This is a genomic window from Streptomyces sp. NPDC002785 (assembly GCF_040295565.1).
Lineage (GTDB): Bacteria > Actinomycetota > Actinomycetes > Streptomycetales > Streptomycetaceae > Streptomyces.
In genome coordinates this window covers 1-43,783 of record NZ_JBEOVN010000042.1, presented here as the reverse complement: position 1 = coordinate 43,783, position 43,783 = coordinate 1, and the positions used below count along the sequence as shown (strand labels likewise).

Here is a 43,783-nt window from a genome sequence, read left to right as displayed (position 1 = left end):
GAGTTCTGACGTGTGCTGTTCGGATCTGAGGCACGTACGTGCCTCCCCGGGTCGTTGCTGCGGGTGTGAGCGAGAAGAACGAACAGGGAAAAAGGGCCGCGCGAGACCGGCTCGTCCAGCAGCGGGAGCGCCAGAAGGCGCGCGAGCGCCGAAGGCGCATGCTGATCGTCGGCGGTGGCCTGGCGGGCGTGCTGGCGCTGGCCGCCGTCGTCGGCGTGATCGCCGCGAATACGGGCGACAAGAACAAGACGGCGGGCCCCCTCGTCGCGCCGTCCGGTGCGACCGGCAAGGACAGCCTGGCCATCCAGGTCGGCGCGGACAACGCCCCGTCCACGCTCACCATCTGGGAGGACTTCCGCTGCCCGGTCTGCGCCCAGTTCGAGAACGCGTTCCGGGACACCTTTCACCAGCTGCAGCGCACAGGACAGATCAAGGTCGAGTACCACCTCGCCACGATCATCGACGGCAATATCGGCGGCAGTGGCTCGCTGCGGGCGGCCAACGCCGCGGCCTGCGCACAGAACGTCGGCAAGTTCTCCGCGTACCACGACGTCCTCTACCGCAACCAGCCGCCGGAGACCGACGACGTCTTCGGTGACAACGCCAAGTTGATCGAGCTCTCCGGGAAGGTCCCGGGACTCGACACCACCGCCTTCCGCAGCTGTGTGGAGGACGGCAAGCACGACAACTGGGTCCAGAAGTCCAACGCGGCGTTCGTGAAGGGCGGATTCCGGGGCACGCCGACCGCGCTGCTCAATGGCGATCCGATCTTCCCGAAGAAGGGGAACGAACAGATGACCGTGCCGAACCTGAAGAAGTGGGTCGCCGAGGCCAACAAGGGCAAGAAACCGGGCACGGTCACCCCGGCGCCGTCGGGCTCCTGAGCGGTGTCCGGCAGGGGGAACAGATGACCAGCCCGTTACCCAGACGTTGTCGGGTGGGTTGCGGTACGCCCCACCCGGCAAGGTAGCGTCGACCCTGCCATGGACCTTGCCTACATTCCCAGCCCGTCGACCGGCGTGATCGATCTCGGCCCGATCCCGCTCCGCGGCTACGCGTTCTGCATCATCATCGGTGTCTTTGTCGCCGTCTGGTTCGGCAACAAGCGTTGGATCGCCCGGGGCGGCAGAACCGGCACCGTTGCCGACATCGCCGTCTGGGCCGTGCCCTTCGGTCTCGTCGGCGGCCGGCTCTACCACGTCATCACCGACTACCAGCTGTACTTCAGCGACGGTGAGAACTGGGTCGACGCCTTCAAGATCTGGCAGGGCGGCCTCGGTATCTGGGGTGCGATCGCGCTCGGCGCGGTCGGTGCCTGGATCGGCTGCCGCCGCCGCGGGATCCCGCTGCCCGCCTGGGCCGACGCGCTCGCCCCCGGCATCGCCTTCGCCCAGGCGATCGGCCGCTGGGGCAACTGGTTCAACCAGGAGCTGTACGGCAAGCCGACGGATCTGCCGTGGGCACTGAAGATCAGCGAAGGTCCCAACCGGGTCGCCGGCACGTACCACCCGACGTTCTTGTACGAGTCGCTGTGGTGTGTGGGCGTCGCTCTGCTGGTGATCTGGGCGGACCGCCGCTTCAAGCTCGGACACGGGCGGGCGTTCGCGCTGTACGTCGCGGCGTACTGCGCGGGGCGGGGCTGGATCGAGTACATGCGGGTCGACGAGGCCCACCACATCCTGGGCCTGCGTCTGAATGTGTGGACCGCGTTGATCGTGTTCGTGCTGGCGGTGACGTACATCGTGATTTCGGCGAAGGTACGGCCGGGGCGCGAGGAGATCGTGGAGCCCGGCGCGGCGGACGCCGAAGGCGGTGAGGGCGCGGAGGGCGGTGACGTCGCGGTTGATGCGGACGGCACTGCCGCTCGTGACGCGGACCGTGCCATCGCGTCCGACGCGAATGCGGGCCCTGACGCGGACGGTGACGCCGGGCGCGCCGAGGACAGCGCCGCGGAGGCGCCGGAGAAGAGCGGCACCGCGGAGGCGGCGAAGAACGGCTGAGCCGTGTGCGCTTGACAGGTGGGGCCCCGAACCGTCCGGTCTGGTTCGGGGCTCCACGCTTTACGGCCTGCGGTCGTGCGTGTCCTCGATCGACCGACGGCGCAACGCCACAATCGAGCCCGTCGGCGATCGAGGACGAAACGGTCAGGCGGGTGGGCCCGCACCGGATCCCGCCCGTCACCGACCGCCACCCGTCATTTCCCTCCGTCACCCCTCCTTCCTTGCCAGCGTCAGCGTGCGGCGGGCCGATGCCACTACTGCCGCGTCGACGAATCGGCCGTCGGGAAGAGCCAGTGCGCCCTCGTCCGTCACGGCCGCCGCCACGATCTCCTGTGCCGCCTCGACCTCCTGTACCGTCGGGCGGAAAGCCCGCTCGATGACCGGGAGCTGGCGGGGATGGATCGCCGCCCGGCCCAGGAAACCCAGCGCCCGTCCATGCGCGCAGGACGCCCGCAGGCCGTCCAGGTCCCGTACATCCGGGAACACGGACTGGGTGGGTGGCGCGAGCCCGGCCGCGCGGGCGGCGACCACGACCCGGCTGCGCGACCAGTCGAGCCCGGCGTCCTCCCGTACCCCCAGATCGGCCCGGAGGTCCGCCTCGCCCAGGGCGATGGAGCGGACCTGGGGATGGGAGGCGGCGACCGTGTACGCGTGCTCGATGCCGAGCGCCGATTCCAGCAGCGGACAGAGCGCGACCCCCGGTGCCACAGCCGCGATGTGATGGACGGACGCCGCATGTGTGATCTTCGGCAGCCGGAGTTCGGCGAGGCCCGGCAGCCCGGCCAGAGCGAGGATGTCCACCTCGGTGTGGACCCGGACATGGATCGGCACGGCGGTCTCCTCGACCGCCTCGGACAGAAGCTCGGTGGTGGCGGACCGTGCGTACTCCTTGCGGTCCTGTGCGACCGCGTCCTCCAGATCGACGATCACCACATCCGCTCCCGAGTCGCGCGCCTTGCGCACCACCTCGGGCCGGTCCCCGGGGACGTACAGCAGGGTGAGGGGGACTGCCGCCGTCACAGGACGTGCTCCGCCCGCAGCGCGGCGATCTCCGGGCCCGACAGACCCAGCCCGGTGAGGATCTCGTCGGTGTCCGCACCGTGTGGCCGGCCCGCCCAGCGGATCGCGCCCGGTGTCCCCGAGAGACGGAACAGCACGTTCTGCATCCGCAGCGGCCCCAGCTCCGGGTCGTCGATCTCGGTGACGGAGTCCAGGGCCCGGTACTGCGGGTCCTCCATCACGTCCCGGATGTCGTGGATGGGCGCGATCGCCGCCTCCGCCTTCTCGAACGCGGCGACCGCGTCCTCACGGGTGTGCCGGGCGATCCAGTTGCCGACCGCCTCGTCGAGCTCGTCGGAGTGCTCTGCGCGGGTGGTGCCGGAGCCGAACCAGGGTTCGTCGATCAGCTCGGCCCGGCCGACCAGATGCATGACCCGCTCGGCGATCGACTGCGCGGAGGTGGAGACGGCCACCCAGTGCCCGTCCGATGTGCGGTACGCATTGCGCGGGGCGTTGTTCCGGGAGCGGTTGCCGGTGCGTGGTTGTACGTAGCCGAGCTGGTCGTACCAGACCGGCTGGGGGCCGAGCACGGTCAGGATCGGCTCGATGATCGCCATGTCGACGATCTGTCCCTCCCCGGTCCTGTCGCGTCCGGCGAGCGCGGCCATCACGGCGTACGCGGTGGCCAGCGCCGCGATCGAGTCGGCGAGCCCGAACGGCGGCAGCGTGGGCGGCCCGTCCGGCTCCCCGGTGATAGCGGCGAATCCGCTCATCGCCTCGGCCAGGGTGCCGAAACCGGGGCGGCGCGCGTACGGGCCGAACTGGCCGAAGCCGGTGACCCTGGCCAGCACCAGCCGCGGGTTGACGGCGTGCAGCTCCGCCCAGCCGAGGCCCCAGCGCTCCAGCGTCCCGGGCCGGAAGTTCTCGATGATCACATCGGTCCCGGCGGCCAGCCGGAGCAGGATCTCGCGCCCGCCTGGGCTGGAGAGATCGAGGGTCATATTGCGCTTGTTGCGGCCGAGCAGCTTCCACCACAGCCCGACGCCGTCCTTCGTGGGGCCGTGCCCGCGCGACGGATCGGGCTTGCGCGGATGCTCGACCTTGATCACCTCGGCGCCGAAGTCGCCGAGCATGGTGGCGGAGAGGGGTCCCGCGAAGAGCGTGGCGAGGTCGATGACCCGCAGTCCGGTCAGGGGTGCCTGCGCGATCGCGTTCATGCGGCGTCGATCTCGCTGCGGTACGGCATGGAGGTCGAGGCGCCCGGCCTCTGTACGCAGAGCGCGGCGGCGGTCGACGCCCAGGCCAGTGACTCCGCTACGGGCCGCCGCTCGCCGAGGGCCACGGAGAGCGTGCCGACGAAGGTGTCCCCGGCCCCGGTGGTGTCGACGGCGTTGACCTCGGGGGCGGGAAAGAGGATGGGCTCGCTGCCCCGGGCCGCGTGGAGGCAGCCCTTCGAGCCGAGTGTGACGATGACAGCCGGGACCTGGCTGAGCAGGACCTGTGCTGCCGCACGGGGGTCCGCGGCGCCGGTGAGTGCGGTCGCCTCGTGCTCGTTGGGGATCAGCAGATCGATGCAGTCGAGGAGTTCGGAAGGCAGGGGCTGTACGGGGGACGGGGTGAGGATGGTCCGTACGCCCTGGGCGTGGGCCACCCGCGCGCCCTCCATCACTGCGGACATCGGCAACTCCAGCTGGAGGAGCAGCAGATCGGCTCCGGCGATGGCGGCCATTTCGCCGGGGCCCAGAGCGGTGACGGTGCCGTTGGCGCCGGGGATCACCACGATGGAGTTGGAGCCCATGTCGTCGACGACGATGTGCGCGGTGCCGCTGGGGCCTTTTGTGGTGTGCAGCAGATCGGTGTCGACGCCGGCGTGCTCCAGGCTGGACCGCAGCAGGGCGCCGTACGCGTCGTCGCCGACCGCGCCGATCATCATCACCTCGCCACCCGCACGGGCGGCGGCGACGGCCTGGTTGGCACCCTTGCCGCCGGGGATGGTGCGAAACTCCCGTCCGGTGACGGTCTCTCCGCGCTCAGGAGCCCGTGCGACGTATGCGACAAGGTCCATATTGGTGCTGCCGAGCACCGCGATGCCGGTCATGGGCGGAGTGCCTCCTTGTGGGTGAGCCGGTGGGTCTGTTCGGCGAGTGTGTCGAAGCCGATGGAGTCGAAACCGCGGACGGACGTGGCGAGGCGGTTCTTCAGCGGGGTGGTCCAGCGGTCGGGCAGCCGCTTCGGGGCCCCGGCCAGCAGACCGGCGAGCGAACCGGCGGTCGCGCCGTTCGAGTCGGTATCCCAACCACCGGACACCGCACGGCAGATGGAGCCGGAGAAGTCGCCGTCGGCGTGCGTGAGGGCAGCGGCGAGCAGTGCGGCATTGGGCAGCACATGGACCCAGTGGTAGCTGCCGTACTCGGAGTGCAGCCGATCGGCCACCGCGTCGAAGCCGCCCTCGCCGCGGGCCGCGCCGACACCGAAACGCACCGCGTGCGCGAACCGTGAACGCGGCGGCACGACACGCAGTCCGGCGGCCAGACACCCGTGCACATCACTCTCACCGCCGGCCGCCTCGGCGAGCGCCGCGGCGGTGAACATCGCCCCGTACACCCCGTTGGCGGTGTGGGTGAGGACCGCGTCCCGATGCGCCTGCTCCGCCGCGGCCGACGGGTCGCCCGGGTGTGTCCAGCCGTGCACATCGGCCCGGATCTGCGCACCGATCCACTCCCGGAACGGGTTGCGGTACCTGGCGGTGTGCGGGGGCTCGATCCCGTCGAGCAGATTGCGGTACGCGACCCGTTCGGCGGTGAACGTCCGGCCGGCCGGGAGTTCGTCGAGCCAGAGCCGGGCGAGATCGCAAGTGGTGAAGGACGGGCCGTACCGCTGGAGCAACAGGAAAGTAAGGAGGGGGTGGTTGAGGTCGTCGTCCTCCGGCATGCCATCGATGTTCTCGGCCAGGGAGGTGGGTGCGGAGCGACGGTTCCAGGGGTAGGTGGCGGCCAGTTCGGCGGGCAGCCCCTTGGCGGTGAACCAGGTGGTCAGCGGCCAGTTGCCGGTGGCGCGGGCCAGTGCGCGGATGCCGGCGAGCGGCAGTTTCTCGACTGGTTTGCCGAGCAGACAGCCGGCGGCCCGGCCCAGCCAGGCGGCGTGCAGCCGGTCCTGACCCACCGGCGGCGGGGGGTCGGTGCGCGGGGCCGGCCAGTCCGGGCAGGCGGCCCGGATCGCGGTCAGCTCCGTCGGCTCGTCCGCCTCCAACGGGGATTCCAGCAGGGCGAGTTCGTCGAGCAGCCGCTCGGCGAGCGCGCGCAGCTCGGGTGCCGCGGGGGTCGACGCACCCGCGCGCTCCGGGGCGGGGGCGCCGCCCGCCTCGTACCACCGGCGCGCGATGGCCCGTGCGTCCCGCCCGTCCTCGGCCGCCTGGCGCAGCTCGTGCCCGACCAGGTCCTCGGGCTGCACCCATGTCACCCGTACGTTCATGGCGTCCCCACCAGCGTGGCGAACGCCGACTCGTGCGCGCGGCGCCGGGCCGTGTCCCGTACGTACACCTCGCGGGCGACGTCGGCCAGGGCCCGCGCGGGGGCGTGCAGATCGAGCCGGCTGGCCTCGGCGACCGTTTTCACCCAGGTGGCGCAGATCGCCTGCTCGCCGTGGAGCGCGCCCGCGATCGCGCCGCTCATCGTGGCGATCGAGTCGCAGTCCCGGCCGTAGTTGACCGAGCCGAGGACCGTGTGCCCGTAGTCGCCGTCCGCGACGAGCAGCATGCCGAGCGCGATCGGGAGCTCCTCGATGGAGTGCAGCCGGGACGGCCGACGGGCGCCGAGGGACGGGGCGCGGTAGTCCGGGCCGACGGTGTCGAAGGGGGCTACGGCGGTACGCAGCGGGGTCAGCGCCGAGTCGAAGTCGCGGTGCCGGACGGCCACTTCGCATACCGCCTCGATGGCGGACCGGGTGCCGTCCTTGGCGAGCGACAGACAGGTGTCGACGACGGTGGCGGGCGTCGCGTCCGGGATGCAGGCGGCGGCGACGGCCGCCGCGAAGACTCCGGCCGCCTCCCTGCCGTAGGAGGACTGATGGGCACCGGCGACATCCAGCGCCTCGGCGTACGCGGCCTGCGGGTGGGCGGCGTTGACCAGGCCGACCGGTGCCATGTACATCGCCGCGCCGCAGTTGACGATGTTTCCGGAGCCCGCCTCGCGCGGATCGACATGGCCGTAGTGCAGCCGCGCGACGATCCACTTCTCGGCGAGGAAGATCCGCTGGAGCGGCAGCGCGTCGGCCTCCAGCTCCGGGATCCAGCGCGGGGTGGAGATCAGCTCCGGCACGAGATGGCCGGCGACCGCGTACGCGTCGAGATGGTCGCGCACGGCGCCGTACACCCGTACCAGCGCATGGGTCATCAAGGTGTCGTCGGTGACGTGTCCGTCGCCCTTGTGGTACGGGGCGATGGGGCGGGCCGTACGCCAGTCGTCGCCGTCCCACGGGCCGACGATGCCGCTGATCCGCCCGCCGTGGCGTGCCACGATCTGCTCGGGGGACCGGCCCTCGACCGGACCGCCGAGCGCGTCGCCGACCGCGGCGCCGACGAGCGCTCCCGTGATCCGTTCATCAAGTGTGAGTGCCGTGGTCCTCGCCTCGGACCGCAGGGGCGTCGTGGATGTCATGTCCGAATTGTCCACCCGCAGGCTTCGGTTCCGTGTCTGCCAGCAGCCCGGCGAGTTCGATGAGATCGGTCCCCGCGAGCCGGGGCAGCGCACATCCCGCCAGGGTGCGGCAGGACTCGCGCCAGCCGTCCGGGACGGCGCCGATGCCGCCGAGCGCACCGGTCAGTGCGCCGGCCAGGGCGGGCGCCGAGTCGGCCACGCGCGACAGGCACGCCGCCGCGGGAACGGCCTGGGCGATCTGGCCGCGGGCCGCGGTGGCCAGGGCCAGGGCCACCGGGACGGTCTCGGCGGCGGCGATCCCGTAGCTGTAGACGTGGTCGACGATCTGATGCTCCAGCACCGGTACGACAGCGAACGCGCCCGCCGCCTCGCCGACGAAGGCACGGGCGATCCGGACGGCGTGGGCGGCGTTGCGGGCGATCTCCGTGCCGTCGGGGAGCTGGGCGAGTGCGGCGTTCACCGCGGTGTCCACATCCGCACCGCCCAGCGCCTGAGCGATCGCGGCCGCCATCGCGCGGGCACCGTGCACACCGTCGCCGTCCTGGGTGTAGCGAGCATCGAACTCGGCGAGGTCGGCGGCGGCGGCCGGGTCCGCGGGGTGGACCACTGCGAGCACGGCGGCCCGTACGCAGGCCGCGTCGTCGAAGTAGTGCGGGTTGTCGTGACCGGTGGCGGGCGGGCGCAATCCAGCGGCGAGATTGCCGAGCCCGGCCCGCACCGAGATCCGGGCGCGCAGCGGAAGCACCGCGGACTCGACCTCGGGGGCACGGGCGGCAGCCGCGGCGACCTCGGCCGCCAGTGCGTTCCAGGCGACGTCGACGGCGGCCCGCATCCGGCGTCCGGGGGACAGCCCGTGCAGCGGACCGGTCGCCGAGGCGAGCACGGTTCCGGCGGCGAACGCCGCCCATTCGGCGTCGTCGGAGGGCCCGAGCCGCAGGGGTTCGGGCGGCTGGTTGAGCGCGATGGGGACGGGCAGCGTGGTCGTGGCGTTCTGCTCGGCGAAGGTGTCGAGCTCCCGGGTGAGGCGCCGGGTCCACTCGGGCATCCGGCTGGCCCGGTGCCGCGCGGCGGGCCACCCGGCGGCGTCCCCGGAGGCGAGCCCGAGCAACAGCCCCTCGATCCGGGCCCTGTGCCCGGGGGCGGGACGGGTACGCAGACGAGCGGCCGGGGAGGCGGGGGCGCGGGGGGCGTCCCGGTGGGGGTCGTGCTGAGTGCCGCGCGCGGTGGTCATCGCTCCACCACCGTTTTGCCTGTGGTGGGTGAGGTGGCGGACGGGGCGCCGGGCGGCGCGTACTCGGTGCCGGTGCCGGTGCCGGTGTGCCGTGCCGGGCCGCCCTCCGGCGTACCGGCGTCGCCCCGCGCGCTCTCGTACGCCTCGTCCGCGTCCTCCGGGGTGAGCAACTCCGCGATGTCCAGGACGTGGTAGCCCCGCATCGACGGCAGGCAGCTGCCCCGGACCGGGCCGATCGCCTCCGCCCAGTGCCGGGGAATGGCGGACGCCCCGTGCAGGGCGCCGGCCAGGGCCCCTGCCACCGCGGCCGTCGTGTCCGCGTCGCGGCCCATGTTGACCGCGGTCAGCACCGCCGTACGGAAGTCGCCGCGCGCCGCCGCGAACGCGCCGAAGGCCAGGCCGACCGCCTCGGGCGCCAGGTCCGTCCACGGGTAGCCGCCGACGACCACCGCGGAGCGCACCGCGCGTTCCCTGGTGAGCCGGTCGGGGTACGTGCGCTGTGCGGTCGCCACCGCGCGCCGCAGCGAGCGCGCCGTCCAGGAGTCCATGGGAACGACGGACAGTGCGGCGGCGATCACCGAGGCGACCCCGGCACCCGCCATCGCAGCGGCCACCCCGGCTGCCACCGCCTGGCCGCCGTAGATGCCCTCCCCGTCATGGCTGACCCGCCCGTCCACCGCGACCAGCCGCGCCGCCTCGTCCGGCCGGCCCGCCGCGAAGACGCCGAACGGCGCCGCCCGCATCGCGAGGCCGTCGCTCCAGGCGTGCCGGTGCTGGGCGGAGATCGGGGCGGCGAGGCCCCGGCGCAGATTCTCCAGCGTGCCCCGCTCACTGAACCCGGCGCCGCGGAACGGCCCCTCGTCCAGGTCGGCGATCCACAGATGCCAGGCCCGCTCCACATGGGTGACGGTCAGCGCCGAACCGTGCCGGGCGAGCAGCAGCCCGGAGAAGATCGCGTACTCCGTGTCGTCCGTACCCGCGGGGTCGTCGCTCACGAAGCCCTCGATCCGGCCCCATCGACGACGGATCTCGGACGGCCGCAGATTCTCCGCCGGTGCGCCCAGCGCGTCACCGACCGCGAGACCGAGCAGGGAGCCCCGGGCCCGGTCGCCCAGGTCTCCCTGCGACACCTCGCCCCGGTCCGCCCCGCCCCGTACCGCCGTCTGCGTACCGCCCGTCCGCGGCTCTGCCGGATTTCCTGCAATCAACTCCATCGCGTCGACCCTTCGCTCACACCGAGCCAGTTTTCGTACCTGTTCGATCTGTGCCACGCGGAGCCCCGACAGAGGCCGATAATCGCAACAAAAGGGCCAGTCGGATGACGGCTCAGAGGCGGTAAGCCAGGTCGTACTTACTGATCGCAGTGGCAGGTAAGTACGGCCTGCCTTGCTGGCGGGGGGCCTTTTTCGTGCGTACTTTCGATGGTGTTGAGCGGGGGCGGGGCGGGTGACGCCCGCTGCCGGAGAAGGGGAGAGCTGTGTCCATCATCGAGACCGACGCCGTGCTGCACGAGGCGCACCGCGACAACCACACCCACCGCGATGTGAACGGCGGCTGGCTGCGCCCGGCGGTGTTCGGCGCCATGGACGGGCTGGTCTCCAACCTCGCGCTGATGACGGGCGTCGCGGGCGGTGCCGTCTCCCAGCAGACGATTGTGATCACCGGTCTGGCGGGCCTGGCCGCCGGTGCGTTCTCCATGGCGGCCGGCGAATACACCTCCGTCGCCTCGCAGCGCGAGCTCGTCGAGGCCGAACTCGACATCGAGCGGCGCGAGTTGCGTAAGCACCCCAACGACGAGGAGCGGGAGCTCGCCGAGCTCTACGAGTCCCGTGGCGTCGAGCCCAAGCTCGCCCGTGAGGTCGCGCGGCAGCTGTCGCGCGACCCGGAGCAGGCCCTGGAGATCCACGCTCGTGAGGAGCTCGGCATCGATCCGGGCGATCTGCCTTCGCCGCTCGTCGCCGCCGTGTCGTCGTTCGGCGCGTTCGCGCTGGGGGCACTGCTGCCCGTACTGCCGTATCTGCTCGGTGCGAGCGCGCTGTGGCCGGCCGTGCTGCTCGCACTGGTCGGGCTGTTCGCCTGCGGTGCGGTGGTGGCCAGGGTGACGGCGCGCAGCTGGCTGTACAGCGGGCTGCGTCAGCTGGTGCTGGGCGGGGCCGCGGCGGCGATCACCTACGGTCTGGGCACGCTGTTCGGTGTGGCCGTCGGAAGCTAGTGCCCCTCCGTGGGAGCGTGAACACGGACCCGCCCGGCCGAGGCTTTGCCCTCGAACGCCGGTCGGTCCCGTTTCCGTAGCCTGTCCGCCATCCGTGTGACGTACGTCTTGGCGCCGGCCTCTGGGCGGACGGCTTCGCCCGACGTAAAATGAGTCTCTATACAGGGTTACACATAATTAGCCGTTACCTGGCGGTTTCGTTTGCTTTGTCATCGGGCATGAGCCGTAGACACCGCGGGCAACGACGCCTGCTCTCTGGTTCTCCCCGGGCGCCGATTCTCCGACAGCGACCCAACCCCACCGCCTCGCACGGTGTCCGCATGTTGGAACGAGCTATCCGCTTCTTGAGAAGCGCCCCATGATGTAAGCCTGCATGAAATTTCGCAGAGGGCCAACGTCGTCCCTCGGCACTGCATATGCCACGACGACGACGGGAGAGCCGATGCGTACCGACGCCTGGTCGCCCATGGACGGTCGCCCCGCCCAGCAGGGGATGTACGACCCCCGTAACGAGCACGACGCCTGTGGCGTCGGGTTCGTGGCCACTCTGACCGGTGTGGCCAGCCATGAGCTGGTCGAGCAGGCGCTGACCGTACTGCGCAACCTCGAACACCGCGGTGCCACCGGATCCGAGCCCGACTCCGGCGACGGCGCCGGAATCCTCCTCCAGGTCCCGGACGCCTTCCTCCGCGACGAGGTCGCCTTCGACCTCCCCGAGGCCGGTGCCTACGCCGTCGGAATCGCCTTCCTGCCCGCGGCCGACTCCACCGAGGCCGTCCGGAAGCTGGAGAAGATCTCCGCCGAGGAGGGCCTCAAGGTCCTGGGCTGGCGCGAGGTCCCGGTCACCCCGGACATCCTCGGCAACGGCGCCCGCGCCACCATGCCCGAGTTCCGCCAGCTCTTCGTTGCGGACGGCGAGAGCACCGGCATCGCGCTCGACCGCAAGGCCTTCGTCCTGCGCAAGCGTGCCGAGCGGGAGGCCGGGGTGTACTTCCCCTCGCTGTCCGCCCGCACGATCGTCTACAAGGGCATGCTCACCACGGGGCAGCTGGAGCCGTTCTTCCCGGACCTCTCCGACCGCCGCTTCGCCACCGCCGTCGCACTGGTGCACTCGCGCTTCTCCACGAACACCTTCCCGAGCTGGCCGCTCGCCCACCCGTACCGCTTCGTCGCGCACAACGGCGAGATCAATACGGTCAAGGGCAACCGCAACTGGATGAAGGCCCGCGAGTCCCAGCTCGCCTCCAGCCTCTTCGGGGCTGCGCAGCTGGACCGGATCTTCCCCGTCTGCACCCCCGACGCCTCCGACTCCGCCTCCTTCGACGAGGTCCTGGAGCTGCTCCACCTCGGCGGCCGTTCGCTGCCCCACTCGGTGCTGATGATGGTCCCCGAGGCGTGGGAGAGCCCCGAATCCATGAACGCCATGGATTCGGCCCGCCGCGCCTTCTACCAGTACCACTCCACGATGATGGAGCCCTGGGACGGCCCGGCCTGCGTCACCTTCACCGACGGCACCCAGGTCGGCGCGGTCCTGGACCGCAACGGTCTGCGTCCCGGCCGCTACTGGGTCACCGACGACGGCCTCGTCGTGCTCTCCTCCGAAGTCGGTGTCCTGGACATCGCCCCCGCGAAGGTCGTTCGCAAGGGCCGCCTCCAGCCCGGCAGGATGTTCCTCGTCGACACGGCCGAGGGCCGCATCATCGAGGACGACGAGATCAAGGCCGCCCTCGCCGCCGAGCAGCCGTACGAGGAGTGGCTGCAGACCGGCGAGATCGAGCTGGAGGACCTCCCCGAGCGGGAGCACATCGTGCACACGCACGCCTCCGTCACCCGCCGCCAGCAGACCTTCGGCTACACCGAGGAAGAGCTCCGCGTCATCCTCGCGCCGATGGCCCGCACCGCCGGCGAGCCGCTCGGCTCCATGGGTACGGACTCGCCGATCGCCGCCCTGTCCGAGCGCCCGCGGCTGCTCTTCGACTACTTCACCCAGCTGTTCGCGCAGGTCACCAACCCGCCGCTGGACGCCATCCGCGAGGAGCTCGTCACCTCGCTGCGCTCCACGCTCGGCCCGCAGGGCAACCTGCTGGAGCCGACCGCCGCGTCGTGCCGCAGCGTCACGCTGCCGTTCCCCGTGATCGACAACGACGAGCTGGCCAAGCTGATACACATCAACGCAGACGGCGACATGCCGGGCATGAAGGCCGCCACGCTCTCCGGTCTCTACCGGGTCGGCGGCGGCGGCGATGCCCTCGCGGCGCGGATCGAGCAGATCTGCACCGAGGTCGACGTCGCCATAGAGGACGGCGCCCGTCTGATCGTCCTGTCCGACCGGCATTCCGACGCCGAGCACGCGCCGATCCCGTCGCTGCTGCTCACCTCGGCCGTCCACCACCACCTCATCCGCACCAAGCAGCGCACCCAGGTGGGTCTGCTGGTCGAGGCCGGAGACGTCCGCGAGGTCCACCACGTCGCGCTGCTGATCGGTTACGGCGCCGCCGCGGTCAACCCGTACCTGGCGATGGAGTCCGTCGAGGACCTGGTCCGCGCCGGTACGTTCATCGAGGGCGTCGAGCCCGAGAAGGCCATCCGGAACCTGATCCACGCGCTCGGCAAGGGCGTCCTGAAGGTCATGTCCAAGATGGGCATCTCCACCGTCGCCTCCTACCGAGGCGCCCAGGTCTTCGAGGCCGTCGGCCTGGACAGGGACTTCGTCGCGAAGTACTTCAACGGCACCGCCACCAAGATCGGCGGCGCCGGACTCGACGTCGTCGCCAAGGAGGTCGCCGCCCGGCACGCCAAGGGCTACCCCGCCTCCGGCATCTCCGCCTCCCACCGCGCGCTGGAGATCGGCGGCGAGTACCAGTGGCGCCGCGAGGGCGAGCCCCACCTGTTCGACCCGGAGACGGTCTTCCGCCTCCAGCACGCCACGCGCAACAAGCGGTACGACATCTTCAAGAAGTACACGGACCGGGTGAACGAGCAGTCCGAGCGCCTGATGACGCTCCGTGGCCTGTTCGGCCTGAAGACAAATGAGAACGGCAAGAGCGGCCGTGAGCCGATCCCGATCGACGAGGTCGAGTCCGTCTCCGACATCGTCAAGCGCTTCTCCACCGGCGCCATGTCGTACGGCTCGATCTCCCGCGAGGCGCACGAGACCCTTGCCATCGCCATGAACCAGCTGGGCGGCAAGTCCAACACCGGTGAGGGCGGCGAGGACGCCGACCGGCTGTACGACCCGGCGCGCCGCTCGTCCATCAAGCAGGTCGCCTCCGGCCGCTTCGGTGTGACCAGCGAGTACCTGGTCAACGCGGACGACATCCAGATCAAGATGGCGCAGGGTGCCAAGCCCGGCGAGGGCGGCCAGCTGCCCGGCCACAAGGTCTACCCGTGGGTCGCCAAGACCCGCCACTCCACCCCGGGTGTCGGTCTGATCTCGCCGCCGCCGCACCACGACATCTACTCCATCGAGGACCTGGCTCAGCTGATCCACGACCTCAAGAACGCCAACCCGGCGGCCCGCATCCACGTGAAGCTGGTCTCCGAGGTCGGCGTCGGCACGGTCGCCGCGGGTGTCTCCAAGGCGCACGCGGACGTCGTCCTGATCTCCGGCCACGACGGCGGAACGGGCGCATCCCCACTCACCTCGCTGAAGCACGCGGGCGGTCCCTGGGAGCTCGGCCTCGCCGAGACCCAGCAGACCCTGCTGCTCAACGGCCTGCGCGACCGTATCGTCGTGCAGACCGACGGCCAGCTGAAGACCGGCCGCGACGTCATCATCGCCGCGCTGCTGGGCGCCGAGGAGTTCGGTTTCGCGACCGCGCCGCTCGTCGTCTCCGGCTGCGTCATGATGCGCGTCTGTCACCTGGACACCTGCCCGGTCGGCATTGCCACCCAGAACCCGGTCCTTCGGAGCCGGTTCTCCGGCAAGGCCGAGTACGTCGTCAACTTCTTCGAGTTCATCGCCAGGGAAGTCCGTGAGCTCCTCGCCGAGCTGGGCTTCTGTACGATCGAAGAGGCCGTCGGCCACGCCGAGCTGCTCGACACCGACCGTGCGATCACGCACTGGAAGGCGCAGGGCCTCGACCTGGAGCCGTTGTTCTACGTCCCCGAGCTGCCCGAAGGCACCGCCCGGCACCAGCTGGTCGAGCAGGACCACGGTCTCGCCAAGGCCCTCGACAACGAGCTGATCAAGCTTGCCGCCGACGCCCTGAACGCGGAGAGCGCCGAGGCCGCCCAGCCCGTCCGGGCCCAGATCGCGATCCGGAACATCAACCGGACCGTCGGCACCATGCTCGGCCACGAGGTGACGAAGAAGTTCGGCGGCGCCGGTCTGCCGCAGGACACCATCGACATCACGTTCACCGGCTCCGCCGGCCAGTCCTTCGGCGCGTTCCTGCCGAGCGGTGTGACGCTGCGCCTGGAGGGCGACGCCAACGACTACGTCGGCAAGGGCCTCTCCGGCGGCCGAGTCGTCGTCCGCCCGGACCGTGGCGCCGACCACCTTGCCGAGTACTCCACCATCGCGGGCAACACCATCGCCTACGGCGCCACCGGCGGCGAGCTGTTCCTGCGCGGCCGGACCGGCGAACGGTTCTGCGTCCGCAACTCCGGCGCGACGGTCGTCTCGGAAGGCGTGGGCGACCACGGCTGCGAGTACATGACCGGCGGTCACGCCGTCGTACTCGGCGAGACCGGACGCAACTTCGCCGCAGGTATGTCGGGCGGTGTCGCATACGTCGTCGACCTGGACCGCGACAACGTCAACGTCGGCAACCTCGGCGCGATCGAGACCCTCTGCGACACCGACAAGCAGTGGCTGCACGATGTCGTGCGCCGCCACCAGGAGGAGACCGGTTCCACGGTCGCCGAGAAGCTGCTTGCCGAGTGGGACACCGCGGTGGCCCGCTTCAGCAAGATCATCCCGTCCACCTACAAGGCAGTGCTCGCCGCCAAGGACGCCGCTGAGCTCGCCGGTCTCTCCGAACAGGAGACCACCGAGAAGATGATGGAGGCGGCGACCAATGGCTGACCCCAAGGGCTTCCTGACCACCGGGCGCGAGGTCGCCAAGACCCGCCCCGTGGGCGAGCGCGTCAAGGACTGGAACGAGGTCTACGTTCCGGGCTCGCTGCTCCCGATCATCAGCAAGCAGGCCGGCCGCTGCATGGACTGCGGCATCCCGTTCTGCCACAACGGCTGCCCGCTCGGAAACCTCATCCCCGAGTGGAACGACTACGCCTACCGCGAGGACTGGGCGGCGGCGTCCGAGCGCCTGCACGCCACGAACAACTTCCCGGAGTTCACCGGGCGGCTCTGCCCGGCTCCCTGTGAGTCGGCGTGCGTGCTAGGCATCAACCAGCCGGCCGTCACCATCAAGAACGTCGAAGTCTCCGTCATCGACAAGGCGTGGGACAGCGGCGACGTCACCCCGCAGCCGCCCGATCGGCTCTCCGGCAAGACCGTCGCCGTCATCGGTTCGGGCCCGGCGGGTCTCGCCGCGGCCCAGCAGCTCACCCGGGCCGGCCACACGGTCGCCGTCTTCGAGCGCGCGGACCGCATCGGAGGTCTTCTCCGGTACGGCATCCCCGAGTTCAAGATGGAGAAGTCGCACATCAACCGCCGCATCGAGCAGATGCGCGCGGAAGGCACCAAGTTCCGTACGGAGGTGGAGATCGGCAAGGACATCGACGCCGCCAAGCTTCGCCGCCGGTACGACGCGGTCGTCATCGCCGCCGGTGCCACCGTCTCCCGCGACCTGCCCGTCCCGGGCCGTGAGCTGAACGGCGTGCACTTCGCCATGGAGTACCTGCCGCTCGCCAACAAGGTGCAGGAGGGCGACCTGACGGTCTCCCCGATCACCGCCGAGGGCAAGCACGTCGTCGTCATCGGCGGCGGCGACACCGGCGCCGACTGCGTCGGCACGGCCCACCGCCAGGGCGCGCTCTCCGTCACCCAGCTGGAGATCATGCCCCGGCCGGGCGAGGACCGTAACGCCAACCAGCCCTGGCCGACCTTCCCGATGCTCTACAAGGTCACCTCCGCGCACGAGGAGGGGGGCGAGAGGGTCTACTCCGTCTCCACCACCCACTTCGAGGGCGACGAGGACGGCAACGTCCAGGCCCTGCACCTGGTCGAGGTGGAATTCAAGGACGGTAAGCTGGAGCAGAAGCCCGGCACCGAGCGGACGATCCCCGCACAGCTGATCACCCTGGCCATGGGCTTCACCGGCACCGACCAGGCCAACGGCCTGGTCCAGCAGTTCGGCCTGGAGCTCGACGAGCGCGGCAATGTCGCGCGCGACGCGGACTACGCCACCAACGTCGACGGAGTCTTCGTCGCCGGTGACGCGGGCCGCGGCCAGTCCCTCATCGTGTGGGCCATCGCCGAGGGCCGCTCCGCGGCGCGCGGTGTGGACCGCTTCCTGACCGGAGCCAGCGCCCTGCCGGCCCCGATCCGCCCGACGGACCGTGCCCTGACGGTCTGATCACGGCACCCAGGATGTCCCGTACAACGGCGTACGGAACTGAGCACGGCGCCTGCCCGTCCCCGACCGGACGATTTCGGCAGGCGCCGTGGCGCGTTCCGGGGCGGGTTGAAGGCTCACCCCGACAGCGCGGACGTCTTGAGCACCACCAGCAGCACCAGTACGGCGAGCAGCACCGCACCCGCGGCGACCTGGACCGTCGTACGCCGTTGCGCCGGGGCGTACGCGTACGCGAGCGTGACGATGCCGCCCGTAAGCAGCCCGCCCAGGTGTCCCTGCCACGAGGTGAATCCGGCCGAGATCAGCATCCAGATCAGGAAGCCGGCCATGAACCGGTTCACCGCCTGCATATCGCGGCCGAGGCGCCGGTTGATGACGTAGAACGCCGCACCGAGACCGAAGACCGCACCCGAGGCACCCACCGTGCCGTCGAACGGCGCGATCAGATACACCAGGACCGAACCGCCCAGCCCGGACAGCAGATACAGCGCGAGGTAACGGGCCCTGCCCAGCTGCTCCTCGACGACCCGGCCCAGATTCCACAGCGCGTACATGTTGAAGAGGATGTGCAGCACTCCGAACGGCAGTGAGCCGAACGACGACTCGCCCGGCGGGAGATGCAGGAAGGCCCCGGTCAGCAGCCGGTACCACTCGCCGTCCACCACACCGATCACATCGAAGCCGGGGAAGTCCCCGGCCCCGTACACGTACTGGCCTCCGTCCGGGCCGGTCAGCCCCGCGCCGAGCATCGCGAACCGGTCGACGATCCCCGGACGGACCAACTCGCCCAGATACGCCAGGATGTTCAGGCCCATCAGCACATACGTGACGATCGGCACCGCGGTCCTCGACACCGCACCGCCGAACACCGTGCGCGCCTGCCGGACCGAACGCTGCCCCTCCTTCACGCACTCCACGCAGTGGTGGCCGACAGCGGCCTCACGCATGCAGTCGGGGCAGATGAACCGCTCACAGCGGGTGCAGCTCACATACGTCTCGTACGACGGATGGCGATAACAGGTGGTGACCGCGGCCTCCACAGCAGGCTCCTTCACAGGTGGGCGAACACGAGCGGCCGGTGGGGACGGCGGCGATCAAGATAGCGAACACTGCCGCCCCGGGCATATCCGGGTGCCTTACGCTCAGGGTCTGACATGTCGAGGATCGGAGAATCCGCATGGCCGGCTCGTCCGCCGCAACAGGTCCGGCCATCAGTCTCCGCAAGATCGAGGAGACCGCACCCGCGCTGGTCAGCCTCTACAAGAGCGCCTCGGTCTCGCTGACGAAGCACGGCATGGGCGGCGTGCGAGCCGCGGTCTACCTGGTGCTCGACTACTCCGGCTCCATGAGGGAGTACTACAAGGACGGCAGTGTCCAGGCCCTGGCCGACCGGGTGCTGGGGCTTTCGGCGCATCTGGACGACGACGGCCGGGTGCCCGTCCTCTTCTTCTCCACCGACGTCGACGCCGTCACCGACATAGACCTGGACAACCACCGTGGCCGGGTCGACGCGATCGTGGCGGGCCTCGGACACATGGGGAAGACCAGCTACCACGTGGCCATGGACGCCGTCATCGACCACTACATCGACAGCGGCTCGACCGCCCCCGCGCTCGTCGTCTTCCAGACGGACGGCGGCCCGATCAGCAAGCACGCGGCGGAACGCTATCTCTGCAAGGCGGCCAAGCTGCCGCTGTTCTGGCAGTTCATCGGCTTCGGCAACAAGCGCAGTACGCAGTTCGACTTCCTGCACAAGCTCGACGAACTGGCCGTACCCGCCAAGCGCCCCATCGACAACGCCGGCTTCTTCCACGCCGGACTCGACCCGCGCAAGGTCCCGGACGCCGAACTGTACGACCGGCTGCTCGCCGAATTCCCGCAGTGGCTGGCCGCGGCCAGGGCCCAGGGAATCGTCGGATGACCGTCCGGGTACTGAGGGCGACCGACCGCACGGCCACGCCCTGGAAGAACGGCGGGGGAGTCACCCGGGAGATCGCGGCGTCCCCCGAGGGCGGGGCGCTGGACGACTTCGACTGGCGGGTCAGCCTCGCCGATGTGTCCCGGGACGGGCCTTTCTCCTCGTTCCCCGGGGTCGACCGCACACTGACCGTGGTCGAGGGCGTCGGGATGGACCTCATGGTGGGCGGCGAGCACCACATCGTCGACGAGCCGTACTGGCCGCACGACTTCCCCGGTGACCTGGAGACGGAGGGCCGGCTGCTCGGCGGCCCGGTCGTGAACGTCAATGTGATGTACCGCAGGGAGCGTACGAGCGCGGAGGCCGCGGTGGTACGCGGCACCGTCCGGCTGTCGGTGCCTCGGGGCGGTGCGGTCCTGGCCGTCGCGCTGGAGGACGGTGCGGTGCTCGACGGCCAGGGAATCGAACTCGACTGCTACGACGCGTTGTTGGTGCAGGGCGAATCGCCGGGGGTGCTGCGGACGCAGGGGTGGGCGCTGGTGGTCACCCTGTCCAGCAGATGAGTGGATGAGCAGGCGCGAGCCAGGAAATCCGGACAGAAGATGTCGGGATTCCAAGGTTTCATGGCCCGATGACATCGAGTTCCTGGGAAGAGTTCCAGTCGGCACAGCCGGCCTTCGCCGACGCCGTTCAGGCCCGTTTCGAGCAGTACAAACACCATGTCCTGGCGACCCTCCGCAAGGACGGGTCGCCGCGTGTGACCGGCCTGGAAGTGAATTTCCGCTTCGGTGAGCTGTGGCTCGGCATGATGCCGAACTCGCGCAAGGCGCTGGACCTGCTGCGCGATCCCCGGTTCGCGGTGCAGGCCAATCCGGGACCGGACGCCGAGATGGCCGACGGCGACGTCCGGGTATCCGGCCGCGCGGTGGAGGTCACCGACCCCGGGATCCTGGCCCGCTTCATCGAGGAGGTGAAGCCGCCGGAGCCGTTCCACCTCTTCCGCGCGGAACTCCAGGAGGTGGTCCGCACGACCCTGGAGTCCGAGGAGCTGGTGGTACAGGTGTGGCGGCCAGGGAAGCCGTTGCGCACGATCCACCGCGCCGCGGACTACAGCGCCCCGTACGAGACCTGACCCCCGCTCTCCTAAAGCGGGTGTCGCAGGTTCGGATCCTGCCGGGGGCACAGCAAAGCAGCAGGTCAGGAGCCCCTCCGCCCGTAAGGGCGGGAGGGCTCCCGGCTTGCGGCACAGACAGCACACATCGACGGACTTCAACTCAGTCTCGGGACCCTGACGCAGGATTTCTGCTCTGCCTTCGCGTGCTCAGCGAGGATCAGTGGGCAGCGGTGAGGCAGTGGCGGTTGGCGACCGTTCGGAGTTCGGCGGCTACAGCGTCCGGCCCGAGTGCGGCCAGGGCCCACAGAGCACTGGTGTGGCGTCCACCCACCCAGGTTCCCTCGGCGGGTGGACGGAACGGAATGACGGCGAGTCCACGCTCGATGAAGGGTGCTTCCTTGAGATACGTCATGCCGCCGGTGCCACAGAGGTAGGCATCGCCTCCGACCACGGCGGTGAGGTCGGCGAGGCGCCCAGATCGTCCCGTACAGGCAGGCAGTCGGCTGCTCTTGAGGGTCCTTCCCGACCAACCGAGCAAGTCCAGGAATACGCGGGTGGAGGTCTCCGCGACGACAGAGGTGCGGCCGGTGGAGAAGGCGTCCCAGACCGGTTCGAGTGCCTGGGCGAGGAGAGGCCAGTAAGGGCTGGGCCGGTACTGCTCCCGCACGATCCCCTCCGCGCGGCGACGGGCCAGGCAGGGATCGGTGATCACTGCGTCCCTGATGAGGGTGGGGCGGCCTGCGGGCAGGTGGGTAGGAACGGTCAGCCATCTGCGCCGGTCCGGATCGCCGAGTGCCGCGAGGCGGGCCCGGTGCTGGTAGTCGCGGCGGGCGAACTGGACGTCGTCGAGGACTATCCGGCAGTCCGCCGCGTACAGCTTGGCCAAGGTGGTGAGGCGCGGAAGGAAGTTGGGCTGGTGGATGGCGACCAGCCCGCCGACGCCGTCAGGGCGTGATGAGGCGGCTGGTGAAGCCGTCGCGGATGAGGGCCGTGTACGCAGCATGTACGTCCTCCGGGACATCCTGCTCGATGGCGAAGCCGAGCTTGGGGTATTCGATCACCCGCTGGAGGTCGCCGACGAGCATGTCGACGACGAGCTTCTCGTCGCCGATGCTCTTGAGGTAGTCGTCGAATTCCAAGGGCTCCGAGGCACAGACGATCTCGACCTCCGGCCACAGCTTGCGGGCGGTGGCGTAGGAGCGGCGCTCCATGTAGGGCTTGGAGACGAGCAGGACGGTGGCGGGGGTGAGGCCGGCGTCGGCGAGGACCTGGCGGGACAGGGTGATGTTCTGGCCGGTGTTGGCTGCGTTCGGTTCGAGGAGGATCGCGGACTCGGGTACGCCGAGGTTGATGGCGTGCTCGCGGTAGTGGACGGCTTCGCCGCGGGGAAAGCGGACGCGGGTGGTGGGGCTGTTTCCGCCGGTGAACACCAGGGTCGGGAACAGGCCGGCCTGATAGAGCTCGGCAGTCGCGGTGGCGACGCCGAGGTCGTGGCTGCCCAGCCCGATGGCGACGTCGACGGGGCGCGGGGTGTGGTGCATCTGGTGGTGGTCCCAGATCATCTTGGCCTGGTGCCACTGCTGTTCGGTGATGGTCTTCCGCTGGTGGTCGCTCACGCGTTGTCTCCCTGGTCACCGCTGGTGGGGCCGCACGGGCCCCTCGCTCATGGCCTTGATGTTCTCGATGCTGCGCAGTTGGTGGACGAGTCCGTACTGCGCGGCTGTCCTGGCGGTCTGGTCGAGGACGAGGATTCCATCATCGCGGGTCGCTGTGTCGGTGAGCAGGATGTGGCCGTGGGCGGTGTCCAGGCGTACGCGTTGCATCGGGGAGTCGGTGGTGCCGCTGGTACGGGCGATGTCGATGTACTGCAGGGCCTGCGTGAGGTCGCCGGCGCCTCGGCGGGCGAGGGCGAGTTTCTGGTGGGCGACGGACCAGTCGTCGGGTTCGGTGAGGTCTTCGAAGTCACGGGTCGCGGCCTGCATGACGCGAGTCGCGTAGTCGTGGTTAAAAGGCGCGCACGCCCAGACGCAGGGCGAGCCGCAGGGCCCTTGCCTCCAGGCCGGTCCAGTGGTGCACGGTCGCCACGCGTCACTCCCTTCCGTCCGTCATCGAAGCACGGCATACGGGGGTGGCGGGACGGAAGTAGGACGGAAGTGGAACAGACGCTGATTCCGCTGGAGTTGCAGGTCGGCCATGCTCGGAACGTCACCAAGTTGCCGAGATTCTGGACGGTCATGGACATGGAGCCGCTTACGGAGCAACGCCCAGTCAGCGGACCGGTTGTGTACGGATTCCTGCGGCTGGTTCGGGTGCCGGTCGCCCGGCAGGCGGCACTGATCGCATCGCTCGCCGAGTACTGCCGCGGGCATGAACTGCAGTTGTGCGGTGTCTTCGCCGACGGCGGCAACAACACGGCCGCCTTCACCGGGCTGCTGGATGTGCTGGCCCTGCCGGATGTGTATGGCGTGGTCGTTCCGTCCCGCTCACATCTGGGGCCGCAGGGCATGGCGGCCGAGCGTGGGCAGCGGATCGAGGGGGCCGGCGCCCGACTGCTGATGGTCCGGCGCGACCTCAGCACGCGCTCCGCCGGCCGCCGGGTCGCGTCGGGATCCGTTCAGGTACTGGGCGCGGAGTCGTGAGGACCGCAATGAGTACGTCGAAGGAGCAGTTCTTCGATGCGCGACGCGCATCGGTGAGACAGGCGCGGGAATTCGCCACCGCCACCCTGACTGCTTGGGGGCACCAGGAGCACCTGGAGAACGTACGGCTGTGCGTTTCGGAGTTGGCGACGAATGCGCTGCTGCACGGGACCAGGCACGGCCACGGCTTCCTGGTGCGGATCGCCGTCGAGGACGGGGCCGTACGGCTGGAGGTTCACGACAGCCGCGAGGAGCGACCGCACGCCCGGACGCCGACGGGAACCGACGCTTTGGGGCGTGGGCTGATGCTGGTAGACGTCCTCTCTGACGGTTGGGGTGTCGAGGAGCGTGTCCCGTTCGGGAAGGTCATCTGGTCATGCTTCAAGACCACGCAATGCTGACCGCAGCCGCCCCGGCATCGCTGGCCGTCTGGACCTGGCCCGGCACCTCCCCAGGCGGTGGGGAGATCGCGTACGTGCTGCTCGCGCACTCCCCTGCCTCGTCGACCAGGCCACCACCGAGACACGCATGCGGCGGCTGGCCGACCTTCTCGGCGGGATGGGAAAACCTACCGACCTCATCCCCGACCTCGGCCGCTGCCTTCACCTCGTGGGCGGTCAGGCGCTGCTCGGATTTCCCGGAGCGCCTCGCCGACTGCGGCTGCCAGCCCGCCCTGTCTGGACCAGGCTGGCAGCCCGCAACGTGGGCGCGGTTCTCCTGCTCGGCCTGGACCCGCTGCCCCAGACCGTCGACGTCGATCGTGTCGACGCCTACCTGGACACTGACCTGGATGCCGAGCGTCTGCTCTTCGGGCAGACCCGCACCAGCTGAACCGCCGAACCCCGCACGGCCTGTCCTGGATCGAACGAAGAGAGGGAACCGCCATGGAAACCTTCGAACGTGCACGGCTGGACGCCTACTTCACCCGGATCGCCGCCCAGTTCGCTCCGGCCGAGCCGAGCACGTCCTTCCTGATCACGCACCTGCTGGCCGAGCGCCCCGCGTTTGTCCGGGCCGTCGCCGCGATGACCCGGCTTGCGGCAGTGCTGCCCAAGCCCAAGTCCATCCACCCCGCCGCCCGGCACGAGGTCGAGCAGACTCTGCCGGTCGACACTCTCAGCCGGGACCTGTTCAAGGAGCCGGACACCGCCCTGAACTACTTCGAATCCCGCGCCGCCGGGGAGCCGGTCTGCCTCCTGGACGTCGGCGGCTATTTCGCCCCTACGATCGCCGAGGTGCACAGTCGCTTCACCGGTCGCCTGGCCGGCATCGTCGAGGACACCCAGAACGGCCACCGTCGCTACCAGGACCTCGACAAGCTGCCCTGCCCCGTCGTCTCGGTGGCCCGCTCCCCGCTCAAGGACCCCGAGGACTACCTCGTAGGCCAGTCCGTCGTCTTCTCCACCGAGGCCGTCATGCGCGGCCGGGGCGACATCCTCCACGGGCGGCCCGCCCTGGTGATCGGTTTCGGGAAACTCGGTTCCTCCATCGCCCGGCTCCTGCACGCCAAGGGCGTCCAGGTCACCGTTTTCGACGTCGACCCCGTCCGCCGCACACAGGCTCTCTCCCAGGGCTTCACTCCAACACTTCGACTTCCGCTACGTCTTTCACACCACGGCGGACATTGGCGCCCTCCAGACCGAGGAGGTGTCCGGTGCCGACTGGCGCAGGGTCGACGAGATCGGCGACCCACGGCTTCGGGAGCGCATCGCGGCGGCGCTGGCCTGAACGTCCCCTTCTCACCGGCCGCCCTAGCAGCCCGCCAAGGGCGGCCGAGGCTATGCCTGACATGCGACACCTCCGCGACCTCCAGCCGTTCTACCGCGACTTGTCCATGACAGGAACATCGGCAGATGCGCTATTCCGCGGACATTGCCGACACGCTGATACTGGCCGCCATGACTCCACCCTCGAAAGAAGAGATCACGAACGCGGCTCAATGACCGGTAAGGGCTCCTCAGCGAGGTACCGCAGCGGCCAGGGCTGCTTGTTCATGAACCACCAGCCGGTGAGCCGGCCATCGGCCTCGGCCTCGATCAGGGCGGGGCCGAGGCGTTCGGCGATGGCGCGCCGGGCGCTCTCGCGGTCGACGAAGGTGATGTTGTGTTGCCGAGCACCGGCCGGTGTGGCTGCTTGCCTTCTACGACCAGGCCGAGGCTGGACTCCTTGGCCCCTCTACGCGTACTTGTCGCTCGGCGACTACCCGACCGCCGAGTACCACGCCCACCGCTGTCTGTCCTTTCTCCGGCCTCACATGGTCAGGTCTCGGGCCATCACCACGACCCGTCTCGCACACACCCTGCTCGCACAGGGCGCCGCCGACGCCGCCATGGCCACCGCGATGAAGGTCCCCGCAGACGCCGCCACCCGCCACGCCCGCGTGTCGCGCATGCTCCAAGAGTTCGGGGCCGCACTGCGTGCCACCGCGCCCGGCAGCACCACCGTCCAGACCTGGACCGAACACACCACTACCTGGAGGATGGCCGCATGACCACGGCGCCCACCACCGAACTGCGCACGTTCACCACCCTCGACACCGCCCGCGGCGATCTCCTCGACGTGTACGCCGACGTGCGTGCCCCGCTGCTCCACCTGCCGAACTACGCGGTCACCGCGTTCGGCGAGCGCCTGGACCGGCACGGCATCGAGCCGGGGTTCACCGCCGTCCTCGCATACGCGGACGGGCATCCGGTTGGCTACGCGTACGGCAACACCATCGAGCACGGCGACCGCTACTGGCAGCGCACCAGCCCGGCCCCGGCGGAGAAGTACACCGAGCATCCGGCCGTGGCCCTGAAGGAGATCGGCGTCCGCCCGGCCTGGCGCAAGACCGGCACCGCCCGCCGCATCCACGACGCCCTCCTCTCCCCACGCGACGAGCTGTACGTCACGCTCATGGTCAACCCGGCCGCTGGCGACGGAAAGGTTCACGCGCTCTACGAGTCGTGGGGGTACGAGGACATCGGCCAGAGCCAGCCGTCACCGGCCTCCCCCCTCCTCACCGTGATGATCCGCGCCATCCGCTGACCCGAACCAGATCCCACTCCTCAGGCGCCGAGCGGGCTTGTTCCTGCCAGCACCCGCGCCCGGCAAGCCCCCGGCGTCCCCCACGCGTCCCGCAGCGGCCGGGCCTTGCGCAGCCACAGCGACAGGTCCAGCTCCTGCGTGTACCCCACCGCACCGTGCAACTGCAGTGCCGTCCGCGCCGCCGCGTACCCGGCCTCGCCCGCCGTCACCTTGGCCGCCGCCACCTGAGCACCTGCGTCCGACGCCTCCCCGGCGAGCGCGAGTGCCGCCCCGTACAGCAGCGGGCGGGCGAACTCCAGCCCGATCAGCGTGTCCGCGAGCCGGTGCTTGACCGCTTGGAAGGAGCCGATCGACGTACCGAACTGGGTGCGCTGCTTCACATACGCGACCGTGGCCCGCAGCAGCGCCTCGCCCGTGCCGAGCGCCTGCGCGGCCGTGGCGAACGCTGCCCACCGAGCGGCTCGCGCCGAGGCCTGCGCCACCCGGGGCCCGGATGCGAGCAGCTCTCCGCCCGGCCCGGGGCGCCACAGCCGTCGGGCCGGGTCGGACGACACACTGAGCGCGCCGGGCCCGGGCGCGAGCCGCAGCTCGTCGCAGGTCACCGTGAACACGGCGTCCACGGCATCCGCGTCCAGCGCATACGGCCCGTACCCGTCCATCCGGAGCGTCGCCGATGCCGCGCCGGACGCCAGTCGCGGCAGCCACTCCTTGGCCGCCGCACCGCCCACGTCCGCCAGCAGCACTGCGGCCGCGACCGTCTCCACCACCGGCCCCGGCGCCGCATGTCGCCCCAACTCGTTGAAGGCGACCGCGAGTTCGACCGGAAGCGGTCCGACGCCCTCGTACGTCTCCGGTATCGCCAGGGCGAACACCCCCGCCTGTGCCAGCCGCGCCCACAGATCCCTGCCCGGCCGGTGGTCACCGGCGGCCCAGGCGCGTACCACCGCGGGGGTGTCCGAGGCGGTCAGCATCGCGTCCAGCGAGCGGGCGAACTCCCGCTGCTCGTCGTCGAGGAGGAAACGCATCAGCGCCGTCCCTTCGGCAGGCCGAGCAGCCGCTCGGCGATGATGTCGCGCTGGATCTCGTTCGTACCGGCGTAGATGGGGCCCGCGAGGGAGAAGACGTACCCCTCGGTCCATTCCCCGTCGGCGAGTTCGCCGTCCGGGCCCAGCAGATCGAGCGCCGTCTCGTGCAGAGCGATGTCGTACTCGGACCAGAACACCTTGTTCAGGCTGGACTCCGCGCCGATGTCCGTCCCGGCCGCGAAGCGTGAGGCGTTGGTGCAGGTGAAGAGCTGATACGCACGCGCCCCGATCACCGCGTCCGCCACCCGGTCCCGCAGCGCCGTGTCGGAAGGGTCGCCGTGGGTGCGCCACAGCTCGGCCAGCCGGTCCGCGGCGGCCAGGAAGCGGCCGGGGGAGCGGAGCGTCAGTCCACGCTCGTTGCCCGTTGTCGACATGGCGATACGCCAGCCCTGTCCGGGCTCCCCGATGACGTCCTCGTCCGGTACGAACACCTCGTCCAGGAACAGCTCGGCGAAGGCGGGCTTGCCGTCGAGCCGTCCGATCGGCCGGACCGACACGCCCGGTGCCGACAGGTCGAACATCAGATACGTCAGCCCGTGGTGCGGCTTCGCGGTCTCGGGATCCGTACGGAAGATGCCGAACGCCCGGTCCGCGAACGCGGCCCGCGAGGACCAGGTCTTCTGCCCCGAGAGCAGCCAGCCGCCGTCCGTGCGCACCGCTCGCGAGCGCAGCGACGCCAGGTCCGAGCCCGACTCCGGCTCGGACCAGGCCTGCGCCCAGATCACCTCGCCGCTCGCCATCGACGGCAGTACCCGAGCCCGCTGCTCGTCCGTGGCGTGGTCGAAGAGGGTCGGGGCGAGAAGGCTGATGCCGTTCTGCGAGACCCGGCCGGGGCCGCCCGCCGCGTAGTACTCCTCCTCGAACATCAGCCACCGGAAGATGTCGGCGCCCCGGCCGCCGTACTTGGCCGGCCAGGAGACGACCGACCAGCGGTCCGCGTGCAGCCGTGCCTCCCACTCCCGGTGCGCGGCGAAGCCCTCGGCGGTCTCCAGGGACGGCAGCGGCTCGGCGGGTACGTTGGCCCGCAGCCACTGCCGCGCCTCGGCCCGGAACGCCTCCTCCTCGGCCGTGTATGACAGATCCATCACGCACCCGCCTTCTTCACCGAGGCGATGTCCATGCCGCCGAGCGGGTCCGCCGCCGTCTCCGCGTTGTGCGCATGGGCGAGGTGGTGCAGCCCGAAGGCCGAGTCCCTGCCGGTATGCAGCCGCTGAAGGTCCTCGGCCTGGTTGACCGCACGCTTGGTGAGGGCCAGCCCCGGACGCGGCATTCCGGCGATCCGCAACGCCAATTCACGGGTGTGTTCGGCGAGTTCGCCGCGCTCCACCACCTTGTTCACCATGCCGGTCTCGTACGCCCGGCGGGCGCTCGCCCGGTCGCCGGCGAACAGGAACTCCTTCGCGATCCGGGGCGGCATCACCCAGGGGGGCGTCACGTACGCGACCGGGCCCCGGCGCTCGTACAGCACGGGATCGGACCGGAGGTCACCGGCAGGTGTGCCGTGGGCAGCGGGCATCGGCTCATCCTTCCCTAACAAGTGTTTGGTAGGTTAACGTACGAGCATGAGCACCGTCGAGGATCCGCGGGCCGAGACCGAGGAGGTGCGGGCGTGAGCGCACCGCAGTACGTACCCGGACACGGTCTGCTGGCCGGCCGCAGCGCCGTCGTCACCGCAGCCGCGGGCGCCGGAATCGGCGGCGCCACCGCCCGTAAATTCCTTGAGGAGGGCGCCCGCATCGTCATCGGCGACGCACACGCCCGCCGTCTGAAGGAGACCGAGCGGGCGTTCGCCGAGGAGTTCGGCGCGGACCACGTCGCGTCACTGCCCTGCGACGTCACCGACGAGACCCAGGTCCAGGCACTCTTCGCACTCGCCGAACAGGCCAACGGCGGCCTCGACATCGTCGTCAACAACGCCGGGCTCGGCGGCACCGCCGAACTCACCGAGATGACCGATGAACAGTGGACCAAGGTCCTCGATGTCACCCTGAACGGCACCTTCCGCTGCACCCGCGCCGCCCTGCGCTCGCTCAAGGCGGCGGGCCGCGGCGGCATCGTCGTCAACAACGCCTCCGTCGTCGGCTGGCGAGCCCAGAGCGGCCAGGCCCACTACGCCGCCGCCAAGGCGGGCGTCATGGCGCTCACCCGGTGCGCCGCGATCGAGGCCGCCGAGTACGGCGTACGCGTCAACGCCGTCGCACCCAGCCTCGCCATGCACCCGCACCTGGTGAAGGTCACCTCCGCCGAACTCCTCGACGAACTGACCGAGAAGGAGGCATTCGGCCGCTATGCCGAGCCGTGGGAGATCGCCAACGTCATCGTCTTCCTCGCCAGCGGCTACTCCTCGTACATGACGGGCGAGGTCGTTTCCGTCAGCAACCGGCATGCCTGACGGGAGGACGGCCGGGCGGAGAATGGGCGGGTGCCTACCAAGAAGAAGCCCCAGGTGACCCCCTCACCCGAGCGTCGCCGTGAACTGCTCGCCACCGCCGCCGAGGTGTTCGCCGCGCAGGGATACAACGCCACCACCGTCCGTAATATCGCGGACGCTGCCGGGATGCTCGCGGGCAGCCTCTATTACCACTTCGATTCCAAGGAATCGATGATCGACGAGATCCTCTCGACCTTCCTCACCGAACTCTGGGAGGGGTACGACGCGGTGCTCGCCGCCGGACTCGGACCCCGGGAGACCATCGAGGCTCTCGTCACCGAGTCCTTCCGGGAGATCGACCGGCACCGCGCCGCCGTCGCCATCTACCAGAAGGAGTCCAAGCACCTGGCCACCCAGCCGCGCTTCCAGTACCTCGTCGACTCCCAGCAGAAGTTCGAGAAGGCCTGGCTCGGCACGCTGGAACACGGCGTCGCCGACAAGACCTTCCGCGCCGACCTCGACATCCGCCTCACCTACCGCTTCGTCCGCGACACCGTCTGGGTCGCGGCGTCCTGGTACCGGCCGGGCGGACAGCACAGCCCCGAGGAGATCGCCCGCCAGTACCTCTCGATGGTTCTGGACGGCATCGCCCTGGAGACCTGACCCCACCCGAGCACCGAGGAGCAGAAGTCATGGCCGAGGCATACATCGTCGAAGCGGTACGCACTCCGGTCGGCCGGCGCAAGGGAGGACTCGGCTCGGTCCACCCCGCCGACCTCGGCGCCCATGTCATCAAGGCCCTCGTCGAGCGGACCGGAATCGACCCGGCGGCCGTCGAGGACGTGGTCTTCGGCTGCCTCGACACCGTCGGACCGCAGGCCGGTGACATCGCCCGCACCTGCTGGCTGGCGGCCGGACTGCCCGAGGAGGTCCCCGGCGTCACTGTCGACCGCCAGTGCGGCTCCTCCCAGCAGGCCGTGCACTTCGCCGCCCAGGGCGTCCTGTCCGGCACCCAGGACCTCGTCGTCGCGGGCGGCACCCAGAACATGACGCAGATCCCGATCGCCTTCGCCTCCCGTCGGGCCGCCGAGCCCCTCGGCCTGACGGGAGGCCCGTTCGCCGGCAGCGAGGGCTGGCGCGCCCGGTACGGCGACGCACCGGTCAACCAGTTCCACGGCGCCCAGCTGATCGCCGAGAAGTGGGGCATCAGCCGCACGGACATGGAGGAGTTCGCCCTGCGCTCCCACCGGCGTGCGATCCGCGCCATCGACGAGGGCCGCTTCGCGCGAGAGACCGTCGCCTACGGTGACGTCACCACCGACGAGGGGCCGCGCCGCGACACCACCCTGGAGAAGATGGCGGGCCTCGAGCCGGTCCTGGACGGCGGCACAATCACCGCCGCCTGTTCCTCGCAGGTCTCCGACGGGGCCGCAGCCATGCTCATCGCCTCCGAGCGCGCCGTGGCCGAGCACGGTCTCACCCCGCGCGCCCGCATCCACCACCTGTCGGTGCGCGGCGAGGACCCCATCCGCATGCTTTCGGCGCCGATCCCGGCCACGGCGTATGCGCTCAAAAAGGCCGGAATGACCATCGACGACATGGACCTGGTCGAGATCAACGAGGCATTCGCCCCGGTCGTCCTGGCCTGGCTGAAGGAGACAGGAGCAGACCCCGACAAGGTCAACGTCAACGGCGGTGCGATCGCCCTGGGGCACCCGCTCGGCGCAACCGGTACAAAATTGATGACGACGCTGCTGCACGAGTTGGAGCGCACCGGCGGCCGCTACGGGCTGCAGACCATGTGCGAGGGTGGTGGTCAGGCGAACGTGACGATCATCGAACGGCTCTGACTCTCGCCCCGCCCGGCCCCTACCCAGGTCACCGAACCGCTCCGGCAGGGCTCCGAGAGAAGTTTCGGCAGAGTTCTGAGCTCGCTCCGGGGCAGTTGCCCCAAGGGCCGGGCAAGAAATCCGCCGGCCGGCGGCGTGGCGTGTTCCCCCGCCGGCCGACAGAACGTGCTACGGTTGCCGAGTTGCAGTTTTGGTACCCATGAACTTTATGTGCGCCTGACGGGAATGCTTCCTCAGGCGCATTATTGTTTTCCGGCTTTCTCCGGATGGGGCTCAATGCGGCGACTTGGAATTCGTAAAGTGCGGATTTCCGGCACTGCACCTCTTTTAGGAGAATGACATGGCTACTGGAACCGTGAAGTGGTTCAACTCGGAAAAGGGCTTCGGCTTCATCGAGCAGGACGGCGGCGGCGCCGACGTCTTCGCCCACTACTCCAACATCGCCACCTCGGGCTTCCGTGAGCTCCAGGAGGGCCAGAAGGTCTCCTTCGACGTCACGCAGGGCCAGAAGGGCCCGCAGGCGGAGAACATCGTCCCGGCCTAATCGCCGGACGCGTACCTCGCAGCCGGGGCCCGCACCGTGAAGGTGCGGGTCCCGGCTTGTGCTGTCCCCGGGACTCGGCGAAGAAGCGCGCCGTCCCGCAGCGCTCCCCAGCAAGTCCCACGCAGTTCCCAGGAATCCCTAGGAATCCTCAGGAATCCCCCAGGAGGGCAATTCCGTATGACCCGCTCCGAACGCCAGGACCGCCCCGCCCGCAACCGCCCGTCGAGGGGGCGCGGAACGGCCCCGGCGAAGGCAACCGCTAAGGGTTCCGGCAAGGGATCCGGCAAGGCGTCGCCCCGTCGCAGGGCCACGCCGCCGCAGGGCGAATTCGCCCTGCCCGAAACCATGACCCCCGCACTGCCCGCCGTCGAGGCGTTCGCCGAGCTGGACATGCCCGCAGCCCTGCTGAAGACCCTTGCCGCGCAGGGCGTCACCGATCCGTTCCCGATCCAGGGCGCCACGCTGCCGAACTCGCTCGCCGGCCGGGACATCCTCGGCCGCGGCCGCACCGGCTCCGGCAAGACCCTCGCCTTCGGCCTCGCGCTGCTGGCCCGCACCGGCGGACGGCGCGCCGAGCCGCGCGCCCCGCTCGCACTGGTCCTCGTCCCGACCCGTGAACTCGCCCAGCAGGTCACCGACGCGCTGACGCCGTACGCGACGTCCGTGAACCTGCGACTGGCCACCGTCGTCGGCGGCATGTCGATCAGCAAGCAGTCCGGCACGCTGCGCCGCGGCGCCGAGGTGCTCGTCGCCACACCCGGACGGCTGAAGGACCTCATCGAGCGCGGTGACTGCCGTCTCGACCAGGTCGCCATCACCGTCCTCGACGAGGCCGACCAGATGGCCGACATGGGCTTCATGCCGCAGGTCGTCGCCCTGCTCAAGCAGGTCGAGCCGGACGGTCAGCGAATGCTCTTCTCCGCGACGCTCGACAAGAACATCGACCGGCTGGTCAAGATGTTCCTGACCGACCCCGTCGTGCACTCGGTCGACCCGTCCGCGGGCGCGGTCACCACCATGGAGCACCATGTGCTGCACGTGGCCGACGAGACCGACAAGAAGGCCGTCGCCACCAGGATCGCCGCTCGCGACGGCCGGGTGATCATGTTCGTGGACACCAAGCGTGCCGCCGACCGCTTCGCCAAGCGGCTGCTGGCCAGCGGTGTACGGGCCGCCGCCCTGCACGGCGGGCGTTCGCAGCCGCAGCGCAACCGGACGCTGGACCAGTTCAAGAACGGCCAGGTCACCGCGCTCGTCGCGACGAATGTGGCGGCGCGCGGCATCCATGTCGACGACCTTGACCTGGTCGTGAACGTGGACCCGCCGACCGACCACAAGGACTACCTCCACCGCGGCGGGCGCACGGCGCGTGCCGGGGAGTCCGGCAGCGTCGTCACCCTGGTGCTGCCCGAGGAGAAGCGGGAGATGACCCGGCTGATGGCCGATGCGGGCATCGCTCCGCGGACCACCCGGATCAAGTCCAGCGACGAGGAACTCACCCGGATCACCGGGGCCCGTGAGCCGTCCGGCATCGCGATCGTCATCGAGGTCCCGCAGCCTACGCCGCCGAAGCCGCGCACGCGGTCCGGCGGGGCCGCGGCCGGTGGCCAGGGCTTCCGCTCGGGCAGCCGCGGCCGGGGCCGACGCGGTGGCGCCGGGCAGGGCGGCGGCGGTGAAGGCCGGGGTACGGCGGGTTCCTCCGCCCGTGGCGCCGGTTCCGGTGCCGGCCGTGGCAACGGCGAGGCGCGCGGTGCCGGGGCCGGGCGTTCCGGTTCGGGTGCCGGACGTGGTGGCGCAGCGGCGGGGCGTGGCCGCAGGGCCGCGTAGCGGTACGGATGATGTGCGGTGACCGGATTCGTCCGGTCACCGCTCCCTCCTTGGGACCGGCCGGCAACGGCAAGCCCGTGCGGCGGTCGAGGACAGGACGTCAACCGGACGGGTCCGGGCTCGAATGGCCCCGCACTCTGCTCCTCATTGGCCGGAAGGGCTCAAGGCGCGCGACACCGTGCCCAGCGCCGCGCAGGCCTCCTCCATTACCCGCTCCACCAGCTCCGCACAGCTGGGCAGGTCCTCGATCAGGCCCGCCACCTGGCCCGATGCCATCACGCCCAGATCCGTGCGGCCGTCGACCATGGACGCCTTCAGAAGCATCGGGGTGTTGGCTGCCAGCAGGACCTGGCTCCAGGACAGGTCCTTGCCGTGTTTCATCACGAGACCGTCGCGCACCATCCGGGACCAGCCGATCCCGGAGATCCGCTTGAATCCCGCCGCTCTGCGCACCGCCTGGGCCAACGCCCGGACCCGGCCCGCGTTCTCCAGCGCGGCGACCATCTCCGTACGCAGCATCCGGTGCGGGAGCCCGTCCACCGCCGTGGTGACCGTGACGTCCTTGACGCCCGCCGCCAGATAGCGGGCCTTCACCGCGTCCGGCACGGTCGAGTCCGACGTCAGCAGGAACCGCGTACCCATCGCGATGCCCGCCGCCCCGTACGCCAGCGCGGCGACCAGGCCCCGGCCGTCGTGGAAGCCTCCTGCCGCGATCACCGGGATGTCCACCGCGTCGACAACCTGGGGCAGCAGCACGGTGGTTGCCACATCACCGGTGTGGCCGCCGCCCTCGCCGCCCTGCACGATCACCGCGTCCGCGCCCCACGCCGCGACCTTCTCGGCATGGCGCCGGGCACCTATCGACGGGATCACGACCACACCCGCGTCCTTCAGCTCGGAGATGAGCTCCTTCGAAGGGGCCAGCGCGAAGGACGCCACCTTCACGCCCTCGTCGACGATGATCCGTACCCGCTCGCGCGCATCCCCGGCGTCGGCGCGCAGATTGACGCCGAACGGTTCGTCCGTACGGGACTTGACCTCCCGTACCGCTGCCCGCAGCTGCTCCGTGGTCATCGTCGCGGAGGCCAGGATGCCGAGCGCGCCGGCGCGGGCCGTGGCGGAGACCAGGCGGGGGCCCGCGACCCAGCCCATGCCGGTCTGGACGATGGGATGGCGGACGCCGACGAGGTCCGTGAGCGCGGTCCGCATCAGATCCTGACCTCGCGGTTCCGGGTGCCCTTCGGGTCGATGACCTCGCGGATCAGGCCCAGCTCCTCGGCGGTCGGCTCCCGGGTGTGCGGGACGTCGTCCGCGATCGTGAGAGCGAAGCCGGTGGCCTCGCGGACCTCGTCGGCGGTGACGCCGGGGTGCAGCGAGGCGAGGCGCATCGAACGGTCCGGGGTGGCGAAGTCGAGGACGCCGAGATCGGTGACGATGCGTGGGAGGCGGTGGTAGCGGGTCGCCGACGGACCGGCCGCTGCGGCGCTGTCGTAACCGACCCCGCAGATCATGTCGACGCGCTCGACGAAGACCCGGGTGGAGTGCTTGGGAACCCAGTAACTGACAGGGTTGTTCAGGGTGTTGACCGGGGCGCCGCGTACGCCCAGGAGCTGGCGGGCGGGCTGTTCCCAGTCGCCGATGCAGGAGATGTTCTGGTTGCCGAACCGGTCGATCTGGCTCGCCCCCATCATCACGTGACGCCTGCCGCCCGTGACCATGGTGAGGTGCTGGCGGTACGGCAGCCAGCCCTCCGTCGTGCCGTCCGGGCCGACGATCAGCGCCTCGCCGTCGGTGAGCAGCAGATCGGGTGAGAAGGTGCGCTTGGCGAGCCGGGCGCCGATGGACGGGATGAGCCCCATCGGGCTGGCGAGCACCTCCCCGTTGTCGCGCCAGGCATCGGCGCAGGCGATGACGCAGTACTCGGCCCGGGACACGGTCCGGTTGCTCACTTCTGCTCCTCGTGCCAGGTCCGGACGGCCAACTGGTAGCTCTTCTCGTCGCCTTGCGCGGGCAGGAAGCGGTCGCTGAAGGCCGCCCAGGTGTCGGGGGCGGCGGCCGCGGTGGCGTAGGCCTTCTGGAACGCCTCGTCGCGCGGGTGGTCGGGGACGCAGGAGGTGAAGTGCGCGCCGTTCGGGGTCTCGACGACGCCGGTGACGGAGTGCCGCTTGACGAGGAGGGTCTGCGGGGCGGCCTTCTCGGTCAACTCGGCGGTTTTGACGAGGCGTTCGCAGGAGACGTACGCGGTGTCGGCGGCCTCGCAGAACAGGTCGTCGAAGTACGGGTCGGGGCCGAGGTACTGGCCGTTGCCGAACCGGTCGGCGCGGTTCATGTGGACCAGTGCCGCGTCCATCCGCAGGGCGGGCATCGCGACGAACTCCTCGCCGTCCGCGTACGGCGAAGTGACCGTGCGCAGGCCCGGGTTGACCCGCATCACGTCCGACCCGATACCGGCGCGGACGGGGAGGAACGGCAGCCGGTTCGCGGCGGCGTGCAGCCCCCACATGAACATGGCCTCGTCGACCTCCATCAGTTCGAACGCGCCGCGCTGGCGGGCCGCCCTGAAGTGGGGTTCGAGCGGGATCGAGTCGAGTGTGGCGAAGGCCGCGACCAGCTTGCGGATCTTGCCGGCGGCGGCGAGCAGGCCGACGTCGGGGCCGCCGTACGCGACCACGGTGAGATCGGTGACCGGGGAACGGAGCAGCGCCCGGACCAGCGCCATCGGCTTGCGGCGCGAGCCCCAGCCGCCGATGCCGATCGTCATGCCGCTGCTGAGCCGGGAGACGACCTCGTCGGCCGTCATGGTCTTGTCGGTCACCGTCATGCCTCCTTGCCGAAGGTGTTACGGACGCGGTCGGCGGCTCCGCTGAGGTTGGCCTCGAAAGTGAAGCCCTGCTCGAAGCGGTAGCTGCGGCGGACGTCCACCGGGTCGATGCCGTTGATGGCGGCCTTGGCGAGCCGGATCAGATACCCGTCCTTACGGGCGATCTCGCCCGCCAGTTCCAGTGCCGCGCCCTGGAGTTCGGCGCGCGGGACGACCTTCCGGACCGAACCGTGGGCGTGCAGCTCGGCGGCCGTCACGGTGCGCGAGGTGTAGTACAGCGCGCGCATCAGGTGCTGCGGCACGAGCCGGGCGAGATGGGTGGCGGCGCCGAGCGCGCCCCGGTCCAGCTCGGGCAGGCCGAATGTCGCGTCGTCGCTCGCCACGATCACGTCCGCGTTGCCGACGAGGCCGATGCCGCCGCCGAGGCAGAAGCCGTTCACCGCGGCGACGACCGGGACCTCGCACTCGTACACGGCGGAAAACGCCTCGTAGCAGCCGCGGTTGGCGCCGATCAAGGCGTCGTGTCCGGTGTCGCGCTGCATCTCCTTGATGTCGACGCCCGCGTTGAATCCACGCCCGGCGGCGGCCAGCACGACACAGCGGACCTCGGGATCACGGCCCGCGGCGCGGAGGGCGTCGGCGAGGTCGTACCAGCCCTGTACGGGCAGCGCGTTGACGGGCGGGTAGTCGACCGTGACGAGCGAGATGCCCTCGGCCGGACTTGCGGTGGAGACACCCATGGGCGAATCAGCTACCTTTCCACCAAACATTTGTTAGGTGGGAAGGTAGCAGCCTGCCCCCGCATCGCCAACAAGGAGATGTGTGATGACCGCAAGCAGTGACGGACGGGACAGGGGAAGCGAAGGGGGAGGTGTCGGGGGCAACGACGGAGGGAGCGTCGGGGGGCTGTGCGACGGGCGCGTCGTGATCGTGACGGGTGCCGGGCGCGGACTCGGCCGCGCCCACGCGCTCGCCTTCGCCGCCGAGGGCGCGAAGGTCGTGGTCAACGATCTCGGTGTCGGCCCGGACGGCGACGGGGGCTCGGCCGGTCCGGCCCGGCAGGTGGTCGACGAGATCGTGGCGGCGGGCGGCGAGGCGGTCGCCCACGGGGGTGACATCGCCACGACGGAGGGGGCGGCGTCGCTGGTCACTGCCGCGCTGGAGACCTTCGGACGGCTGGACACACTCGTCAACAACGCCGGATTCCTGCGCGACCGGATGCTGGTGAATCTGGATGAGGACGACTGGGACGCGGTGATGCGGGTCCATCTGAAGGGCCACTTCCTGCCACTGAAGCATGCGGCCGCACACTGGCGGGCCGAGGCGAAGGCGGGGCGCACGCCGGTGGCCCGGGTGATCAGCACGAGCTCCGGTGCGGGGCTGCTCGGGAGCGTCGGACAGGGCAATTACTCCGCCGCGAAGGCGGGCATCGTGGGCCTGACGCTCGTCGCGGCCGCGGAGATGGGGCGGTACGGGGTCCAGGTCAACGCGATCGCCCCGGCGGCACGGACCCGGATGACCGAGCGGACGTTCGCGGAGACGATGGCGGCACCGGGGGAGGGGGAGTTCGACGCGATGGCCCCCGAGAACGTGTCCCCGCTGGTGGTGTGGCTCGGCTCGGCCGCGAGCGACGGGGTGAGCGGGCGGGTCTTCGAGGCGGAGGCCGGCCGGATCACGGTCATGGAGGGCTGGCGCCCCGGCCCAACCGCGGACCGGGGGGCGCGGTGGGCGCCTGCGGAGGCGGGGGAGGCGGCGAGGAGGCTGCTGTCGGAGGCGGAGCCGGCACAGTCGGTGTACGGGGCGAGGTAGCGGAGCGGTGCCGGTGTGCCCGGTCCGCCCGCCCCACCGCGCGTCGGCGGCGAGCGACGATCCCTGCCGGATGCTTTCTGCCGGACGCTTTCTGACCGACGCGCCCGTCTCAGGTGCTGCAGTCCAGGACGGTGCGGCACAGCCCGCACCGGGCCCGTACCCGGCCGCGCACCGGGACGCGGATGCGCTGGTGGCAGGTGGGGCAGGCGAAGGAGACCCGGAGTCCTTGCGGGCCATTGTCGAAGGCGTACGGGGCGTCGGAGCCCGGGGCCGCCTCCGCACCCGGATGGTCCGCGGCATACCGCCGGTCCTTGGCGTAGCGGTGACGGCCCGCCCAGCCGGCCGCCGCGAGGGGCGGCTGCCGGGAGTCATGAAGGGCCTGGGTGCGCCCCTTCGTGTACGCCGTGTACGCCTGCGGACTCGTGAACCACGGGGAGGGGTCCTCGTCGAAGGCGAACGCCCGCTTGGCGAGGACGTATCCGAACTCCTCCGGGGTGAGATAGCCGAGCTTCTGGCTGGAGACGGCGTCCTCGCGGAAGGCGTCCAGCAGCAGCCAGCCCGCGCCCAGGTACGTCGTCGCGGTGTCCGTGAGGATCTCGTTGTCGCGCGTGCCGGGGAATTCCAGGCCGAGGCGGTGCAGCAGCACATGCATGACCTCGTGCGAGAGCGCGGCGCCGATGTCCCTGCGATGGGTGCGGAAGCGGTCGTTGAGTTCGATGAAGTACTCGGGTCCCGCGGCGAGTTCGACACTGGCGGCGTGCTCCATCGTCCGGAATCCGATGACCATGCGGGCGTCCGGCAGGTGCAGCTGCTGGACCATGGCCCGCGCCACCCGCTGGGCGCCGAGGTGCAGGTCGTCCTGGTCGGAGAAGGCGGCATCGGCGGGGGCGAGACTCGTGGCGTAACCGCGGACACCGTCGTACGACAGCCTCCGGTACAGCGCCGTGATCGCCGACCGGACGGTGTCGAGATGAGGGAAGCCGTGGACGACCGGACTTCCGCGGCCCCGGCCGTGGTCCTGGCTGTTGTCCCGGCTGCTGTCCGTCACGTTCCCGCCCCCATCCGCGACGCTCGACCGGCTTCCACTGTAGCCGCAGCGGCGTGAGTGATCTTGGCCGAAAAGTGAACCTTGTGGGGGCCGTGATTGTTTTCCGATAATCCGAATCATGCCTTTGTCGGGGGCATGACCAATCGGGCTTCGCTGCCCATGGCCAGGACCCCGAGCGAGGGCACGCACCTCCGCGTACCACCCCCCACAAGAACCCCCCACGAAGGAAGGCAGTCCGTTGAAGCAGCTTCTGCGCGCCGTGAAGAGATGCTCCGTCATAGCCGCCGTGGTCCTCGCAGCCGTCAGCCTCCAGCCCGCCGGAGCGTCCGCGGCCCCCAACCCGGTCGTCGGTGGAACCCGCGCCGCCCAGGGTGAATTCCCGTTCATGGTCCGGCTGTCCATGGGCTGTGGCGGCGCTCTCTACGCCAAGGACATCGTCCTCACCGCCGCGCACTGTGTGAACGGTTCGGGCAACAACACCTCCATCACCGCCACCGCGGGCGTCGTCGACCTCCAGTCCTCCAGCGCGGTCAAGGTCAAGTCCACCAAGGTCCTGCAGGCCCCCGGCTACACGGGCCAGGGCAAGGACTGGGCGCTGATCAAGCTTGCCAAGCCCATCGACCTGCCGACTCTGAAGATCGCCACCAACACCACGTACAACAACGGCACCTTCACCATTGCCGGCTGGGGCGCCGCCACCGAGGGCGGAGGCCAGCAGCGGTATCTGCTGAAGGCCACCGTGCCGTTCGTCTCCGACGCCGACTGCCAGAGTGCGTACGGCAGCGACCTCGTCCCCGGCGAGGAGATCTGCGCCGGGCTGATCGACACGGGTGGCGTGGACACCTGCCAGGGCGACTCCGGCGGCCCCATGTTCCGCAAGGACAACGCCGGCGCCTGGATCCAGGTGGGCATCGTCAGCTGGGGCCAGGGCTGCGCCCGGCCCGGCTACCCGGGTGTGTACAGCGAGGTCTCGACGTTCGCCGCCAACATCGCCTCCGCGGCGGCCACGCTCTGACCCAGGCCCCGACTCCGGCCACTGCAACGGCCGGTGTCTGATTCACACCTGAACATCCCCGGGGGTGCCTGTCCGGACGGGCACCCCCGGGCCCAGCTCCGCATACGGTGCGCCCGCACCCTCCAGCTCCAGCACCCACACCTCGTTGACGCCCTCCCGCAGCACCGGCCCCGGTACGTACAGCGTCCGCTGCGGACCCGCCGACCAGTAGCGCCCCAGGCAGAAGCCGTTCACCCACACGAACCCGCGTGTCCAGCCCAGCAGTTCGATCCCCGCATGCCCGGTGCCGTCCACCCCCGCGACCTCGAACGTCCCCCGGAACAGCCCGGTGCGCCCGGCCCCCTCGGCGCTCCCGAAGGCCACCTCGGCCACCGCGTCCGGCTCCTCGAACGCTTCCAGCCGCAGCGCCCGTGCCCGTACACCGTGCAGGAACTGACGCTCGTGCAGCACCCCGCCCGTGATCCCCTTGGGCTCACCGAGCCGCGGCCCGTAGTTGACGCGGCCCAGCGACTCCACCCACAGCTCGACCTCCGCAGGCCCGGCCACCGGCTCGTCCAGAGTGCCGTTCTCGTCGCTCAGCACACCCTCCCGGACACCGTCCACGTACACCACGGCCCGGTCCCGGAGCCCCGCCACACCCAGGGTGTACGGACGACGAGGACCCGGAACACCGACCCGATAGCGGACCACGCCCCGGTCGACACCCAGTTCCTCGAAGGTCGGCGGAACGCCTGAGGGCACCGATTCCTCGTCGCCCAGTGCCTCCAGCACGGCGGTCAGCGAAGCCCAGTCCGTCAGCTCCGCCCGTACCGGCGCGGCCAGACCGGCAGGCTCGGACGGGAGCTTTGGAAGCGGCCCGTCCGCGTACTCGGCGAGCACCTTGCGGAACTGCCAGAACTTCTCCGTGGGGCGGCCGTACTCATCGATCGGCGCGTCGTAGTCGTACGACGTCACCGTCGGCAGAAAATCCTGGTCCTGCAGCGGACCCGACCGGTTGGCACCCGCCCACCCGGCGAAGTTCGTCCCCCCGTGTGCCATATAAATGTTCACCGAGGCCCCGCACTCCAGGATCTCCCGCAGAGCATCGGCGGCCTGCGCCGGATCCCGTACGACCGGCTCGGCACCCCAGTGCTCGAACCACCCGCACCAGAACTCCATGCACATCAGCGGCCCCTTCGGCTGATGGCGGCGCAGCACCTCGAACGCCTCCCGCGCACCCGACCCGAAGTTCGCCGTGGCGAGCAGCCCCGGCACCGAGCCGCCGGTGAGCATGTGGTCCTCCGGACCGTCGGAGGTGAACAGCGGCACGGTCACCCCGCGCTCCCGCAGCATCCCGGCCACCCGCTGCAGATAGACCCGATCGGTGCCGTAGCTCCCGTACTCGTTCTCCGCCTGGACCATGATGACTGGGCCGCCGCGTCCGATCTGCCGCTGCACCACCTGCGGCAGCAGCGCCGTGAACCATCGCTCCACGGCACCCAGGTACTCCTCGTCACGGGTCCGCACCCGTCGCCCGAACCGCCCCGTCACCCAGGCCGGCAGACCGCCGTTCTCCCACTCGGCACAGATATACGGTCCCGGGCGGACGATCGCCCACAGCCCGGCCCGCTGCGCCGCGTCCAGGAACCGGCCCAGCGCCGCCACGTCCCGGAAGCGGCCGGGCCGCGGCTCATGGAGATTCCACGGCACATACGTCTCGACACAGTTGAGACCCATGGCACGCAGCATCGACAGCCGGTGGTCCCACTGCGCCTCGTGGACCCGGAAGTAATGCAGAGCCCCCGACAGCAGCCGTACGGGCTTCCCGTCGAGCCGGAAGTGGTCGTCCCCCACGGTGAAGTCAGCCATCGTGCTCGTACTCTCCTGTGCGTGCGGTCCCCCGGGGCCGCGCGGCCCCGAGGCGCACGGACGGCACGCACCACGGAGCGGGCGAACCCCCGGGAGGAATGTTGCAACCAACCTTCGCCCCCTGGCGTGCGGCCGGTCCATGGACAAAGATCACTGCTGTTTGGACACAATTGTTCGGACGCGAAATGTTCGGACCAACGCAAAGAAAGAATGGGGGAGGAAGAAAGGCCGATGTACCACACCTGGATGCGCTTCTTCACTCCCAGCCCGCTCCACCACCGGCTGGGCCTCGTCTGCCTGGGCGTGGGGCTGCAGCACGGCGCCCTGCCGACGGTCGGCCCGCGCACCCTGGACCACCACGTGGCCGTCGTCATCAACTCCGGCAGCGGCTGGTTCATCGGCTCCGACGGCCGCCGGGTGCCCGTCGTCGCACCCAGCCTGATCTGGCTGACCCCCGGCACCCCGCACCACTACGGCGCCGATCCGGGCACCGGCTGGGACGAGAGCTTCGTCGACTTCACAGGCCCCGCCACCACCACGTACACCGAGCTCGGCTACATCGAGCCCGACCGCCCGCTCGTCCCGCTCGCCGACACGGCGGCCGCCCGCGCGGCGGTGGGGCGGATGGTACGGGCGGCACGGCGCGGCAACCCGCTGCTGGAGGTCGAGACCGGCGCCGCCGTCCATGAACTCCTCGTCGCCCTGCGCCGGGCCCGCGCCGATGTCAGCCCGGACGGTGACCCCGTCCTGCAGTCCCTCGCCCGCGACGCCTTCCAGCCGCTCTCCGTCGCCGAACACGCGGCCCGGCACGGAATGACACCCGCCGAACTGCGCACGGCGGTACGGCGGGGCGCCGGCTGCAGCCCGAAGGACTACCTCCTCGGTATCCGGCTCGGCCGCGCCAAGGAGCTCCTCGCCGCCACCGACCTGCCGGTCGCCGCGGTCGCCCGACGCGTCGGGTACGACGACCCGGCGTACTTCTCCCGCCTCTTCGCCCGCCGGGTCGGCACCGCCCCGGTCAGGTTCCGCGAACAGCAGGGCCGCAGCGTCCCGGGCGGCTGGAGCGACCAGGTCCCGGACCCGGAACACCCACCGACGATCAGCCCTCTGGGCCCGGCCGTCTGAGACCGGCCGGCACACGGGGGCGGTCTAAGACCGACCGGCAGATGGGGGGCGGCGTCGCGGGGCTGGGTACGCACATCTGCCGCGTTGTCGTCAATCACCATGGCTCCTTCCCCAAGCTCTCGGCTGCGCTCGAGCAGGGGAGACCCCATCTGCCTCAATCCTC

39 protein-coding genes, 1 tRNA gene and 3 pseudogenes are annotated in these 43,783 nt (G+C 70.4%); 23 read left to right on the top strand and 20 right to left on the bottom strand.

The genetic code is table 11. The annotated features are described in order from the left end of the window. The first annotated feature begins 65 nt into the window (after nucleotides 1-65). Both ABTZ94_RS13460 and lgt read left to right on the top strand, forming a co-directional pair. A complete protein-coding gene (locus ABTZ94_RS13460) occupies nucleotides 66-884 on the top strand; it encodes a DsbA family protein (RefSeq protein WP_351200595.1) in 819 nt (272 codons plus the stop codon). A gap of 99 nt (nucleotides 885-983) precedes the next feature. Next, on the top strand, nucleotides 984-2,000 hold the full coding sequence (lgt, locus tag ABTZ94_RS13455; protein ID WP_351200593.1) for a prolipoprotein diacylglyceryl transferase: 1,017 nt from the start codon (nucleotides 984-986) through the stop codon (nucleotides 1,998-2,000). 207 nt (nucleotides 2,001-2,207) lie between these two features. On the opposite strand, the gene ABTZ94_RS13450 is transcribed toward lgt, so the two are convergent. From ABTZ94_RS13450 to ABTZ94_RS13420, 7 genes are read right to left on the bottom strand one after another with little or no spacing between them, the layout of a single operon-like run. Further along, nucleotides 2,208-3,020, bottom strand: a complete 813-nt coding sequence (locus ABTZ94_RS13450) for an HpcH/HpaI aldolase/citrate lyase family protein (RefSeq protein WP_351200591.1) — start codon at nucleotides 3,018-3,020, stop codon at nucleotides 2,208-2,210. Next, on the bottom strand, nucleotides 3,017-4,216 hold the full coding sequence (locus tag ABTZ94_RS13445; RefSeq protein ID WP_351200589.1) for a CaiB/BaiF CoA transferase family protein: 1,200 nt from the start codon (nucleotides 4,214-4,216) through the stop codon (nucleotides 3,017-3,019). Before ABTZ94_RS13445 ends, ABTZ94_RS13450 begins: the two co-directional genes overlap by 4 nt. After that, complete coding sequence (rbsK, locus tag ABTZ94_RS13440; protein ID WP_351200587.1) at nucleotides 4,213-5,097, bottom strand: ribokinase; 885 nt, start codon at nucleotides 5,095-5,097, stop codon at nucleotides 4,213-4,215. The genes ABTZ94_RS13445 and rbsK overlap by 4 nt, the downstream gene beginning before the upstream one ends. Further along, on the bottom strand, nucleotides 5,094-6,470 hold the full coding sequence (locus tag ABTZ94_RS13435) for an ADP-ribosylglycohydrolase family protein (protein ID WP_351200585.1): 1,377 nt from the start codon (nucleotides 6,468-6,470) through the stop codon (nucleotides 5,094-5,096). The genes rbsK and ABTZ94_RS13435 overlap by 4 nt, the downstream gene beginning before the upstream one ends. Further along, the gene (locus tag ABTZ94_RS13430) at nucleotides 6,467-7,654 is read right to left on the bottom strand and encodes an ADP-ribosylglycohydrolase family protein (protein WP_351200583.1); all 1,188 of its coding nucleotides are present in this window, start codon (nucleotides 7,652-7,654) and stop codon (nucleotides 6,467-6,469) included. The genes ABTZ94_RS13435 and ABTZ94_RS13430 overlap by 4 nt, the downstream gene beginning before the upstream one ends. Further along, nucleotides 7,599-8,885, bottom strand: a complete 1,287-nt coding sequence (locus tag ABTZ94_RS13425; protein WP_351200581.1) for an ADP-ribosylglycohydrolase family protein — start codon at nucleotides 8,883-8,885, stop codon at nucleotides 7,599-7,601. Before ABTZ94_RS13425 ends, ABTZ94_RS13430 begins: the two co-directional genes overlap by 56 nt. Continuing rightward, nucleotides 8,882-10,099 carry an ADP-ribosylglycohydrolase family protein gene (locus tag ABTZ94_RS13420; RefSeq protein ID WP_351200579.1) on the bottom strand — a complete coding sequence of 406 codons (1,218 nt, stop codon included), beginning with the start codon at nucleotides 10,097-10,099 and terminating at the stop codon, nucleotides 8,882-8,884. Before ABTZ94_RS13420 ends, ABTZ94_RS13425 begins: the two co-directional genes overlap by 4 nt. Before the next feature lie 263 nt (nucleotides 10,100-10,362). On the opposite strand from ABTZ94_RS13420, the gene ABTZ94_RS13415 reads away from it, so the two are divergent. From ABTZ94_RS13415 to ABTZ94_RS13405, 3 genes are all read left to right on the top strand, one after another. Continuing rightward, nucleotides 10,363-11,097: a VIT1/CCC1 transporter family protein gene (locus ABTZ94_RS13415; RefSeq protein WP_351200577.1), complete on the top strand. Its 735-nt coding sequence runs from the start codon at nucleotides 10,363-10,365 to the stop codon at nucleotides 11,095-11,097. A 442-nt stretch (nucleotides 11,098-11,539) separates the two neighbouring features. Then, nucleotides 11,540-16,126 (top strand): glutamate synthase large subunit, encoded by a 4,587-nt coding sequence (gltB, locus tag ABTZ94_RS13410; protein ID WP_351200576.1) that lies wholly within the window; start codon nucleotides 11,540-11,542, stop codon nucleotides 16,124-16,126. Then, nucleotides 16,119-17,579, top strand: a complete 1,461-nt coding sequence (locus ABTZ94_RS13405) for a glutamate synthase subunit beta (RefSeq protein WP_351200574.1) — start codon at nucleotides 16,119-16,121, stop codon at nucleotides 17,577-17,579. Before gltB ends, ABTZ94_RS13405 begins: the two co-directional genes overlap by 8 nt. Before the next feature lie 116 nt (nucleotides 17,580-17,695). On the opposite strand, the gene ABTZ94_RS13400 is transcribed toward ABTZ94_RS13405, so the two are convergent. Beyond that, nucleotides 17,696-18,619: a rhomboid family intramembrane serine protease gene (locus ABTZ94_RS13400; protein WP_351200572.1), complete on the bottom strand. Its 924-nt coding sequence runs from the start codon at nucleotides 18,617-18,619 to the stop codon at nucleotides 17,696-17,698. Between the two features lie 137 nt (nucleotides 18,620-18,756). Between ABTZ94_RS13400 and ABTZ94_RS13395 the strand changes: the two genes are divergently transcribed. From ABTZ94_RS13395 to ABTZ94_RS13380, 4 genes are all read left to right on the top strand, one after another. Further along, the gene (locus ABTZ94_RS13395) at nucleotides 18,757-19,500 is read left to right on the top strand and encodes a vWA domain-containing protein (RefSeq protein ID WP_351200570.1); all 744 of its coding nucleotides are present in this window, start codon (nucleotides 18,757-18,759) and stop codon (nucleotides 19,498-19,500) included. Continuing rightward, entirely contained in the window at nucleotides 19,497-20,060 is a 564-nt protein-coding gene (locus ABTZ94_RS13390; protein ID WP_351200568.1) for a HutD/Ves family protein, read from the top strand. Before ABTZ94_RS13395 ends, ABTZ94_RS13390 begins: the two co-directional genes overlap by 4 nt. A gap of 68 nt (nucleotides 20,061-20,128) precedes the next feature. After that, nucleotides 20,129-20,629 (top strand): pyridoxamine 5'-phosphate oxidase family protein, encoded by a 501-nt coding sequence (locus ABTZ94_RS13385; RefSeq protein ID WP_351200566.1) that lies wholly within the window; start codon nucleotides 20,129-20,131, stop codon nucleotides 20,627-20,629. Then, a tRNA-OTHER gene (locus ABTZ94_RS13380) sits at nucleotides 20,610-20,679 on the top strand. Before ABTZ94_RS13385 ends, ABTZ94_RS13380 begins: the two co-directional genes overlap by 20 nt. 149 nt (nucleotides 20,680-20,828) lie before the next feature. Here ABTZ94_RS13380 and ABTZ94_RS13375 read toward each other — a convergent pair. The 3 genes and pseudogenes from ABTZ94_RS13375 to ABTZ94_RS13365 all read right to left on the bottom strand — a co-directional run. After that, nucleotides 20,829-21,614: a WbqC family protein gene (locus tag ABTZ94_RS13375; protein WP_351200564.1), complete on the bottom strand. Its 786-nt coding sequence runs from the start codon at nucleotides 21,612-21,614 to the stop codon at nucleotides 20,829-20,831. Further along, the gene (locus tag ABTZ94_RS13370; protein ID WP_502967235.1) at nucleotides 21,556-22,173 is read right to left on the bottom strand and encodes a YdcF family protein; all 618 of its coding nucleotides are present in this window, start codon (nucleotides 22,171-22,173) and stop codon (nucleotides 21,556-21,558) included. The genes ABTZ94_RS13375 and ABTZ94_RS13370 overlap by 59 nt, the downstream gene beginning before the upstream one ends. Before the next feature lie 69 nt (nucleotides 22,174-22,242). Continuing rightward, nucleotides 22,243-22,614, bottom strand: a pseudogene (locus ABTZ94_RS13365) (hypothetical protein); the annotation flags it as partial. A 237-nt stretch (nucleotides 22,615-22,851) separates the two neighbouring features. On the opposite strand from ABTZ94_RS13365, the gene ABTZ94_RS13360 reads away from it, so the two are divergent. The 6 genes and pseudogenes from ABTZ94_RS13360 (at nucleotide 22,852) to ABTZ94_RS13335 (ending at nucleotide 26,277) form a co-directional block, all read left to right on the top strand. Further along, entirely contained in the window at nucleotides 22,852-23,250 is a 399-nt protein-coding gene (locus tag ABTZ94_RS13360; protein WP_351200599.1) for a hypothetical protein, read from the top strand. Between the two features lie 8 nt (nucleotides 23,251-23,258). After that, nucleotides 23,259-23,651 carry an ATP-binding protein gene (locus ABTZ94_RS13355; protein ID WP_351200560.1) on the top strand — a complete coding sequence of 131 codons (393 nt, stop codon included), beginning with the start codon at nucleotides 23,259-23,261 and terminating at the stop codon, nucleotides 23,649-23,651. A 157-nt stretch (nucleotides 23,652-23,808) separates the two neighbouring features. After that, a complete protein-coding gene (locus ABTZ94_RS13350; protein ID WP_351200559.1) occupies nucleotides 23,809-24,081 on the top strand; it encodes a hypothetical protein in 273 nt (90 codons plus the stop codon). A 53-nt stretch (nucleotides 24,082-24,134) separates the two neighbouring features. After that, nucleotides 24,135-25,088, top strand: a complete 954-nt coding sequence (locus tag ABTZ94_RS13345) for a Rossmann-fold NAD(P)-binding domain-containing protein (RefSeq protein ID WP_351200557.1) — start codon at nucleotides 24,135-24,137, stop codon at nucleotides 25,086-25,088. Between the two features lie 270 nt (nucleotides 25,089-25,358). After that, nucleotides 25,359-25,741, top strand: a pseudogene (locus ABTZ94_RS13340) (hypothetical protein); the annotation flags it as partial. Beyond that, nucleotides 25,738-26,277, top strand: a complete 540-nt coding sequence (locus ABTZ94_RS13335; protein WP_351200555.1) for a GNAT family N-acetyltransferase — start codon at nucleotides 25,738-25,740, stop codon at nucleotides 26,275-26,277. The pseudogene ABTZ94_RS13340 and the gene ABTZ94_RS13335, both read left to right, overlap by 4 nt. A gap of 20 nt (nucleotides 26,278-26,297) precedes the next feature. Here ABTZ94_RS13335 and ABTZ94_RS13330 read toward each other — a convergent pair whose 3' ends face one another. The 3 genes and pseudogenes from ABTZ94_RS13330 to ABTZ94_RS13320 form a co-directional block, all read right to left on the bottom strand. Beyond that, the gene (locus ABTZ94_RS13330) at nucleotides 26,298-27,302 is read right to left on the bottom strand and encodes an acyl-CoA dehydrogenase family protein (RefSeq protein ID WP_351200553.1); all 1,005 of its coding nucleotides are present in this window, start codon (nucleotides 27,300-27,302) and stop codon (nucleotides 26,298-26,300) included. Continuing rightward, entirely contained in the window at nucleotides 27,302-28,447 is a 1,146-nt protein-coding gene (locus ABTZ94_RS13325) for an acyl-CoA dehydrogenase family protein (RefSeq protein ID WP_351200597.1), read from the bottom strand. Before ABTZ94_RS13325 ends, ABTZ94_RS13330 begins: the two co-directional genes overlap by 1 nt. After that, nucleotides 28,447-28,800: pseudogene (locus ABTZ94_RS13320) on the bottom strand (enoyl-CoA hydratase-related protein); the annotation flags it as partial. The pseudogene ABTZ94_RS13320 and the gene ABTZ94_RS13325, both read right to left, overlap by 1 nt. Nucleotides 28,801-28,971: 171 nt before the next feature. On the opposite strand from ABTZ94_RS13320, the gene ABTZ94_RS13315 reads away from it, so the two are divergent. The 5 genes from ABTZ94_RS13315 (at nucleotide 28,972) to ABTZ94_RS13295 (ending at nucleotide 33,954) form a co-directional block, all read left to right on the top strand. Further along, nucleotides 28,972-29,754, top strand: a complete 783-nt coding sequence (locus ABTZ94_RS13315) for an SDR family oxidoreductase (protein WP_351200551.1) — start codon at nucleotides 28,972-28,974, stop codon at nucleotides 29,752-29,754. Between the two features lie 30 nt (nucleotides 29,755-29,784). Next, nucleotides 29,785-30,396, top strand: a complete 612-nt coding sequence (locus ABTZ94_RS13310) for a TetR/AcrR family transcriptional regulator (RefSeq protein ID WP_351200549.1) — start codon at nucleotides 29,785-29,787, stop codon at nucleotides 30,394-30,396. A 29-nt stretch (nucleotides 30,397-30,425) separates the two neighbouring features. Continuing rightward, complete coding sequence (locus ABTZ94_RS13305; protein WP_351200547.1) at nucleotides 30,426-31,583, top strand: acetyl-CoA C-acetyltransferase; 1,158 nt, start codon at nucleotides 30,426-30,428, stop codon at nucleotides 31,581-31,583. A 340-nt stretch (nucleotides 31,584-31,923) separates the two neighbouring features. Continuing rightward, the gene (locus tag ABTZ94_RS13300; RefSeq protein ID WP_003969786.1) at nucleotides 31,924-32,127 is read left to right on the top strand and encodes a cold-shock protein; all 204 of its coding nucleotides are present in this window, start codon (nucleotides 31,924-31,926) and stop codon (nucleotides 32,125-32,127) included. A gap of 177 nt (nucleotides 32,128-32,304) precedes the next feature. Further along, nucleotides 32,305-33,954, top strand: coding sequence for a DEAD/DEAH box helicase (locus tag ABTZ94_RS13295; protein ID WP_351200545.1), 1,650 nt, complete (start codon nucleotides 32,305-32,307; stop codon nucleotides 33,952-33,954). Nucleotides 33,955-34,098: 144 nt separating this feature from the next. Here the strand turns inward: ABTZ94_RS13295 and ABTZ94_RS13290 are convergent, their stop codons facing one another. The 4 genes from ABTZ94_RS13290 to ABTZ94_RS13275 are packed head-to-tail and all read right to left on the bottom strand — an operon-like array spanning nucleotide 34,099 to nucleotide 37,515. After that, a complete protein-coding gene (locus tag ABTZ94_RS13290; RefSeq protein ID WP_351200543.1) occupies nucleotides 34,099-35,163 on the bottom strand; it encodes an NAD(P)H-dependent flavin oxidoreductase in 1,065 nt (354 codons plus the stop codon). Then, nucleotides 35,163-35,903, bottom strand: a complete 741-nt coding sequence (locus ABTZ94_RS13285; protein WP_351200541.1) for a CoA-transferase subunit beta — start codon at nucleotides 35,901-35,903, stop codon at nucleotides 35,163-35,165. The genes ABTZ94_RS13290 and ABTZ94_RS13285 overlap by 1 nt, the downstream gene beginning before the upstream one ends. After that, complete coding sequence (locus ABTZ94_RS13280) at nucleotides 35,900-36,775, bottom strand: CoA transferase subunit A (RefSeq protein WP_351200539.1); 876 nt, start codon at nucleotides 36,773-36,775, stop codon at nucleotides 35,900-35,902. Before ABTZ94_RS13280 ends, ABTZ94_RS13285 begins: the two co-directional genes overlap by 4 nt. Further along, nucleotides 36,772-37,515, bottom strand: a complete 744-nt coding sequence (locus tag ABTZ94_RS13275) for an enoyl-CoA hydratase family protein (protein WP_351200537.1) — start codon at nucleotides 37,513-37,515, stop codon at nucleotides 36,772-36,774. The genes ABTZ94_RS13280 and ABTZ94_RS13275 overlap by 4 nt, the downstream gene beginning before the upstream one ends. 85 nt (nucleotides 37,516-37,600) lie before the next feature. Here ABTZ94_RS13275 and ABTZ94_RS13270 point away from each other — a divergent pair, with 85 nt between their 5' ends. Beyond that, the gene (locus tag ABTZ94_RS13270; RefSeq protein WP_351200535.1) at nucleotides 37,601-38,584 is read left to right on the top strand and encodes an SDR family oxidoreductase; all 984 of its coding nucleotides are present in this window, start codon (nucleotides 37,601-37,603) and stop codon (nucleotides 38,582-38,584) included. A 109-nt stretch (nucleotides 38,585-38,693) separates the two neighbouring features. On the opposite strand, the gene ABTZ94_RS13265 is transcribed toward ABTZ94_RS13270, so the two are convergent. Next, a complete protein-coding gene (locus tag ABTZ94_RS13265; protein WP_351200533.1) occupies nucleotides 38,694-39,632 on the bottom strand; it encodes a hypothetical protein in 939 nt (312 codons plus the stop codon). 238 nt (nucleotides 39,633-39,870) lie between these two features. On the opposite strand from ABTZ94_RS13265, the gene ABTZ94_RS13260 reads away from it, so the two are divergent. Beyond that, nucleotides 39,871-40,647: a S1 family peptidase gene (locus ABTZ94_RS13260; protein WP_351200531.1), complete on the top strand. Its 777-nt coding sequence runs from the start codon at nucleotides 39,871-39,873 to the stop codon at nucleotides 40,645-40,647. A gap of 42 nt (nucleotides 40,648-40,689) precedes the next feature. On the opposite strand, the gene ABTZ94_RS13255 is transcribed toward ABTZ94_RS13260, so the two are convergent. Continuing rightward, nucleotides 40,690-42,495 (bottom strand): glycoside hydrolase family 35 protein, encoded by a 1,806-nt coding sequence (locus tag ABTZ94_RS13255; protein ID WP_351200529.1) that lies wholly within the window; start codon nucleotides 42,493-42,495, stop codon nucleotides 40,690-40,692. Between the two features lie 231 nt (nucleotides 42,496-42,726). Here ABTZ94_RS13255 and ABTZ94_RS13250 point away from each other — a divergent pair, with 231 nt between their 5' ends. After that, the gene (locus ABTZ94_RS13250; protein ID WP_351200527.1) at nucleotides 42,727-43,620 is read left to right on the top strand and encodes a helix-turn-helix domain-containing protein; all 894 of its coding nucleotides are present in this window, start codon (nucleotides 42,727-42,729) and stop codon (nucleotides 43,618-43,620) included. Nucleotides 43,621-43,783 lie beyond the last annotated feature (163 nt).

Coding starts and splice junctions, on each gene's coding strand:
- ABTZ94_RS13430 (WP_351200583.1), bottom strand. CDS start 7,654: ATGACATCCACGACGCCCCTGCGGTCCGAGGCGAGGACCACGGCACTC.
- ABTZ94_RS13295 (WP_351200545.1), top strand. CDS start 32,305: ATGACCCGCTCCGAACGCCAGGACCGCCCCGCCCGCAACCGCCCGTCG.
- lgt (WP_351200593.1), top strand. CDS start 984: ATGGACCTTGCCTACATTCCCAGCCCGTCGACCGGCGTGATCGATCTC.
- ABTZ94_RS13255 (WP_351200529.1), bottom strand. CDS start 42,495: ATGGCTGACTTCACCGTGGGGGACGACCACTTCCGGCTCGACGGGAAG.
- ABTZ94_RS13350 (WP_351200559.1), top strand. CDS start 23,809: ATGGGAAAACCTACCGACCTCATCCCCGACCTCGGCCGCTGCCTTCAC.
- ABTZ94_RS13370 (WP_502967235.1), bottom strand. CDS start 22,173: ATGATCTGGGACCACCACCAGATGCACCACACCCCGCGCCCCGTCGAC.
- ABTZ94_RS13420 (WP_351200579.1), bottom strand. CDS start 10,099: ATGGAGTTGATTGCAGGAAATCCGGCAGAGCCGCGGACGGGCGGTACG.
- ABTZ94_RS13375 (WP_351200564.1), bottom strand. CDS start 21,614: ATGCTGCGTACACGGCCCTCATCCGCGACGGCTTCACCAGCCGCCTCA.
- ABTZ94_RS13385 (WP_351200566.1), top strand. CDS start 20,129: ATGACATCGAGTTCCTGGGAAGAGTTCCAGTCGGCACAGCCGGCCTTC.
- ABTZ94_RS13445 (WP_351200589.1), bottom strand. CDS start 4,216: ATGAACGCGATCGCGCAGGCACCCCTGACCGGACTGCGGGTCATCGAC.
- ABTZ94_RS13300 (WP_003969786.1), top strand. CDS start 31,924: ATGGCTACTGGAACCGTGAAGTGGTTCAACTCGGAAAAGGGCTTCGGC.
- ABTZ94_RS13335 (WP_351200555.1), top strand. CDS start 25,738: ATGACCACGGCGCCCACCACCGAACTGCGCACGTTCACCACCCTCGAC.
- ABTZ94_RS13435 (WP_351200585.1), bottom strand. CDS start 6,470: ATGAACGTACGGGTGACATGGGTGCAGCCCGAGGACCTGGTCGGGCAC.
- ABTZ94_RS13330 (WP_351200553.1), bottom strand. CDS start 27,302: ATGCGTTTCCTCCTCGACGACGAGCAGCGGGAGTTCGCCCGCTCGCTG.
- ABTZ94_RS13405 (WP_351200574.1), top strand. CDS start 16,119: ATGGCTGACCCCAAGGGCTTCCTGACCACCGGGCGCGAGGTCGCCAAG.
- ABTZ94_RS13355 (WP_351200560.1), top strand. CDS start 23,259: ATGAGTACGTCGAAGGAGCAGTTCTTCGATGCGCGACGCGCATCGGTG.
- ABTZ94_RS13325 (WP_351200597.1), bottom strand. CDS start 28,447: ATGGATCTGTCATACACGGCCGAGGAGGAGGCGTTCCGGGCCGAGGCG.
- ABTZ94_RS13280 (WP_351200539.1), bottom strand. CDS start 36,775: ATGACGGTGACCGACAAGACCATGACGGCCGACGAGGTCGTCTCCCGG.
- ABTZ94_RS13360 (WP_351200599.1), top strand. CDS start 22,852: ATGGAGCCGCTTACGGAGCAACGCCCAGTCAGCGGACCGGTTGTGTAC.
- ABTZ94_RS13395 (WP_351200570.1), top strand. CDS start 18,757: ATGGCCGGCTCGTCCGCCGCAACAGGTCCGGCCATCAGTCTCCGCAAG.
- ABTZ94_RS13345 (WP_351200557.1), top strand. CDS start 24,135: ATGGAAACCTTCGAACGTGCACGGCTGGACGCCTACTTCACCCGGATC.
- gltB (WP_351200576.1), top strand. CDS start 11,540: ATGCGTACCGACGCCTGGTCGCCCATGGACGGTCGCCCCGCCCAGCAG.
- ABTZ94_RS13270 (WP_351200535.1), top strand. CDS start 37,601: ATGACCGCAAGCAGTGACGGACGGGACAGGGGAAGCGAAGGGGGAGGT.
- ABTZ94_RS13425 (WP_351200581.1), bottom strand. CDS start 8,885: ATGACCACCGCGCGCGGCACTCAGCACGACCCCCACCGGGACGCCCCC.
- ABTZ94_RS13305 (WP_351200547.1), top strand. CDS start 30,426: ATGGCCGAGGCATACATCGTCGAAGCGGTACGCACTCCGGTCGGCCGG.
- rbsK (WP_351200587.1), bottom strand. CDS start 5,097: ATGACCGGCATCGCGGTGCTCGGCAGCACCAATATGGACCTTGTCGCA.
- ABTZ94_RS13275 (WP_351200537.1), bottom strand. CDS start 37,515: ATGGGTGTCTCCACCGCAAGTCCGGCCGAGGGCATCTCGCTCGTCACG.
- ABTZ94_RS13290 (WP_351200543.1), bottom strand. CDS start 35,163: ATGCGGACCGCGCTCACGGACCTCGTCGGCGTCCGCCATCCCATCGTC.
- ABTZ94_RS13390 (WP_351200568.1), top strand. CDS start 19,497: ATGACCGTCCGGGTACTGAGGGCGACCGACCGCACGGCCACGCCCTGG.
- ABTZ94_RS13250 (WP_351200527.1), top strand. CDS start 42,727: ATGTACCACACCTGGATGCGCTTCTTCACTCCCAGCCCGCTCCACCAC.